General features: G+C 67.7%; 47 protein-coding genes and 3 tRNA genes (2 of these 50 running past the window's edge). 24 read left to right on the top strand and 26 right to left on the bottom strand.

All coding sequences use genetic code 11. The annotated features are described in order from the left end of the window. From recA to ASE35_RS07205, 6 genes are all read left to right on the top strand, one after another. A protein-coding gene (recA, locus tag ASE35_RS07230; protein WP_056175687.1) for a recombinase RecA crosses the window boundary here: on the top strand, positions 1–400 show its 3' portion. It extends 638 nt beyond the left edge of the window; the window shows 400 of its 1,038 coding nt (coding positions 639–1,038); the start codon falls outside the window, past its left edge; its stop codon occupies positions 398–400. A gap of 54 nt (positions 401–454) precedes the next feature. Then, positions 455–1,012, top strand: coding sequence for a recombination regulator RecX (gene recX / locus ASE35_RS07225; protein WP_057163333.1), 558 nt, complete (start codon positions 455–457; stop codon positions 1,010–1,012). Between the two features lie 166 nt (positions 1,013–1,178). Beyond that, entirely contained in the window at positions 1,179–3,812 is a 2,634-nt protein-coding gene (alaS, locus tag ASE35_RS07220) for an alanine--tRNA ligase (protein ID WP_057163332.1), read from the top strand. A 156-nt stretch (positions 3,813–3,968) separates the two neighbouring features. Further along, entirely contained in the window at positions 3,969–4,172 is a 204-nt protein-coding gene (gene csrA, locus ASE35_RS07215; protein WP_055899964.1) for a carbon storage regulator CsrA, read from the top strand. Positions 4,173–4,241: 69 nt separating this feature from the next. Further along, a tRNA-Ser gene (locus tag ASE35_RS07210) sits at positions 4,242–4,334 on the top strand. Between the two features lie 142 nt (positions 4,335–4,476). Further along, positions 4,477–4,553 (top strand) — tRNA-Arg (locus tag ASE35_RS07205). Between the two features lie 986 nt (positions 4,554–5,539). Here ASE35_RS07205 and ASE35_RS07200 read toward each other — a convergent pair. The 10 genes from ASE35_RS07200 to ASE35_RS07155 form a co-directional block, all read right to left on the bottom strand. After that, the gene (locus ASE35_RS07200; RefSeq protein ID WP_057159563.1) at positions 5,540–6,259 is read right to left on the bottom strand and encodes a response regulator; all 720 of its coding nucleotides are present in this window, start codon (positions 6,257–6,259) and stop codon (positions 5,540–5,542) included. Continuing rightward, positions 6,256–8,907 carry a sensor histidine kinase KdpD gene (locus ASE35_RS07195; RefSeq protein WP_057163331.1) on the bottom strand — a complete coding sequence of 884 codons (2,652 nt, stop codon included), beginning with the start codon at positions 8,905–8,907 and terminating at the stop codon, positions 6,256–6,258. The genes ASE35_RS07200 and ASE35_RS07195 overlap by 4 nt, the downstream gene beginning before the upstream one ends. 137 nt (positions 8,908–9,044) lie before the next feature. Continuing rightward, positions 9,045–9,650: a potassium-transporting ATPase subunit KdpC gene (kdpC, locus tag ASE35_RS07190; protein WP_057163330.1), complete on the bottom strand. Its 606-nt coding sequence runs from the start codon at positions 9,648–9,650 to the stop codon at positions 9,045–9,047. A gap of 29 nt (positions 9,651–9,679) precedes the next feature. Further along, the gene (gene kdpB / locus ASE35_RS07185; protein ID WP_235570018.1) at positions 9,680–11,701 is read right to left on the bottom strand and encodes a potassium-transporting ATPase subunit KdpB; all 2,022 of its coding nucleotides are present in this window, start codon (positions 11,699–11,701) and stop codon (positions 9,680–9,682) included. A gap of 28 nt (positions 11,702–11,729) precedes the next feature. Continuing rightward, positions 11,730–13,559, bottom strand: coding sequence for a potassium-transporting ATPase subunit KdpA (kdpA, locus tag ASE35_RS07180; RefSeq protein ID WP_057163328.1), 1,830 nt, complete (start codon positions 13,557–13,559; stop codon positions 11,730–11,732). Positions 13,560–13,697: 138 nt separating this feature from the next. Further along, positions 13,698–13,790, bottom strand: a complete 93-nt coding sequence (locus tag ASE35_RS07175; RefSeq protein ID WP_056175663.1) for a potassium-transporting ATPase subunit F — start codon at positions 13,788–13,790, stop codon at positions 13,698–13,700. Between the two features lie 12 nt (positions 13,791–13,802). Further along, positions 13,803–14,528, bottom strand: coding sequence for a TorF family putative porin (locus tag ASE35_RS07170; RefSeq protein WP_235570008.1), 726 nt, complete (start codon positions 14,526–14,528; stop codon positions 13,803–13,805). 144 nt (positions 14,529–14,672) lie between these two features. Further along, positions 14,673–15,530, bottom strand: a complete 858-nt coding sequence (locus ASE35_RS07165) for an alpha/beta hydrolase (RefSeq protein WP_057163327.1) — start codon at positions 15,528–15,530, stop codon at positions 14,673–14,675. Continuing rightward, the gene (gene thiD, locus ASE35_RS07160; protein WP_057163326.1) at positions 15,527–16,327 is read right to left on the bottom strand and encodes a bifunctional hydroxymethylpyrimidine kinase/phosphomethylpyrimidine kinase; all 801 of its coding nucleotides are present in this window, start codon (positions 16,325–16,327) and stop codon (positions 15,527–15,529) included. Before thiD ends, ASE35_RS07165 begins: the two co-directional genes overlap by 4 nt. 193 nt (positions 16,328–16,520) lie before the next feature. After that, a complete protein-coding gene (locus ASE35_RS07155; RefSeq protein ID WP_056175654.1) occupies positions 16,521–16,886 on the bottom strand; it encodes a helix-turn-helix transcriptional regulator in 366 nt (121 codons plus the stop codon). A 308-nt stretch (positions 16,887–17,194) separates the two neighbouring features. On the opposite strand from ASE35_RS07155, the gene ASE35_RS07150 reads away from it, so the two are divergent. Further along, the gene (locus ASE35_RS07150) at positions 17,195–18,238 is read left to right on the top strand and encodes a hypothetical protein (protein WP_056175650.1); all 1,044 of its coding nucleotides are present in this window, start codon (positions 17,195–17,197) and stop codon (positions 18,236–18,238) included. 73 nt (positions 18,239–18,311) lie between these two features. Here the strand turns inward: ASE35_RS07150 and ASE35_RS07145 are convergent, their stop codons facing one another. The 3 genes from ASE35_RS07145 to ASE35_RS07135 form a co-directional block, all read right to left on the bottom strand. Further along, a complete protein-coding gene (locus ASE35_RS07145) occupies positions 18,312–19,709 on the bottom strand; it encodes a PhoH family protein (RefSeq protein WP_056175645.1) in 1,398 nt (465 codons plus the stop codon). Positions 19,710–19,845: 136 nt separating this feature from the next. Further along, positions 19,846–20,328, bottom strand: coding sequence for a peroxiredoxin (locus ASE35_RS07140; RefSeq protein WP_057163325.1), 483 nt, complete (start codon positions 20,326–20,328; stop codon positions 19,846–19,848). Between the two features lie 16 nt (positions 20,329–20,344). Continuing rightward, the gene (locus ASE35_RS07135) at positions 20,345–20,983 is read right to left on the bottom strand and encodes a glycine cleavage system protein R (protein ID WP_157489304.1); all 639 of its coding nucleotides are present in this window, start codon (positions 20,981–20,983) and stop codon (positions 20,345–20,347) included. 107 nt (positions 20,984–21,090) lie between these two features. On the opposite strand from ASE35_RS07135, the gene dapA reads away from it, so the two are divergent. Beyond that, entirely contained in the window at positions 21,091–21,996 is a 906-nt protein-coding gene (dapA, locus tag ASE35_RS07130; protein WP_056175638.1) for a 4-hydroxy-tetrahydrodipicolinate synthase, read from the top strand. Positions 21,997–22,016: 20 nt separating this feature from the next. Further along, on the top strand, positions 22,017–22,535 hold the full coding sequence (locus ASE35_RS07125; RefSeq protein ID WP_056175634.1) for a hypothetical protein: 519 nt from the start codon (positions 22,017–22,019) through the stop codon (positions 22,533–22,535). A 317-nt stretch (positions 22,536–22,852) separates the two neighbouring features. Here the strand turns inward: ASE35_RS07125 and fdxA are convergent, their stop codons facing one another. Together fdxA and ASE35_RS07115 are read right to left on the bottom strand one after the other, a co-directional pair. Further along, positions 22,853–23,176 carry a ferredoxin FdxA gene (gene fdxA / locus ASE35_RS07120; RefSeq protein WP_056175631.1) on the bottom strand — a complete coding sequence of 108 codons (324 nt, stop codon included), beginning with the start codon at positions 23,174–23,176 and terminating at the stop codon, positions 22,853–22,855. A gap of 227 nt (positions 23,177–23,403) precedes the next feature. Beyond that, positions 23,404–23,479, bottom strand: a tRNA-Glu gene (locus tag ASE35_RS07115). Between the two features lie 155 nt (positions 23,480–23,634). On the opposite strand from ASE35_RS07115, the gene pcnB reads away from it, so the two are divergent. From pcnB to pgi, 6 genes are all read left to right on the top strand, one after another. Further along, complete coding sequence (pcnB, locus tag ASE35_RS07110; protein WP_056175628.1) at positions 23,635–25,020, top strand: polynucleotide adenylyltransferase PcnB; 1,386 nt, start codon at positions 23,635–23,637, stop codon at positions 25,018–25,020. Continuing rightward, positions 25,017–25,517: a 2-amino-4-hydroxy-6-hydroxymethyldihydropteridine diphosphokinase gene (folK, locus tag ASE35_RS07105; RefSeq protein WP_056175625.1), complete on the top strand. Its 501-nt coding sequence runs from the start codon at positions 25,017–25,019 to the stop codon at positions 25,515–25,517. Before pcnB ends, folK begins: the two co-directional genes overlap by 4 nt. Before the next feature lie 63 nt (positions 25,518–25,580). Beyond that, the gene (panB, locus tag ASE35_RS07100; RefSeq protein ID WP_057159555.1) at positions 25,581–26,414 is read left to right on the top strand and encodes a 3-methyl-2-oxobutanoate hydroxymethyltransferase; all 834 of its coding nucleotides are present in this window, start codon (positions 25,581–25,583) and stop codon (positions 26,412–26,414) included. Positions 26,415–26,530: 116 nt separating this feature from the next. Then, complete coding sequence (panC, locus tag ASE35_RS07095; RefSeq protein WP_057163324.1) at positions 26,531–27,379, top strand: pantoate--beta-alanine ligase; 849 nt, start codon at positions 26,531–26,533, stop codon at positions 27,377–27,379. Between the two features lie 109 nt (positions 27,380–27,488). After that, positions 27,489–27,869, top strand: a complete 381-nt coding sequence (panD, locus tag ASE35_RS07090; RefSeq protein ID WP_056175616.1) for an aspartate 1-decarboxylase — start codon at positions 27,489–27,491, stop codon at positions 27,867–27,869. Between the two features lie 8 nt (positions 27,870–27,877). Next, entirely contained in the window at positions 27,878–29,395 is a 1,518-nt protein-coding gene (gene pgi / locus ASE35_RS07085) for a glucose-6-phosphate isomerase (RefSeq protein ID WP_057163323.1), read from the top strand. Between the two features lie 131 nt (positions 29,396–29,526). Here pgi and queG read toward each other — a convergent pair whose 3' ends face one another. Next, the gene (queG, locus tag ASE35_RS07080; protein WP_057163450.1) at positions 29,527–30,561 is read right to left on the bottom strand and encodes a tRNA epoxyqueuosine(34) reductase QueG; all 1,035 of its coding nucleotides are present in this window, start codon (positions 30,559–30,561) and stop codon (positions 29,527–29,529) included. 82 nt (positions 30,562–30,643) lie between these two features. On the opposite strand from queG, the gene ASE35_RS07075 reads away from it, so the two are divergent. From ASE35_RS07075 to ASE35_RS07050, 6 genes are all read left to right on the top strand, one after another. Next, positions 30,644–32,143, top strand: coding sequence for a bifunctional ADP-dependent NAD(P)H-hydrate dehydratase/NAD(P)H-hydrate epimerase (locus tag ASE35_RS07075; RefSeq protein ID WP_057163322.1), 1,500 nt, complete (start codon positions 30,644–30,646; stop codon positions 32,141–32,143). A 41-nt stretch (positions 32,144–32,184) separates the two neighbouring features. Then, entirely contained in the window at positions 32,185–32,658 is a 474-nt protein-coding gene (gene tsaE / locus ASE35_RS07070) for a tRNA (adenosine(37)-N6)-threonylcarbamoyltransferase complex ATPase subunit type 1 TsaE (protein ID WP_057163449.1), read from the top strand. 129 nt (positions 32,659–32,787) lie between these two features. Continuing rightward, positions 32,788–34,332, top strand: a complete 1,545-nt coding sequence (locus ASE35_RS07065) for an N-acetylmuramoyl-L-alanine amidase (protein ID WP_082611148.1) — start codon at positions 32,788–32,790, stop codon at positions 34,330–34,332. A 176-nt stretch (positions 34,333–34,508) separates the two neighbouring features. Further along, complete coding sequence (mutL, locus tag ASE35_RS07060; protein WP_057159550.1) at positions 34,509–36,359, top strand: DNA mismatch repair endonuclease MutL; 1,851 nt, start codon at positions 34,509–34,511, stop codon at positions 36,357–36,359. A gap of 2 nt (positions 36,360–36,361) precedes the next feature. Further along, positions 36,362–37,381 carry a DUF1684 domain-containing protein gene (locus ASE35_RS07055; protein ID WP_082611147.1) on the top strand — a complete coding sequence of 340 codons (1,020 nt, stop codon included), beginning with the start codon at positions 36,362–36,364 and terminating at the stop codon, positions 37,379–37,381. A gap of 22 nt (positions 37,382–37,403) precedes the next feature. Beyond that, complete coding sequence (locus ASE35_RS07050; protein ID WP_057163320.1) at positions 37,404–38,450, top strand: TraB/GumN family protein; 1,047 nt, start codon at positions 37,404–37,406, stop codon at positions 38,448–38,450. Between the two features lie 135 nt (positions 38,451–38,585). On the opposite strand, the gene rnfB is transcribed toward ASE35_RS07050, so the two are convergent. The 6 genes from rnfB to ASE35_RS07020 all read right to left on the bottom strand — a co-directional run bounded on the left by rnfB (position 38,586) and on the right by ASE35_RS07020 (position 51,636). Beyond that, positions 38,586–38,999 carry an Rnf electron transport complex subunit RnfB gene (gene rnfB / locus ASE35_RS07045; protein ID WP_082576314.1) on the bottom strand — a complete coding sequence of 138 codons (414 nt, stop codon included), beginning with the start codon at positions 38,997–38,999 and terminating at the stop codon, positions 38,586–38,588. Positions 39,000–39,080: 81 nt separating this feature from the next. Continuing rightward, the gene (gene metG, locus ASE35_RS07040) at positions 39,081–41,159 is read right to left on the bottom strand and encodes a methionine--tRNA ligase (protein ID WP_057163319.1); all 2,079 of its coding nucleotides are present in this window, start codon (positions 41,157–41,159) and stop codon (positions 39,081–39,083) included. 249 nt (positions 41,160–41,408) lie between these two features. Beyond that, positions 41,409–41,843, bottom strand: a complete 435-nt coding sequence (locus ASE35_RS07035) for a DUF2147 domain-containing protein (RefSeq protein WP_056175596.1) — start codon at positions 41,841–41,843, stop codon at positions 41,409–41,411. Positions 41,844–42,007: 164 nt separating this feature from the next. After that, the gene (locus ASE35_RS07030) at positions 42,008–44,845 is read right to left on the bottom strand and encodes a TonB-dependent receptor (RefSeq protein ID WP_057159547.1); all 2,838 of its coding nucleotides are present in this window, start codon (positions 44,843–44,845) and stop codon (positions 42,008–42,010) included. A 535-nt stretch (positions 44,846–45,380) separates the two neighbouring features. Further along, a complete protein-coding gene (locus ASE35_RS07025; RefSeq protein ID WP_235568645.1) occupies positions 45,381–48,206 on the bottom strand; it encodes a TonB-dependent receptor in 2,826 nt (941 codons plus the stop codon). 595 nt (positions 48,207–48,801) lie between these two features. Continuing rightward, positions 48,802–51,636, bottom strand: a complete 2,835-nt coding sequence (locus tag ASE35_RS07020; RefSeq protein WP_057163318.1) for a TonB-dependent receptor — start codon at positions 51,634–51,636, stop codon at positions 48,802–48,804. A 504-nt stretch (positions 51,637–52,140) separates the two neighbouring features. On the opposite strand from ASE35_RS07020, the gene apbC reads away from it, so the two are divergent. The 3 genes from apbC to ASE35_RS07005 all read left to right on the top strand — a co-directional run bounded on the left by apbC (position 52,141) and on the right by ASE35_RS07005 (position 54,447). Further along, entirely contained in the window at positions 52,141–53,217 is a 1,077-nt protein-coding gene (gene apbC / locus ASE35_RS07015; RefSeq protein ID WP_082611146.1) for an iron-sulfur cluster carrier protein ApbC, read from the top strand. Between the two features lie 110 nt (positions 53,218–53,327). Next, a complete protein-coding gene (gene dcd, locus ASE35_RS07010) occupies positions 53,328–53,897 on the top strand; it encodes a dCTP deaminase (protein WP_055899878.1) in 570 nt (189 codons plus the stop codon). Positions 53,898–53,928: 31 nt separating this feature from the next. Next, positions 53,929–54,447, top strand: coding sequence for an RDD family protein (locus tag ASE35_RS07005; RefSeq protein WP_162259027.1), 519 nt, complete (start codon positions 53,929–53,931; stop codon positions 54,445–54,447). A 15-nt stretch (positions 54,448–54,462) separates the two neighbouring features. On the opposite strand, the gene ASE35_RS07000 is transcribed toward ASE35_RS07005, so the two are convergent. The 4 genes from ASE35_RS07000 to ASE35_RS06985 all read right to left on the bottom strand — a co-directional run. Continuing rightward, the gene (locus tag ASE35_RS07000) at positions 54,463–54,765 is read right to left on the bottom strand and encodes a hypothetical protein (protein ID WP_057163316.1); all 303 of its coding nucleotides are present in this window, start codon (positions 54,763–54,765) and stop codon (positions 54,463–54,465) included. Between the two features lie 245 nt (positions 54,766–55,010). Beyond that, positions 55,011–55,667, bottom strand: coding sequence for a pyroglutamyl-peptidase I (pcp, locus tag ASE35_RS06995; protein ID WP_057163315.1), 657 nt, complete (start codon positions 55,665–55,667; stop codon positions 55,011–55,013). Then, positions 55,664–56,617, bottom strand: coding sequence for a DUF979 domain-containing protein (locus tag ASE35_RS06990; RefSeq protein ID WP_057163314.1), 954 nt, complete (start codon positions 56,615–56,617; stop codon positions 55,664–55,666). Before ASE35_RS06990 ends, pcp begins: the two co-directional genes overlap by 4 nt. Next, positions 56,614–57,083, bottom strand: partial view of a DUF969 domain-containing protein gene (locus ASE35_RS06985; protein WP_057163313.1) — the 3' portion only. It continues 229 nt past the right edge of the window; only the last 470 of its 699 coding nucleotides appear in the window; its start codon lies beyond the right edge, outside the window; it ends in the stop codon at positions 56,614–56,616. Before ASE35_RS06985 ends, ASE35_RS06990 begins: the two co-directional genes overlap by 4 nt.

The following is a 57,083-nucleotide window of genomic DNA, read 5'->3' as shown; positions in this document are numbered from 1 at the left end:
CAACGCGCTCAAGTTCTACGCCTCGATCCGCCTGGACATCCGCCGCATCGGCGCGATCAAGAAGGGCGACGAGATCATCGGCAATCAGACCAAGATCAAGGTGGTCAAGAACAAGCTGGCGCCCCCGTTCAAGCAGGTCGTCACCGAAATCCTCTACGGCGAGGGCATCTCGCGCGAGGGCGAACTGATCGACATGGGCGTGGAAGCCAAGCTGGTCGAAAAGTCCGGTGCCTGGTACAGCTGCGGCGACGAGCGTATCGGTCAGGGCAAGGAAAACGCCCGCCAGTACCTCAAGGAGAATCCCGAGGTCGCCAACCGCCTCGAGGCCGCTCTGCGCGAGAAGTTCGTCCCGACCGACGTCAAGCGCGACGAAGTCGACGCCGAAGGCCAGGACGACTGAGGCAGCCGATGCCGGCGGCCGACGCCGGCACCCTTGGCTTGAGCCCGATCGGATATGCACGAAGACGAACCGCTGCACGACTCGGAGCCCAGTCCCGGCTCCACCGGTGACGACCGCCCCGAGGGCGGCCGCAGCGGACGTCGCCGCGGCGGTCGCGAGCAGAGCCCGACCCAACGCGCCCTGGGTCTGCTGACCCGGCGCGAGCACTCCAGGAAGGAGTTGCAACGCAAGCTCACCTCGCGCGGCATGGACGCCGGCGAGGTCGAGACCGCCATCGAGGCCTTGTCCGGCCTGGGTTGGCAGGACGACGCCCGCTTCGCCGAGAGTCTGGTGCGCAGCCGCGCCAGCAGCGGGTACGGCCCGATCCGAGTCCGCGCCGAGCTGGCCACCCACGGGCTGGACAGCGAGGCCATTGCCCGCGCGCTGGACAGCTACGAGGGCGATTGGCTGGAGAACGCCCGCGACCTGGTCAGACGCCGCTTCGGCGGGCCGTCCAGCGAGTCTCCCGGGGAGGATCTGGCCCTGCGCCGCAAGGCCGCCGACTTCCTGATACGCCGGGGGTTCGACGGCGAACGGGTGCGGAAAGCGACTCGTTTCGATCCCGACGACTGAACGTAGGCCGAAAACGCTTGCGGACTCCGCGCAACAGGGCCCGGAGCCTGTTAGGCTACGCGGCTTTCGGGTTTTGGGTTGCCTGTTCCAGTCGACGCCCCCATCGTGAGGGCAGAGGCCCTGGACCGCCAGTCCGGCCCGGTCCTATCGAGTTCGCGCGTCAGGCATGAAAACCACCAACGAAATCCGTAGCGATTTCCTCGAGTTCTTCCGTAGCAAGGGTCACACCATCGTTCCGTCTGCGCCCCTGGTGCCGGCCAACGACCCGACCCTGCTGTTCACCAACTCGGGCATGGTCCAGTTCAAGAACGTGTTTCTCGGCAGCGAGAAGCTCGGCTACGTACGTGCGGCCGACGTTCAGCGCTGCCTGCGCGCCGGCGGCAAGCACAACGACCTCGACCAGGTCGGCTACACCGCGCGCCACCACACCTTCTTCGAAATGCTGGGCAACTGGTCGTTCGGCGACTACTTCAAGGAAGACGCGATCGCCTGGGCCTGGGAGCTGCTGACCGGCGTGTGGGGCTTGTCGCCTGAGCGCCTGCTGGTCACGGTCTACCACACCGACGACGAAGCCTTCGATATCTGGAACAAGAAGATCGGCGTGCCGGCCGATCGCATCGTGCGCATCGGCGACAACAAGGGCGCGCCGTACGCGTCGGATAATTTCTGGCAGATGGCCGACACCGGCCCCTGCGGTCCCTGCACCGAGATCTTCTACGACCACGGCGAGCACATCGCCGGCGGCCCGCCGGGTTCGCCCGACGAGGACGGCGACCGCTACATCGAGATCTGGAACCTGGTGTTCATGCAGTTCGACCGCCAGCCCGACGGCAGCCTGATGCCGCTGCCGGCGCCCTGCGTCGACACCGGCATGGGCCTGGAGCGTCTGGCCGCGGTGCTGCAGCACGCCCACAGCAATTACGAAATCGACCTGTTCCGCCGCCTGATCCAGGCCGCCGCGGAATTCACCTCCACCGCCGACCTCGACAACAAGTCGCTGCGGGTGATCGCCGATCACATCCGCGCCTGTTCGTTCCTGATCGTCGACGGCGTGCTGCCCTCCAACGAAGGCCGCGGCTACGTCCTGCGCCGCATCATCCGTCGCGCCCTGCGCCACGGCTGGATGCTGGGCCAGAAGCAGCCGTTCTTCTACCGCATGGTCGCCGCCCTGGTCGAAGTCATGGGCGAGGCCTACCCGGAGCTGCCGGCCAAGCGCGAGCTGGTCGAGCGCGCCCTGCAGGCCGAGGAAGAGCGCTTCGCCGAGACCCTGGACTCGGGCATGCGCATCTTCGACGAGGTCGCCGCACGCTCCCAGGACGCGATCCCGGGCGCCGACGCGTTCCGCCTGTACGACACCTACGGCTTCCCGGTCGACCTGACCGCCGACATCGCGCGCGAGCGCGGCCTGTCGGTGGACATGGCCGGCTTCGACGCCGCCATGGAAGAACAGAAGCGCCGTGCGCGCGAGGCCGGCAAGTTCGGCAACGCCACCACCATGCCGGCCGAGCTGGCCGCGCAGCTGGCGCCGACCCAGTTCCTGGGCTACGAGCGCCTGACCGAAGGCGGCCTGGAAGTCGTGGCCCTGCTCAAGGACGGCCGCCCGGTCGACCTGATCGAGGCCGGCGACGAGGCCGTGGTCATCCTCGACCGCACCCCGTTCTATGCCGAAAGCGGCGGCCAGGTCGGCGACGCCGGCGAGCTGGACGAGGCCGGCACCCGTTTCCTGGTCCGCGACACGCAGAAGTTCGCCGGCCAGTTCCACGGCCACCTCGGCCGCATGAGCGCCGGCACCCTGCGCCGCGGCGACCGCGTGCTCGGTGCCGTCGACGCCCCGCGCCGCGCCGCCACCGTGCTCAACCATTCCGCCACCCACCTGCTGCACGCCGCGCTGCGCCAGGTGCTGGGCGACCACGTGGTGCAGAAGGGCTCGCTGGTCGCGCCCGACCGCCTGCGTTTCGACTTCGCCCACTTCCAGCCGCTCACCGACGCCGAACTGGCGCAGATCGAGCGCCGCGTCAATGCGGAAGTGCGCGGCAACCATGCCGCCGAAGTCCACCAGATGGGCATGCAGGAAGCCCTGGATTTCGGCGCCCTGGCGCTGTTCGGCGAGAAGTACGGAGACCGTGTGCGCGTGCTGCGCATGGGCGAGACCTCGACCGAGCTGTGCGGCGGCACCCACGTGTCGCGTACCGGCGACATCGGTCTGTTCAAGATCCTTGCCGAGGGCGGCGTGTCGGCCGGCGTGCGCCGGATCGAGGCGGTGACCGGGCAGGGCGCTCTGGACCACGTCACCGAGGAGGAGCAGCGCCTGGAAGAGGCCGCTCGCCTGCTCGGCGGCAACCCGTCGGACTTGTCCGACAAACTGCGGTCGCTGTTGGACCGGCAGAAGAAACTCGAACGCGAACTCGAAGCCATCAAGGCGAAGGCGGCCTCCGGGGCCACCTCCGACCTGGCCGCCTCGGCGGCCGACATCCAGGGGGTCAAGATCATCGCGACCCGCCTGGAGGGCTTCGACGCCAAGGCCCTGCGCGAGGCGGTCGACCGCCTCAAGCAGCAGCTGGGCGACGCGGTGATCCTGCTGGCGGGCGCCAGCGAGGGGAAGGCGGCTTTGGTCGCAGGAGTGAATGGAAGCGCGACCGGCAAGGTCAAGGCGGGGGAACTGCTCGCCCACGTTGCCGGTCAGATCAACGGCAAGGGCGGCGGCCGCGCCGACATGGCGCAGGGCGGCGGAGATGACGGTCCGGCCTTGTCTCAGGCCCTGGCTGGTGTCGCAGGCTGGGTCGAGAGTAGGTTAATCTGAACGGCGAACAGTGACTTCTATCGCTTGCGGCCGATTTTGGCCGCTGGCTAAGATGGTTCACGTTTGTGTACAAAACTGTAAGCGCTTTCCGTGATGCTGCTATGCGGAATGTCGCCAACGCCGGCAAACGAATTGCCGGCACGAGGAGGTTTTCCAATGCTGATCCTGACGCGTCGCGTCGGTGAGACCCTGATGATCGGCGACTCGGTGACCGTCACCGTGCTCGGCGTCAAGGGCAACCAGGTGCGTATCGGTATTACCGCACCGAAAGATGTCGCTGTGCATCGCGAAGAGATCTACCAGCGCATCCAGCGCGGCGAAGAACCGGCCGACGACTCCGGCAAAAACGCGGCAGGCTGATAAAAAAGTTTGCCGCGCGCGGGATGAGCCGTTATGCTTCCCGCCCGCAAACGCTGTACGTGTTTCCGCGGAGACTTGCCCGAGAGGCCGAAGGGGCTCCCCTGCTAAGGGAGTATGGGGTCAAAAGCTCCATCGAGGGTTCGAATCCCTCAGTCTCCGCCAGTTGTCACGAAGGCCGCCTTGGGGCGGCTTTTGTCTGCGGAAGGTTTCGTTCGTAAGCGTTAAATGCGAACGAAATCGGACGTAGAAAAAGCATCGAAATGTTTGACGATTTAGAGCGGTTCCGTCATAATTCTTCGACTGCGCGCCCGTAGCTCAGCTGGATAGAGCACCAGGCTACGAACTTGGGGGTCGGGAGTTCGAATCTCTCCGGGCGCACCATATAAAAAGCAAAAGGCAGACAAGCGAACCTTGTCGGCCTTTTTGCTTTGCGCGCGTGCCGCGTTGGAAGGCATGCGTCCAAGCGAACAGCACCTCCCACGCCTCCCAGTCACCATGCAGCCTGGCTTCGCGCATGGACCTACCGCCCCTGTGGGAGCGGCGTAAGCCGCGATCGCGACCTTCCAGTTGCCGCGCAGATCGCGGCTTGCGCCGCTCCCACATAAAGCGACACGCACGAATTCGCGGTACCGTCCCGCGCCGTATCGCCCCGCGGATCGCCGCTTCNCCGCCAGCTTCTGATCCATGGGCACGCCGCTTTGCCGCGCAGATCGCGGCTTGCGCCGCTCCCACATAAAGCGACACGCACGAATTCGCGGTACCGTCCCGCGCCGTATCGCCCCGCGGATCGCCGCTTCGCGCATGGACCTAGCGTCCCCTGTGGGAGCGGCGTAAGCCACGATCGCGACCCTCCGGTCGCCGCGCAGATCGCGGCTTGCGCCGCTCCCACATAAAGCGACACGCACGAATTCGCGGTACCGTCCCGCGCCGTATCGCCCCGCGGATCGCCGCTTCGCGCATGGACCTNTTGCCGCGCAGATCGCGGCTTGCGCCGCTCCCACATAAAGCGACACGCACGAATTCGCGGTACCGTCCCGCGCCGTATCGCCCCGCGGATCGCCGCTTCGCGCATGGACCTGGCGTCCCCTGTGGGAGCGGCGTAAGCCGCGATCGCGACCTTCCGGTTGCCGCGCAGATCGCGGCTTGCGCCGCTCCCGCATAAAGCGGCACGCACGAATTCGCGGCATCGTCCCGCGCCGTATCGCCCGCGGATCGCTGCTTCGCGCATGGACCTACCGCCCCCTGTGGGAGCGGCGTAAGCCGCGATCGCGACCTTCCGGTTGCCGTGCAGATCGCGGCTTGCGCCGCTCCCAAATAAAGCGACCCGCACGAATTCGCGGCATCGTCCCGCGCCGTATAGCCCCTCGCTAGCGCCGCTCGATAAACCGCAAACCCACGCCCGGCTCGGTAACGATGTAGCGCGGCGCCGCCGCGTCGTCGCCCAGCTTGTGGCGCAGTTTGCCGACCAGAATGCGCAGGTAGTGGGTGTCGTGCTGATGGGTAGGCCCCCACAGCTCGCGCAGCAGCTGCGGCTGGGTGACCACGCGGCCGGCGTGCTGAACCAGCAGGGCGAGCAAGGCGTACTCCTTGCGCGCCAGGGCGACGCTCTCGCCGTCCAGGCGGACCTCGCGCCGCGCCAGATCGACGCGCAGGCGGCCGTCGTCGAACACCGGCAGCGCTTCGCCCTGGGTCGCGTGCGAGCGCAGCAGGGCGCGCACGCGCGCCATCAGTTCCTGTACGCCGAAGGGCTTGGTCACGTAGTCGTTGGCGCCGGCATCGAGCGCGGCGACCTTCTCGGCTTCGCCGGCGCGCACGGTGAGCAGGATCACCGGCACCGAGGACCACTGGCGCAGCTCGCGCAACACCTCATGGCCGTCGCGATCGGGCAGGCCCAGGTCGAGGATCACCAGATCGGCGCCATGCGTGGCCAGCGCCTCCAGGCCGCCGGCGCCGGTGTCGGCGGTTTCCACCGCGTAACCCTGCGCGCGCAGGCTGATGTCGAGGAACTTGCGGATCTGCGGCTCGTCGTCGACCACCAGCACGCGTGCGGTCTGGGTGGCGGCACTGGCGGCGGAATCCTCGGTCATGCGGTGGCGGGCGCGGCGGGTTCGATAGGGGGCAGGGTAATGCGGATCGTGGTGCCGCGGCCATCCGCACCGGGCAGGGCTTCGACGCTGCCGCCGTGGGCGCCGATCATGCCCTGGCAGATCGCCAGGCCCAGGCCGGTGCCCTGGCGGCCGCGATCGCCGCGCTCGACGCTATAGAACATGTCGAAGATGCGCTTGCGCTCGTCCTCGGGAATGCCGGGGCCGCGGTCGCGCACGTCGATGCGCAGTTGCTCGTCGACACGGCGCGCCTCGACCGTGACCGCCTCGCCCGGCGGGGAGAATTTGGCCGCGTTCTCCAGCACGTTGAACAAGGCCTGCTCGACCAGGGCCGGGTGCACCCAGATCGGTCCCAGCCCGGGTTCCAGGCGCAGTTCGAAGCGCGCGTTCGGCTCGTAGCGCTGCAAACGCGTGACCGCCGAGCCGATCAGCTCGTCGACGCCGATCCAATCGCGATTGAGGGTGAGCCCGCCGTGGCCGAGCCGGGTCATGTCCAGCAGGTTCTGGATGTAGCGGTCCAGGCGCTCGCCTTCGATGCGCACCGTCTCCAGCAGGCTGTGGCGGTCCTCGCGGCTCATCGCCTCGGCGTAGTTGTCCAGGCTGCTGGCCGCGCCGATGATCGCCGCCAGCGGCGAGCGCAGGTCGTGCGACACCGACGACAGCAGCGCCGAGCGCAGGCGCTCGGTTTCGCCGCTGACGCGCGCGTTCTCCAGGTCGGCGACCAGGCGCGTGCGCACCGCCGCCTGGGCGATGTCCTCGGCCATGGCCTCGGCCAGGCGCTGTTGCTCCGGCCCAAGCCGGCCCATGCCTTGCGCAAAGCGCAGGCCGATCACGCCGCCGTCGCCGCCGCTGGCCAGCGGCAGGAACCACCAGTCCGAGCCGGCCAGGGTGTCGGTGTAGCGCCCGGCCGGCTGGCGGTGGCGCAGGCTCCAGTCGGCGGCCGCGCGGTCCTTGTCGCTCAGCTCGGGCAGGTCGGCGCCCTGCGCGCTCGCATCGCCGACGCGCACGATCGCGTCCGCGCCCAGCGAGCGCCGCAGCGCATCGCGGCCGGCCTGGGTCACCTGGCCCAGATCGGCGGCTGCGGCGAGCTGGCGGCCCAGGGTCTGCAGCGCGATCGCGTGCGCGTTGGCCGCGCGCAGCGCCAGCACCTGGGTGCGCAGTTTCGAGGCCAGGCGCCCGGCGACCAGGGCCGCGACCAGGAACAGCACCACCGTGGTCACGCCCTGGCTGGCGCCGATCAGCAGGGTGTAGCGCGGATCGATGAAGAAGAAGTTGTAGGCGAAGAAGCACAGCACCGCCGCGATCACCGCCGCGGTCATGCGCGTGCGCGCGGCCACCACCACCACCGCGACGATGAAGATCAGCGACAGATCGTCCAGGCCGATCCAGCGTTCGGCGATCCACGCCAGCGCGGTGGCCATGGCGGCCGCGATCACCGCCAGGCCGGCGTCGGAGCGGGTCAGCAGGCCGCGCAGCGGGCGCAGCGCGCGGCGCGCCTTGGCGCGCGCTTCCGGCGTGCTGACGATGGTCAGCTCGTAGTGGGCGCCGCGCTGGATCAGCTGCTGGGTGAGGGTGCGATTGAACATGCGCGCGAACGGGCGTTCGCGCGTGCGCCCGAGCACGATCGCGCTGACGCCGGCGCGCGCGGCGTGGTCGAGCAGGGCGTCGACGATGCTGGGGCCGTGCAGCACCACCGCATCGCCGCCGAGGCGGCGCGCGAGGGCGAAGGCGCGGTCGAGTTCGAGCTGCTGGGCGTCCTGCGGCGCGGCGCCGGTCTGCACCGTCACCACCGTCCAGGGGGCGTCGCGGCGTTCGGCCAGGCGGCGCGCGATCCGCACCAGGTATTCGGATTGGCCGCGGCCGTCGATCGCGACCAGCACGCCGCGCCGCAGCGGCACGCCGGGCAGACCGCGCGCGGTCTGGGCTTCGCGCAGGTCGCTGTCGACGCGATCGGCGGCGGTCTGCATCGCCAGTTCGCGCAAGGCGGTGAGGTTGCTGGGCGAGAAGAAGGCCTGCAGCGCATGCGCGGCCTGCTCGGGCACGTAGACCTTGCCCTGCTGCAGGCGCTCGATCAGTTCGCGCGGCGGCAGATCGACCAGGACGATGTCGCGCAGGCGGTCGAACAGCGCATCGGGCACGGTCTCGGCCACGCGCACGCCGGTGATGCGGTGGACGACATCGTTGAGGCTTTCCAGGTGTTGGATGTTGACGGTGCTGTAGACGTCGATGCCGGCGTCCAGCAGTTCCACCACGTCCTGCCAGCGTCGTTCGTGGCGACTGCCGGGCGCATTGCGGTGCGCGAGCTCATCGACCAGGGCCAGTTTGGGCCGGCGTGCGAGCAGGGCATCGAGGTCCATTTCCTCGATCGTGCGGCCTTGGTAGTCGATGCGCTTGCGCGGCAGCAGCTCCAGGCCCTCGACCAGGGCGCCGGTCTCGGCGCGGCCGTGGGTCTCGACGATGCCGACCACGACTTCGCTGCCGCGGCGCTGCAACTCGCGCGCGCGGCTGAGCATGGCGTAGGTCTTGCCCACGCCGGGCGCGGCGCCGAGGAAGACGGTCAGGCGGCCGGCGCCCTGGCGTTGGAGTTCGCCGATCAGGGCGTCGGCCTGGGCGCTGCGGGCATCGGTCATGGGCGGCATTGTGCGCTCCGAATTATCGGCGGCGTAGTGAAGACGTGGGCGGCGCCTCGTCGGTGCTTGCGACGCGGGGGCGCCTTGCGTCGCGTTGCGCCCTCGCCGCCGCGAAGGGCGCAACGCGGGCGCCGGGGCTAGCGCCGCGCGTCCAGCGCCAGATTGAGTTCCAGCACGTTGACGCGCGGTTCGCCCAGCACGCCGAACTGGCGCGGCTGCGTGTGCGCGACCACCAGCGCATCGACCTCGGCGGCCGACAGGCCGCGCGCCTTGGCGACGCGCGCGACCTGCACCTGCGCCGCGCGCGGCGACAAATGCGGGTCCAGGCCGCCGCCGGACTGGGTAGTCAGTTCGGCCGGCACATCGGACAACGCGATGCCGTCGCGTTCGGCGACCGCCAGCGCGGTCTCGGCCATGCGCTTGCGCAGGTCCGGATTGGTGCGCGCCAGGTTGCTGCCGGCGGCGGCCATCGGGTCGTAGTTGGCGGCCGAAGGACGCGGCTGGAAGTAGCGCGCGTCGTCGAACGGCTGCGCCACCAGGATCGAGCCGCGCGCCTGGCCGTCCAGCATCGCCAGGCTGCCGGTGGCCTGCCAGGGAAAGGCCAGTCGGCCCAAGGCGGCGCCGACCAGGGAGTACAGCAGGCCGAAGCCGAGCAGGGCGACCAAGCCGAACAGCAGCGGCGCGCGCGCGCCGATGCGATCGTCGATCGCGACGGCCTGAGGGTTGTGGGTAGCGGTGTTCATCGGAATTCCTAGGGGGGAGGGCGCCGGCGTCAGGAGAGCGCGGCCAAGGCCATGTCGATCAGCTTGATGCCCACGAACGGCAGCAGCACGCCGCCGACGCCGTAGATCAGCATGTTCCGGCGCAGCAGCACGACCGCGCTGGCGGGCTTGAAGCGCACGCCGGCCAGGGCCAGCGGAATCAGCGCCGGGATGATGATCGCGTTGAAGATCAGCGCGGCCAGCACGGCGTTGCTCGGGCTCGACAGCCGCATCACGTTCAAGGCCGCCATCTGCGGGATCGCCGCGGCGAACAGCGCCGGCAGGATCGCGAAGTACTTGGAGACGTCGTTGGCGAGCGAGAACGTGGTCAGCGCGCCGCGCGTGATCAGCTGTTGCTTGCCGACCTCGACCACCGCCAGCAGCTTGGCCGGGTCCGAGTCCAGATCGACCATGTTGCCGGCCTCCTTGGCGGCCTGGGTGCCCGAGTTCATGGCCAGGCCGACGTCGGCCTGGGCCAGGGCGGGGGCGTCGTTGGTGCCGTCGCCGACCATCGCGACCAGACGGCCGCCGGCCTGCTCGGCGCGGATGCGCGCGAGCTTGTCCTCCGGCCGCGCCTCGGCGATGTAGTCGTCGACACCGGCCTCGGCGGCGATCGCGGCGGCGGTCAGCGGGTTGTCGCCGGTGATCATCACCGTGCGCACGCCCATCGCGCGCAGCCGGGCGAAGCGTTCCTTGACGCCGTGCTTGACCACGTCGGACAGTTCGACCACGCCCAGGACGTGGCGGCCTTCGGACACCACCAGCGGGGTGGCGCCGCCGCGCGCGACCTGTTCGATGCGCGCGGCGAGTTCGGGCACGACCTGACCGCCCAGCGAGCGCACGTACTGGCCGATCGCATCGCCGGCGCCCTTGCGGATCGCGCGGCCGTCTTCCAGATCGACGCCGGACATGCGCGTCTGCGCGGTGAATTGCAGGTAGTGCGCGCGCTCGGGCTCGGCCACCGCGCTGTGCTGCTCGCGCGCCAGGCGCACGATCGACTTGCCTTCCGGGGTCGGGTCGGCCAGCGACGACAGCAGGGCGGCATCGCGCAGTTGGCTGCGGTCGACGCCGGCCAGCGGATGGAAGGCGGTGGCCTGACGGTCGCCGTGGGTGATGGTGCCGGTCTTGTCCAGCAGCAGCACGTCGACGTCGCCGGCCACTTCCACCGCCTTGCCGGATTTCGCCAGCACGTTGGCCGACAGCGCGCGGTTCATGCCGGCGATGCCGATCGCGGGCAGCAGGCCGCCGATGGTGGTCGGGATCAGGCACACCAGCAGCGCGATCAGCAGCAGCGGATCGAGCTTGGCGCCGACGAAGCCGGCCAGCAGCGGCAGGGTCGCGACCACGATCAGGAAGGTCAGCGTCATCGCCGCCAACAGCATGGTCAGGGCGATCTCGTTCGGGGTCTTCTGGCGGTTGGCGCCTTCGACCAGCGCGATCATGCGATCGAGGAAGCTGCCGCCCGGCTCGGCGCTGACCCGCACGACGATCTGGTCCGACAGCACCTTGGTGCCGCCGATCACGCCGGAGCGGTCGGTGCCGGCCTCGCGCAGCACCGGCGCGGATTCGCCGGTGACCGCCGACTCGTTGATGGTGGCCACGCCTTCGACGATCTCGCCGTCGGCCGGGATCAACTCGCTCTCCGACACGATCACCCGATCGCCGGGCTTGAGCTGGGTCGCCGCCACGCGCGTCTCGGCGCCGTTGTCGTCGAGACGGCGCGCGACCAGGTCGCGGCGCGCGGCGCGCAAGGATGCGGCCTGGCCGCGACCGCGCGCTTCGGCCACGGCCTCGGCGAAGTTCGCGAACAGCACGGTCACGAACAGGACCAGCGTGACCGCGATACCGAAGCCGAGGTGGCCCGGGGTGGTGAAAGTGATCAGCGCCGACAGGATCGTGCCCAGCAGCACGATCGCCATCACCGGGCTGCGCAGGGCCTGGCGCGGCGACAGTTTGCGGAAGGATTCGAGCAGGGCGATGCGCAAGGCCGCGCCGTCCAGCCCGGCCGCGGCGTGGCGGCGTTGGGTACCCAAATGTGTTTGTTCGCTCACGGTCATTACCTCAGAGAGCCGGCGACGGCGAGTTGGCGGTCGACGCGGCGGCCAGCGACAGGTGATCGGCCACCGGGCCCAGCACCAGCGCAGGCATGAATTGCAGGACGGTCAGGATCGCGATCACCGCGATCAGGGTCAGGGCGAAGGTCGGCGTTTCGACGTGCAGGGTGCCGCTGCCTTCCGGGGCGACGCGTTTGCGCGCGAGCAGGCCGGCCACGGCCAGGGGCACGATCAGGGCCGGATAGCGGCCCAGCGCCAGCACCGCCGAACAGCTCAGGTTCCACCAGTAGGTCGCGTCGCCCAGGCCTTCGAAACCCGAACCGTTGTTGGCGAAGGCCGAGGTGTACTCGTAGAACACCTGGCTGATGCCGTGGAACCCCGGATTGGAGTTGCCGGTGATCGAGGGCAGCGCCAGCGTCAGCGCGGTGAAGCCCAGCACCACCAGCGGCTGCAACAGGATCAGCAGCGCCAGCAGGCGCACCTCGGGCGCTTCGATCTTGCGTCCGAACAGCTCGGGCGTACGCCCGGTCATCAGCCCGGCCAGGAACACCGCCAGCAGCAGATAGACCAGGAACTGCTGCAGGCCGCAGCCGATGCCGCCCCAGATGGCGTTCACCAGCATGTTGACCAGGGCCACGCCGCCGGTCAGCGGCGCCAGCGAATCGTGCATGGCGTTGACCGAGCCGTTGCTGGTCTGGGTGGTGACCGCCGTCCACAGCGCCGAGGTGGTGGCGCCGAAACGCACTTCCTTGCCTTCCATCAGCGCACTGTCGGTGCTGGTCGGCGAGTACGCCTCCGACCACACCGTGGCGCCGGTGGAGACGGCCGACATCAGCAGCATGCTGCCGAACACCATCGCGGTGAGCCGGCGGCGACCGGTGAAGGGACCGATCATGAAGGTCACCGAGATCGGGATCAGCACGATCGCGAGGATTTCGAGCAGGTTGGAGAACGGCGTCGGATTCTCCAGCGGCACCGCGCTGTTGGGGCCGTACCAGCCGCCGCCGTTGGTGCCCAGTTGCTTGGCCGCGACCATGGGCGCGACCGGGCCCAGCGGGATCTTCTGCTCCTTCATCTCCACCGAGGCGTCGATCGGCCGCACGCTGGGGCCGGCGCTCAGCGTCGAGGGCACGCCCTGCGCGGTCAGCATCAGCGCCCACAGCAGGCACAGCGGCAGCATGAAGCGCAGGGTGGCGCGGGTCACGTCGGCCCAGTAGTTGCCCAGGTCGCGGGCCTCGCCTTCCGCGGGCGCAGCGGCCTTGACCGGCTGACGCGCGCCGTACACCGGCCCCGAGGTCGGTTCGCGCGGCGTGGCGCTCGCGTCGGCGTTTTCGCAGGCATCCTGGCGCGCCTCCATCGCCTGACGGCCGCCAAACAAGCCGCGCAAGGTCGCTACCACCATCGCCAGGCCCATCATCGGCGTCACCACCTGCAGGCCGACGATGCCGACCATCTGCGAGAGGTAGCTCAGCTGCGCCTGGCCGGAGTAGTGCTGCTGATTGGTGTTGGTCAGGAACGACACCATCGTGTGCAGCGCGGTGTCCCAACGCAGGTTCGGGATATCGTCGGGATTCAACGGCAACCAGGCCTGGGTCATGAACTGCAGCCACACCAACACGGCCAAGACCAGATTGCTCAGCGCGAAGGCCTTGGCGTAACCGCGCCAGCTCATGCCGCGCGTCGGGTCGGTGCCGAGCGCGCGATAGATCGTGCGTTCGAACGGTCCGAACACACGGTCCAGCTTGGAGGGCGCGCCGCGCATCACGCGAGCGAGGTACAGGCCCAAGGGCCAGCCCAGGGCGATCGCGAGCGCGAATACAAGAAGAATGTCGATCATCGTCGTCAACCAGACAGAAAGTGATCCGCGACGAACCCTCCAGGGCTGCCGCGGATGGCGCGCGGGCCTGGCATCGCCGGGCCCGCGTCATCGATGTCGCCGCGTCGCCATCCAGGCGCCGCGTGCCGTCCAGCGCGCTTAGAAGTCTTCCGGGCGCAGGACGACGTAGAGCAGGTAGGCGCCGGCGACGAGCGCCGATACCGCGCAAACCAGAGCGAGCCAGGCAGGCATGAGGTGACTCCCTTAGAAGGATGCTTGCAGCGCCGCTTCGATGCGGTCGCCTGCGTAGTCGTCGCCGAAGATCTTCTTGGCGCCGGAATCGGTGGCGTGCGCGGTCAGGCGCAGCTCCAGCGGGGCCTTGATCGCCCACACCGCGCTCAGCTGGCCGTGCGCATAGCTCTCGTTGTAGACGTCGTCGAGGTAGTAGTAGCCGGCGGCGGCTTCGAGGCGGAACTTGTCGTTGATCGGGAACTTGGCGCCGAGTTGGGTGTAGACGCCGCTGTCGCGGCTGCCCAGCGCTTCGTTCGAATAGCCCAGCGACAGCCAGTAGTTGTCGGCGTAGGTCAAAGTACCGTTGAGCTCGGTCCAGTTGAGGTCGACCGTGGTCGAGGGGTAGCGGTAGTGCAGGACGTTGACGTCCAGCGCCCAGTCCTCGGAAAGCTTGCCGGCCCAACCGAGGGTGAAGTCCAACTCGCTGCTGGCGTGGGTGCTAGGCGCGAACTCGACGTTCGATCCCCACACCGACCCGTAGAAGCCGGAGTCGCCGGCGAACTTGAAACCGGCCTGCGCGGCCGGGTCGCCTTGGGTCTGGGTGGTACCGCGCCAGACGTAGTCGGTGGTCAGCGCGGCATTGCCTGTGAGCGTGCCGGCATCGGCGCGTGCGCCCAGGGCGAGCAGGCCGATGCCGCTGCAGACGGCGAAAATCAGGGGAGTGGACGCCTCGCGCAGGCGCAGCGGTTGCATCGACATTTCGGGTTCCGAGTTGCGAACGAAGCCGGATCGGCCACATCGCCATTCTCGAAACCCGAGCCGTAAAACCTCCATTCCGCCCGCGGCGGCGGGCGTAAATTCAGCGTAAAACCCGCCTGCGAACGCTTAGCGCAAGCGCGGCGTTCAGCGTGCGAGCAGCGCGGCGATCGCGCCGGGCTGCTTCATCCAGGCGAAATGGTCGGCGCGGGTACCCAGCATGCGGCCGTCCAGGGTCTCGACCCGCGCCTGCGTGCGCGGCAGCTTGGACAACAGGAAGCGCAGCGAGGATTCCGGTGCCAACCAGTCGCTGTCCAGCACCAGCGCGTGGGTGTCGACCTCGACTTGAGCCATCGCCGCCTCCAGGTCGATATCGACGCCGGCCGCGGCGTAGCGCCCGCTGAGCGCGCTGCGCGACCAGTCGCGGATCAGCCCGCGCGCCTCGTCGCCGCCGAAGCCGACCTTGCGGCCGGGCAGGGCGCCACGGCGGTCCGCCAGCCAGGACAGGAAGCGATAGGCGAACGGCAGCCACCAGCGCGAGCGCGGCGGAAACGCGCGCCAGTACGGCGCGCCGCTGGCGACCAGCCACAAGCGCGTGGGGCGCTCGGCCGCGGCGTCGCGCGCAAGCAGGCCCAGCCGGCAGCAGGCAAGCTGCCCGCCCAGGCTGTGGCCGCCGAGGATGCGCGGCAGGCCCGGCAGTTGCGTCGCCACCGCCGTTTCGCTGCGCGGCAGATCGTGCAACAGCAATTCGCGGTAGCCCCAGTCGTGGGCGCGATCGGCGCGCAAGCTGCTGCCGCCGTTGCCGCGCCATTCGTGCACGAACACGGCGATGCCGCGCTCGGCCAGAGCCTGCGCGTAGGGCAGGTAGTGCTTGGCGGCCACGCCCAGCGCGGGCAGCCACAACAGGCTCGCCTGCGGCGCGCGCGGCACGCGCGCGAGCACTTGCCAGCGATGGCCGTCGTCCGATTGCAGCGGCAATTCCAGGGCTTGGATCGGATCGCTCATGCGGCGGCGCCGTAGTGGTCCAGCACCACGATATCGCTGCGACCGGGGCGATAGCCGCCGCGCAACGCGGCGTGCACGTAGTCGGCGCCGGCGTCGCAGGCCGCGCGCAGGTCGCGGCCCAGGGCCAGCTGCGCCGCAACGGCTGAGGCCAGCGTGCAGCCGGTGCCGTGCGCTTGCAGGCGCAAGCGCGGGTGCGCGATCGCATGCAGGCCGTGTTCGTCGCCCAGGTAGTCGACCACGTCGCCGTCTCCGGCCAGATGGCCGCCCTTGAGCAGCACCGCGTTCGCGCCCAGCGCGCGCAGCGCGCCGATCGCGGCGCGCATCGCGGCTTGGTCGGCAATCGTCGTGCCCAGCAGCAGCTCGGCTTCGGGCAGGTTGGGGGTGATCACGGTCGCCAGCGGCAGCAGCCGGGTGCGCAGCGCGGCCAGGGCTTCGGGTTCGAGCAGGCGCGCGCCCGAGGTCGCGACCATGACCGGGTCCAGCACCACCCGCGGCGGCCGATAACGCTCCAGCGCCGCCGCCACGGTTTCGATGACCGCGGCATTGGCGAGCATGCCCAGCTTGACCGCGCGGATGTCGAAGTCTTCGAAGCAGGCGTCGATCTGGGCGCGCAGGAAGCCCAGGTCCGGGACATGCACCGCGCTTACCCCACGGGTGTGCTGGGCGGTCAGGGCGGCGATCGCGCTGAGCCCGTGCACCCGGTGGGCGGCGAAGGTCTTGAGGTCGGCCTGGATGCCGGCGCCGCCGCCGGAGTCGGACCCGGCGATGGTGAGGGCGGAAATCGGGGCAGGGGTCATCTAGGGCTGGCGCGGCGTGGGGTGGGGTCCGCAGACGATATCGCATCCCCCGGCCGCGCAGCCGTTACGGTCGTTCGCGCAAAACCGGGAATTGCGGACACCGCGGCCCCCTCGCGGGGACGGTCGATAATGCGCCGTTTTCGCGGCCTACATTTTCGGCGCGCTCGTGGTGGTTTATACCCAGATCGGGGGATTAATAATTTCGCGATACCAACGAAATCAATCCGACGATTTGCTTTCTAATCTGGAAAGGGATTTTCCTCAGGGCATCCAAGCACTCCGATTCAATATCGTCCTGGGCGTAATCGTCGGTGCGCATGGCCGGGGTCCAGGCGTCCTCGCCGGGTTTGACCGGGCCGCGTCCGGTGCCCAGCCATTCCAGACAAACCCCGGTGGCCAAGGCTATCGCGATCAAATGATGCATCGAGGGATGGCTGCCGTCCTTGCGCTCCCACTGCGCGACCGCGCTGCGTTGTACGCCGACCATGTTGGCTAGGGCGAGTTGGGAAATCCGGGACAAACTACGGGCGCGCCGTATGCGCTCCGGTAAAGCCGCCATGGGTGATCTCCCCTAAGACTGTCCGGGATCATGCCTCAGTATTTCGCTAACGCGATAGCGCTACGAGGCACGATTGGTGTGGATTGAGTAACGCGTCACACGCGGAACCGCGTATCGGCGGGATATGCCCTATTTCGTCACCTCCGCAGCTATTCACGTTAGTGAAATCAGACGTTGCAGCATTATCAGACGGCGGATAAGCATTATCGTCACCGATGCATGCGCCCGCATCCGGTGTTTCTGGTGATTATTTCCTGCTGGTCAAACGCAATCTGGCGCCCTCTCAAAATTACGGATACGGGGGTTATATGCGTAAGAAAGGCAAAATACTGATCGCCCTGCTGGCTGTGGTACTGCCGGCGGCGGCCGTGGGTGTCGGCCTGTTCGGCACCAACACGACCGGTTTGGCGCCGGAAGGGATGCGGGGAGAACTGGCACAGGACATCGTGGCGCGATGGTCGCCTTATGTGGAACGCAATTACGGGGCGATGGGGGCCGGCTGGAGCGAGCGGATGGAGGGCACCCTGCAAACGGCGGACCTCGGCAACCTCGAACTGGCCGCCAGCGCGGGCAGCTTCGAGCAGATGAACGCCGCTTTGCTGGGCGGCGCGGGCGCCAGCGCCGCCGTGGCCGCGCAAGGCCAGCCCAACCTGCAACCCACCGCGCTGGGCTCGAGCGGCAGCGATCTGGTCTTCACGCCGCTGAGTCCCTGCCGGATTGTCGACACCCGCGTGGTCGGCGGCCCGATCCTGGCCGACGGCGAACGCAGCTTCAAGGGCTACACCGCGAGCGACTTCACCAGTCAGGGCGGCGCGCCGTCGAACTGCGGCATCCCGACCAATGCGGCCTCGCTGCAGGTCAAGATCACGTCGGTGTATCCGGGCGGCAACGGCTACTTCACCGCGTATCCGTTCAACGAAGCCAAGCCGCTGGCGTCGTCGCTGAACTACACCAACGGCTTCATCATGTCGAACGAGTCGTCGATCACCTTGTGCCGACCGGCTTGCACCAGCCAGTTCAACGTCTACAGCTACGCGCAGTCGGAGCTGGTGATCGACGTGACCGGCTACTTCATGGAACCGGAAGCCACCGCGCTGGACTGCACCGTGGCGCAAGCCAGCGGCTCGCTGGCGCTGTTGAGCGGCCTGCAGACCAAGACCATCGCGTGCCCGGCCGGCTATACGGTCACCGGCGGCGGTTGCGGCGGCGTGCTCGGCATCGCGATCAGCAACTCCGAACCCAACGTGGTCGGAGGCCAGCCGGTGGGCTGGAAGTGCGATCTGGTCGGTTCGCTGTTGAGCGTGCTCGGCTACCAGATCAACGCGACTTGTTGTCGCGTGCCCGGACGCTGACGGTACCGGCGAACGCAAGGGTACGAGTATCGGGAAGCCGGCCGCGAGGCCGGCTTCCCTTTTTGCGCATGGCTTACAGCACTTCCGAGGCGTAGTCCGCCAGGCGCGAACGCTCGCCGCGGCGCAGGGTCACGTGCGCGCTGTGCGCCCAGCCCTTGAAGCGGTCGACCGCATAGGTCAGGCCGGAGGTGGTCTCGGTGAGGTAGGGCGTGTCGATCTGTTCGACATTGCCCAGGCAGACGATCTTGGTGCCGGGGCCGGCACGCGTGATCAGGGTCTTCATCTGCTTCGGCGTGAGGTTCTGGGCCTCGTCCAGGATCAACCAGCGGCTGAGGAAGGTGCGCCCGCGCATGAAGTTCATCGAGCGGATCTTGATGCGCGAGGCGAGCAGATCGTTGGTGGCCGCGCGGCCCCAGGCGCCGCCTTCCTGGTTGTGGGTCAGCACTTCCAGGTTGTCGGTCAGCGCGCCCATCCACGGCGTCATCTTTTCCTCTTCGGTGCCGGGCAGGAAGCCGATGTCCTCGCCGACGCTGACCGTGGCGCGGGTCATGATGATCTCGCGATAGCGCTGCTGGTCCATGGTCTGGGCCAGGCCCGCGGCCAAGGCCAGCAGGGTCTTGCCGGTGCCGGCGGTGCCCAGCAGGGTGACGAAGTCGATCTCCGGATCCATCAGCGCGTTGAGCGCGAAGTTCTGCTCGCGGTTGCGCGCGATGATGCCCCACACCGCATGCTGGTTGTGGCGGTAGTCGTCGACGATCTGCAGGGTCACGCGGTCGTCGCCGACCTTGCTGACCTTGAGCTCGGACTCCTCGTCGCCGGGCAGGAACAGGAACTGGTTCGGATACCAGTCGTCGTCCGGGGTGCGCGCGATTTCGTAATAGGTGCGGCCCTTCTCGGTCCAGGACTTGAGGTCCTTGCCGTGGCGCTGCCAGAAATCCTCCGGCAGCGCGGTGGCGCCGGTGTAGAGCAAGCTGAAATCGTCCAGCGCGCGGTCGTTCTCGTAGTCTTCCGACGCGATTCCGGCGATCGCCGCCTTGATCCGCAGGTTGATGTCCTTGGACACGAACACCACCGGTACGCCGGGCTCGCTCTCCTTGAGGGCGAGGATGGCGCCCAGGATGTGGTTGTCCGGGATGACCGCGCCGAAGCGCTTGCCGCTGTCGAAGGAGTCGGTCTGGAAGCGCAGCTTGCCGATGCTCTCCTGTCCGCGCAGCTGCAGGCCCTGCGGGCGCTTGAGGGTGATGCCGACGGCGATCTTGTCGGTACCCTCGACTTCGATCAGCTCGTTGAGGAAGCGGCTGACCTGACGCGCGTTGCGACTGGCTTCGGAGGTGCCTTTCTTGCCGTTGTCGAGCTCTTCGATGACCTGCATCGGCAGGTACACGTCGTGCTCCTGGAACTTGAACAGCGCGGTCGGGTCGTGCATCAGCACGTTGGTGTCGAGGACGTAGATGCGCTTGCTTCGGGTCATTCCGATGCCTCATGGCAGGTGGGTACGGCGCGGTGCGGATACGACGGGTGGAACGCGATGGCGCTGCCGTGCGCGCACGGCAGCGCCGCCGTGGCCCGCGGGGCGGGACGGCGGATAGCGGAGAACAAGGGGGCGGTCACTGGGTCTGCGCAGCCTTTAGTGCGTCCAGGACGGCCTGGGCATGGCCGGAGACTTTCACCGGGCGCCATGACTGGGCGATGACGCCCTTGGGGTCGATCAGGAAGGTGCTGCGCTCGATGCCGATGTACTTGCGGCCGTACAGGCTTTTCTCCTTGATCACGCCGAAGGCCTGGCACAGGGCCTCGTCCTTGTCGCTGATCAGATCGAACTTGAAGCCCTGCTTGGCGCAGAAGTTCTGGTGCGACTTGAGCGAGTCGCGCGACACGCCCAGCACCGTCGCGCCCAGCTTCTTGAACTTGGGCAGCAGGGCGTTGAAGTCCAGGCCTTCGGTGGTGCAGCCCGGCGTGCTGTCCTTGGGATAGAAGTACAGCACCAGCCAGCGGCCGGCGTAGTCCTTCAGTTGCGCGGTCTCGCCGCTGGACAGCACCAGGGGCAGGGAGGAAACGGTCTTGTCGAGGCGGTCGCCGGTGTCGAGCATGCGTGCTGTCAGATCCTCAGAACTTCATCGGGTCCATGATGGCATCGAGATTCAAGTGATCGCAGAACTCCAGGAAATCGTCGCGCAGGGCGGCGATGTGCATGCTGGAGGGCACGCCGATGGTCACCTGGGCCGAGAACATGTCGGCGCCGGTCTGCATGGCGCGGTAGCGCGAGCAGTGCAGGCTCTCGATGGTGATGCCCTGGCGATCGAAGAAGTCGGCGAGCTGGAACAGGATCCCCGGCTTGTCGGCGGCCACCACTTCGACGATGTAGGGCAACAGATTGGATTGCACCTGCTTGGGCCCGGTCCGGTACCAGACCAGCTTCAGGCCTTCCTCGCGCTCCAGGCGCGTGAGCATGGCTTCGAGCTTGGCGACCGCGTCCCAGGAGCCGACCGCGAGCGCGGTGACGGAGACGTCCCGACCCACGGTGGACAGGCGCGCGTCCACCAGGTTGCAGCCGGAATCGGCGATCCGGCGCGTCACCGACAACAGCGGCGACTCCGGATGCGTCGTATAGGCGTTGATCAGGAGGTGATTTTCGTTCGGCGACGGCCGGGCAGCGGAATCGGTCAAGGCGGCGCCTGCAAGGGGAGCGAGTGGCTCGGATACTGAACGGCGGCCCGCGCACGGGCTGCGGCCTGAAGCCAGCATACTTGCCCGCGCTTTCGGCCCGCAAGTAACATCGCAAGGCAGTAACATCGGCACTTGGCGGCATTCCGTGCCGCCGCTCACACAGCGCTCCGCGCGAAGGCCCTCACTTGCGACTCTCCGGCAGCATCACCGCGCTGGCCACGCCGTTCGACGCGGCCGGCGAACTCGACCTCGATGCCTGGCGCGCCTTGCTGGCGGCGCAGCTCGACGGCGGTACCCAGGCCGTCGTGGTCGCCGGCTCCACCGGCGAGGCCGCGGCCCTGCACGATCCCGAGTACGACACCCTGCTGCGCACCGCGGTGGAGCAGATCGCCGGGCGCGTCCCGGTGTTGGCCGGCACCGGCCTGTCCAACACCGCCAAAACCATCGAACTGACCCGCCGCGTGGCCGCGCTGGGCGCCGACGCCGCCCTGGTGGTGACGCCGCCCTACGTGCGCCCGACTCAGGCCGGCCTGGTCGCGCATTACCGCGCGATCGCCGACGACGGCGCCCTGCCGTTGGTGCTGTATAACGTGCCCGGCCGCACCGGCTGCGATCTGCTGCCGGAAACGGTGGCCCAGCTCGCCGGGCATCCGCGTATCGTCGGCATCAAGGAAGCGCGCAGCGAGCCCGAGCGCATGACCGCGCTGCTGGCCTTGCAGGACGCCGGCTTCGCCGTGCTCAGCGGCGACGACCCGACCGCCTGCCGGGCCATGCTGGCCGGCGCCGACGGCATCGTCTCGGTCGCGTCCAACCTGGTGCCGGCCTCGTTCCGCCGCCTGGCCGATCTGGCCCGCGCCGGCCGCCGCGACGAGGCCCTGGCCTGGGACGCGCGCCTGGCGCCGCTCTACGACTTCCTCGGCGTCGAATCCAATCCGATCCCGGTCAAGGCCGTGCTCGCCCGCCAGGGCGTCGGCCACGGCCTGCGCCTGCCGCTGACGGCCTTGTCGGCCGCCCACCAAGACGCCGCCGCCAGCGCCCATGCGCTGGTACGCGAACTAGAACACGACTGCCGCGCTACGCTCGCAGCCTGAACCCCGCAGGAGATTTGCCCATGCGTTCCAATGTTTCCCTGTCCCGCGTCGCAGTCGGCGCACTGCTGATCGGCCTGGTCGCCACCGCCGGTTGCAGCTGGTTCCGCAAGGGCAGCAACCCGCTGTACGCCGAGAACGCCGAGCAGCGTCCGCTGGAAGTGCCGCCGGACCTCGACCGTCCGCGCACCGACGGCGCCATGGCGATCCCGAACGGTTCGGTGTCCGCCTCCGAGCGCGCGCCCACCACGGTCGCCAGCGCCGCCTCGCCGATCGGTTTCACCACCGCCGGCAGCCGCGACGAGGCTTACGCCAAGGTCGGCGAGGCATTGGCCAAGGTCGAAGGTCTGACCGTCGCCAGCCGCGCCCAGTTGCTGGGCGCCTATGACGTCAACTACGAAGGCGCCAACTTCCTGGTCCGCGTGAGCGCGGTCGAGGCCGGCGCTTACGTGTCCGCGGTCGATCCGCGCGGCCTGCCGGCCACCGGCCAGCCGCCGATCAAGCTGATCGCGGCGCTGAAGGAAGCGCTGGGCAGCAAGTGATCGCGGCCTAAGCGGCACGACCAGAACGGGCGCCGAGAGGCGCCCGTTTTTGTTTGGATGGGGTGGGGAGACTCGGGCTTGTTGGCTATGGAGGTAGCCGGACGCCGCGATTCGTGGGCGTGTTCTTGCCGGTTGCGCGTGCGCGCTAGACAAAGCAGGGGCGGCGGACTTGCGTCGCTGGAATGGACGCGTGCCTATGTCGCTGCATGGCGCTTAAGTCACTGGATACCCGCCTTCGCGGGTATGACGAATCGGGAGTACGTCGCGGTTTAAGCTCTGCCCGAATCTCGAATCCCGAATCCCGAATCCCGAATCCCTCAGCGCTCCAGCAGGCCGAGCTTGTCGGTCTTGCCTTCCCAATCCTTGGCGTCGGCCAGCGCGTCCTTGCGGGTGGTGATCACCGGCCAGGCCTTGGCGAGTTCGGCGTTGAGCGCCACGAACGCTTCCTGCCCGGCCGGCACGTCGTCTTCCGGATAGATCGCGTTGATCGGGCATTCCGGCTCGCACAGGGTGCAGTCGATGCACTCGTCCGGATCGATCACCAGGAAGTTCGGGCCTTCGTGGAAACAGTCGACCGGGCACACCTCGACGCAGTCGGTGTACTTGCACTTGATGCAGTTCTCGGTGACGACGAAGGGCATGGAACGGTCTTCCGTGGGTGAGCGGTCGCGACTAGTTTAGCGACAGGCGGGGGCGCAAACCTAGCCGATCGCGCCGCCTGGCGGGTTGTTGCGAGCGACTCTCATCGAGGCGCGCTGGCAGACCGCTCGGGCAAAGAAAAAGCCCGCGCATCGCTGCGCGGGCTCGGTCTGTAGGAACGTTCTCACCGGCGACGGTGGAAGGCCGCTAGCGGCTCGCATTCCGAATTTGGCGCTCCCTACGAGATTCGAACTCGTGTTTTAGCCTTGAGAGGGCCACGTCCTAGGCCTCTAGACGAAGGGAGCAGGTTAAACCCGCATCCGACTCTCAATCGTATGCGGCCTGCTAGTATAGGGGGCTGAATAGCGCTCGGCAACCGGTCTCGACCGGTGGCCGTTCACCTTCCCACAGCGATCCACTGCCCCGCAGCAGCGATCCCAAACGCGGCGACGACCGCTCGATGCAGCCCGAAAATCCTACCGGTCACGACTACGTCCATCCCATGTTGCGGGTGATCCCGCGCGAGCAGCACAACGTCTCGCGCAAGGAAATCAGCCCGAACGCGCTGCGCGTGCTGTACCGACTGCGCGATGCCGGCTTCGGCGGCTACCTGGTGGGCGGCGCGGTGCGCGACATCCTGGTCGGCGGCCACCCCAAAGACTTCGACGTCGCCACCGACGCCACGCCGGAGCAGGTCAAGGGCCTGTTCCGCAACTGCCGCCTGATCGGCCGCCGCTTTCGCCTGGCGCACGTGGTCTACGGCCGCGAGATCATCGAGGTCGCGACCTTCCGCGCCAACAGCGACGACGGCAGCGGCGACCGCGAAACCGACAACGGCGGCCGCCTGGTCCGCGACAACGTCTACGGCAGCATCGAGGACGACGCGGTGCGCCGCGACTTCACCGCCAACGCGCTGTATTACGCGGTCGAGGATTTCTCGGTGCGCGACTACACCGGCGGTTTCGAGGACGTCCAGAACCGCCTGATGCGGCTGATCGGCGATCCGGAAACGCGCTATCGCGAGGACCCGGTGCGCATGCTGCGCGCGGTGCGCCTGGCGGCCAAGCTCGGCTTCGAGATCGAGGCCGCGACCGCCGCGCCGATTCCGGCCCTGGCCTCCCTGCTCAGCGACGCCGCGCCGGCGCGCTTGTTCGAGGAATGCCTGAAGCTGTTCCTGTCCGGCCACGCGGTGCAGAGCTTCCTCGGCCTGGAGCGTTACGGTCTGCTGCCGGCGCTGCTGCCGGAGACCGCGGCCGCGCTCAAATCCAATCGCAGCGGCGCGCTCCGCCGCATGCTGCTGGAAGGCCTGCAGGGCACCGATACCCGCGTCGCCAACGACGAACCGGTGTCGCCGGCGTTCCTGTTCGCGATGCTGCTGTGGCCGGCCTATTGCCGCGCGCTGATGGCGCTGCAGGCGCAGGGCATGCATGCGGTCGAGGCCCAGCGCCGCGCCGCCGACCGGGTCACCGTGCATCAGCTGGAGATGATCGCGCTGCCGCGCAGGTTCTCGCTGCCGATGCAGGAGATCTGGCTGCTGCAGACGCGCTTCTCGCAGCGCCAGCGCAAGCGCGTGTTCCGTTTGCTGTCGCATCCGCGTTTCCGCGCCGCCTACGACTTCCTCAACCTGCGCCTGGCCGCCTCCAACGAGCACGCGGCCGATGTCGCGTTCTGGAGCGAAGCCCAGGGCAAGCCCGGCGACGAATTGGCCGCGCAGTTGGACGCGCAGCCGGCGTCCGACGCCGAGGCCGGCAGCGCGCCGCGCAAGCGTCGCCGCCGTCGCCGCAACGGCGGCGGAGCCGAGGCCGGCGCCGCCGCTATCGATACGAACCACCACGACGGCGAATGAGCGTGGCCGAGGTCGCGTTCGTCGGCCTGGGCAGCAACCTGGGCGACAGCGCCGCGATCCTGCGCGGCGCCTTCGAAGCCCTGGCCGCGCTGCCGGGCACGCGCCTGCTGCGCGCGTCGTCGCTGTATCGCACCCCGGCCTGGGGCGTGACCGCGCAACCGGACTTCGTCAACGCCGCGGCCATGCTGGAAACCACGCTGGCGCCGCAGGCGCTGTTGCGCGCGATGCTGGCGATCGAGCGCGAGGCCGGTCGCGATCGCCGCGAGGACGGCAGCGACCGCTGGGGCCCGCGCACGCTGGACCTGGATCTGCTGTTGTACGGCCAGCACTGCCTCGACGACCCCGGCCTGCGTCTGCCGCATCCGCACCTGCACCAGCGCGCGTTCGCGCTGCTGCCGCTGCTGGAAATCGCGCCCGATGCGCAGATTCCGGGAATAGGGCCGGCGCGCGACGCCTTGGCCCAGCTCGAGATCGGCGACATACAAACCCTGGCTTAGGCGGTAAGTTATAGGGCTACCCCCGCGAGCGTCCGGCGATCGGCCGGGCGAGACCCAGACCTCATGTACACCTCGGCCCCCACCGACACCCCGCGCAAGACCGCCTGGACCGTGCCCATGCTCGCCGACGCCAAGCGCGACGGCCGGCCGCTGGTCATGCTGACCTGCTACGACGCCGGCTTCGCGCGCACCATGGACGCGGTCGGGATCGATCTGGTGTTGATCGGCGATTCGCTGGGCATGGTGGTGCAGGGGCACAACAGCACTTTGCCGGTGCGCGTGGACGACATCGCCTACCACACCGCCTGCGTCGCGCGCGGCCTGTCCAAGGCGCTGCTGATCGCCGACCTGCCGTTCCAGTCCGACGCCACCCCCGAGCGCGCGCTCGAGGCCTCGACCGCCTTGCTGCAGGCGGGCGCGGCGATGGTCAAGCTGGAAGGCGCGGGCCACAAGCTGGACGTGATCCGCTTCCTGGTCGAGCGCGAGATCCCGGTATGCGCGCACCTGGGCCTGACCCCGCAATCGGTGCTGCGCCTGGGCGGCTACAAGGTCCAGGGCCGCGACGAGGCCGCCGCCGCGCGCCTGCGCGAGGACGCGCGCGCGGTCCAGGACGCCGGCGCCTCGCTGCTGGTGCTGGAGTGCGTGCCCAACCCGGTCGCCGCCGCCATCACCGCCGACCTCGCCATTCCGACCATCGGCATCGGCGCGGGCGTGCAATGCGACGGTCAGGTGCTGGTGCTGCACGATCTGCTGGGCGTGAACTCCGGCCATCGCCGGCCGAAGTTCGTCAAGGATTTCCTGGCCGAGGGCGGTTCGATCGAGGGCGCGTTTCGCGCCTACGCCGATGCCGTGCGCGAACGCCGCTTCCCCGACGAGGCGCATTCCTACGCCGGTTGAACCCAGCGTTGCAGCGCAGACGTTGTGATCGGCGGCGTTAGCGCGTGTAATTCGCAGCCTGTGGCGTCGGCGCCGTCGGCGCCGCACGTTTCCCTCGACACTCCACCGAGCAAGGCATGCTGACCGTCGACGATCTGGCCATACTGCGTTCCACCATCGACGCCTGGCGTCGCGACGGTTTGCGCGTCGCGTTCGTGCCGACCATGGGCAATCTGCACGCCGGCCACCATTCGCTGGTCGAACTGGCGCGCGCGCGCGCCGACCGGGTCGTGGTCAGCGTGTTCGTGAACCCGACCCAGTTCGGGCCGAACGAGGACTTCGGGCGCTACCCGCGCACGCCGGAGGCCGACGCCGCCGGCTTGTCGGCCGCGGGCGCCGACCTGATGTGGCTGCCCACGGTCGAGACCATGTACCCCTACGGTCCGCAGGCCACGGTCGAGGTGCGCGTGCCGCACGTGACCGAGGGCCTGGAGGGCGCGCACCGTCCCGGCCATTTCGACGGCGTCGCCACCGTGGTCGCGCGTCTGTTCAACCAGGTCCGGCCGGACCTGGCGGTGTTCGGGCGCAAGGACTACCAGCAGCTGGCGGTGATCCGTTACCTGGTGCGCGACCTGGCTTTCCCGATCGAGATCGTCGCCGCCGACACCCTGCGCGAGGCCGACGGCCTGGCGATGAGTTCGCGCAACCAGTACCTGTCCGAGCAGGAGCGCCCGCGCGCGGCCGAGATCCACCGCTGCCTGCAGTGGATGCGCCAGGCCGTGCAGGCCGGCAGCACCCGCGAGGCGGTCGAGGCCGAAGCCAGCCAACGCCTGCAAACCGCCGGCTTCGTCGTCGACTATGCCGCGATCCGCCGGCCCGACCTTGGCCTGCCGGACACCGGTCCCGGCGACGCCGCGCGGGTCGCCCTGATCGCGGCCCGGTTGGGCAAGACCCGCCTGATCGACAACCTCGAATTCGCCGCCTGAACGCACATGCACCGTTCCAGGGGCGGGGTGGGGCGAGTATGTTGCACTGCGCCATGCGCTGCTAGACTTCGGTTTTTCGCGCCCGCGCGTCCGCGGACGGAGTGAGAACATGCAACTCAATCTGCTCAAGGCCAAGATCCACCGCGCCACCGTCACCCATGCCGAGCTCCACTACGAAGGGTCCTGCGCGATCGACGGCCGCCTGCTCGACATCTCCGGCATCCGCGAGTACGAACAGGTCCACATCTACAACGTCAACAACGGCCAGCGCTTCGTTACCTACGCGATCCGCGGCGAAGAGGGCAGCGGCGTGATCTCGGTCAACGGCGCGGCCGCGCACAAGGCCCAGCCGGGCGACCTGGTGATCATCTGCGCCTATGGCGTGTGCGACGAGGCCGAGGCGGCGAAGTTCAAGCCGACCCTGGTCTACGTGGACCGCCACAACCAGCTGACCCATACCAACACTTCGATGCCGGCCCAGGCGGCCTGAGAGAACGCATGAGCGACGCATCCCGACTGAGCCTACTGAGCGCCCAGGCGGGGCGCGTCGCAAACACCACGCTGCCGCAGCTGATCGCCGCCGACCCGGCACGCGCGCAGGATTTCGCGCTGCGGGTCGGCCCGATCTACGCCAGCTTCGCCCGCCAGCATTACGACCGCGAGGCCCTGGCCACGTTGTTCGACGCGGCCGAGCAGGCAGGTTTCGGCGCGCGCCTGCGCGCGCTGTTCGACGGCCAGACGGTCAACATCACCGAACGTCGCCCGGCCCTGCATACCGCGCTGCGCGGCGACTTCTCGCAAACCCAGGTCGCGCGCGATGCGCACGCCCAGGCGTTGCAGGCGCGGGGACGCATGCGCGCGATCGTCGACGCGTTGGCCGCCAGCGACGTCACCGACATCGTCAGCATCGGCATCGGCGGCTCCGACCTCGGTCCGCGCCTGGCCGCCGACGCCCTCAGCGGCGCCGCGCCCGGTCGTTTCCGCGTGCATTTCCTGTCCAACGTCGATGGCCATGCCGCCCAACGCACCCTGGCCGGGCTGGACCCGGCGCGCACCGCCGCGCTGCTGATCTCCAAGACCTTCGGCACCCAGGAAACCCTGCTCAACGGCGCGCTGGTGCGCGACTGGCTGGGGGCGTACGCGGGCGAGCGTCTGTACGCGATCAGCGCCAACGTCGAACGCCCGGCGGCCGCGTTCGGGATCCCGCCCGAGCGCATCCTGCCGATGTGGGACTGGGTCGGCGGGCGCTATTCGCTGTGGTCCGCGGTCGGTCTGCCGATCGCGTTGGCGATCGGCATGGACGCGTTCGAAGCCTTCCTCGACGGCGCCGCCGAGATGGACGCGCATGTGTTGGAGACGCCGGCGCCGCGCAATCTGGCCGCCTGGCATGCCCTGACCGCGATCTGGAACCGCAACGGCCTGGGCTACGCGACGCAGGCGGTGCTGGCCTACGACGACCGCCTCAAGCTGCTGTCGAACTATCTGCAGCAGTTGGTGATGGAGAGCCTGGGCAAGTCGACCCGCCTGGACGGCCGCGCCATCGTCGGCGACACCGTGCCGGTGTGGTGGGGCGGGGTGGGCACCGATACCCAGCACAGCTTCTTCCAGGCCCTGCACCAGGGCAGTTCGATCGTGCCCGGCGATTTCATCGGCGTGATCCGCGCCGACACGCCCTACGCCGAGAATCACCGCGCGCTGCACGCCAATCTGCTCGCCCAGACCGAGGCCTTCGCCAACGGCCAGGCCAACGAGGACCCGCATCGCGCCTACGCCGGCAGCCGGCCCAGCACCACAATCCTGCTGGACGCGCTGACCCCGCGCTCGCTGGGCGCACTGCTCGCGCTGTACGAGCACAGCGTCTATCTGCAGTCGGTGTTCTGGGACATCAACGCCTTCGACCAGTTCGGCGTCGAGCTGGGCAAGCAGGTCGCCAGCCGTTTGCTACCCGCGCTGGCCGGCGAGGCCGAAGCCGAGGATCCGGTGACGCGGGAGCTGATCGCGCAACTGCGCGGCTGATTCGACTTCGTCGGGTGCGGTGAGCCGTAGGCGCACCGCACCGTTTCGCGTTGCCGGCGGTTTCGATGCCTTGTGAGTGTCGCGGTCGCGGCTTACGCCGCTCCTACCCCAAGGCGACGCGTAAGGCGACCTCAGGCCGCGCCGTGGCGCGCCAGGGCCCACTCCACATGCTCTCGCACCACCGCGCTGTCGGCCTCGCGGCGCGAGTTCAATGCGGCGATCACCTCGGGCGTGCTCGGCGCATTGCCCAGCGCGACCGCGATATTGCGCAGCCAGCGTTCGTGGCCGCTGCGGCGGATCGCCGAGCCCTCGGTGCGCTGCAGGAACTCGGCTTCGCTCCAGGCGAACAGTTGCGCCAGGCTGGCGCGATCCAGGTCGTTGCGGGCGCGGAAGTCGGGCTCGTCAGTGCGCTTGGCGAACTTGTTCCAGGGACAGACCAGCTGACAGTCGTCGCAGCCGAAGATGCGGTTGCCGATCGCGGGGCGCAGCTCCTCCGGGATGGCGCCTTCGTGTTCGATGGTCAGGTAGGCGATGCAGCGGCGCGCATCCAGGCGATGCGGGGCGACGATGGCCTGGGTCGGACAGACCTCGATGCAGCGCACGCAGGTGCCGCAGTGCGCGCTGGCGGGCGCGTCGATCGGCAGCGGCAGATCGACGTAGATTTCGCCCAGGAAGAACCAGGAGCCGCCGTCCTTGTCGATCAGACAGGTGTGCTTGCCGATCCAGCCCAGGCCGGCGTTGCGCGCCAGGGCGCGCTCCAGCACCGGCGCCGAATCCACGAACACCCGGTGCCCGAACGGGCCCACCGTTTCGCCGATGCGGTCGGCCAGGCGCTGCAGGCGCTGGCGCATCAGCTTGTGGTAGTCGCGCCCCAGGGCATAGCGGGCGACGTAGGCGCGCTCGCGGTCGGCCAGGGTGGCCCAGGCGTCCTCGTCGTCGTTGCGGCCGTAGTCCAGCCCGACCGAGATCACCCGCAGAGTCCCCGGGATCAGCGCCTGCGGCCGCGAACGCAGCTCGCCGTGGCGCGCCATCCAGTCCATCGACCCGTACAGGCCCTGCGCCAGCCAGTCGCGCAGATAGTCCTCGTCGGGGCCCAGCTCGATGCCGGCAATGCCGCAACGCTGGAAACCCAGTTCGCGCGCCAATTCGCGGATGCGCAGGGTCAGCGCCGCGTAGTCGGGCGCGGCGGGCGTCGGGTCGGGGCTGGCGTGGTGCGGGCTCACGATGCGGCAAGTATAGAATCGTGCGATGCCTACGGCCGATTTCTCCTTCGATTCCGGGCTTTACGACACCGCCGCGTTGCGTGCCGTCGAGGCGCGCGCGAGCGCGCACCTGGGCGACGCCTACGAGCTGATGCGCCGTGCGGGCGCGGCGGGCTGGCGCGAACTGCTGCGGCGCTGGCCCGCGGCGCAGCGCATCGTGGTGGTGTGCGGGCCGGGCAACAACGGCGGCGACGGCTATGTGCTGGCGACGCACGCGCAGGCTAGCGGTCGCGAGGTGCGGGTATCGCACCTGGCCGCGCACGCGCCGCGCGGCGAGCTGGCCCGGCGCGCCGCGGACGCATACACGGAGGCGGGAGGCCGCAGCGAGGTCTATGCGAGCGGCGCGCTGGATGCGGATCTGATCGTCGATGCCCTGTTCGGCATCGGCTTGTCGCGCGCACCGGATGCGGAGGCGTCGGCGTTGATCGAGACCATCAACGCCCAATCCGCGCCCGTATTCGCGCTGGACGTGCCCAGCGGCGTCGACGCCGAGCGCGGCGTCGCCTATGCGCCCGCCGTGATCGCCGATGCCACGATCGAGTTCATCGCGCACAAGTTCGGTTTGAGTACCGGTTCGGCCTTGGACTGCGTCGGCTCGTTGGCGTGGTCCGATCTGCAGCTCTCCGTCGAAGCTTTCGATCGTGCGCCGGTCGCGCGTTCGATGCGCGCGGAGGATCTGCGGCGCTGGTTGTCGCCGCGCGAACGCGATAGCCACAAGGGACGCAACGGCCGGGTGCTGTGCGTGGGCGGCGACCACGGCAGCGGCGGCGCGATCGTGTTGTGCGCGCAAGCGGCCTTGCGCAGCGGCGCCGGCCTGGTCGAGATCGCCACGCGCGGCGAGCATGTACAAGCCGTTTTGGCGCGCATACCGGAAGCGATGCCGCGCGAGGTCCGCGATGCAGCGCAACTGCGTGATGCACTCGAACGCGCGAGCATGATCGCCTTGGGACCGGGCCTGGGGCAGGGCGCCTGGGCGCGCGATTTGCAGGCTTGCGTGCTTGAGAGCCAGCGCCCCTTGCTGCTGGATGCGGATGCCTTGAATCTGTTGGCGGAGCGGCCGCGCACCTTGCATGCGGATTGCGTGCTCACGCCCCATCCGGGCGAAGCGGCGCGTTTGCTCGGCATCGATACCGCGCAGGTGCAAGCCGATCGCTTGAGCGCCGCGCGCGCGTTGCGCGATCGCTACGCCTGCGCCATCGTGTTGAAAGGCGCGGGCACCATCGTGACCGCGCCGGATGCGGAACCTCGCGTGATCGCGGCGGGCAATCCTGGCATGTCCGTCGGCGGCATGGGCGACGTGCTCAGCGGTACCATCGCCGCGCTGCGCGCGCAGGGTTTGAACGCGTTCGACGCCGCCGTATGCGGCGCGCTGCTGCACTCAGCCGCAGCGGACGCCGCGGCGCGCGACGGAGGCGAGCGCGGTTTGCTGCCTACCGACTTGATGCCGTGGTTGCGGCGCTTGGCCAATCCGGAGAGTTCGCGTTGATCTCGTCTCACTCCAGCGCATCCGCGCACGAACCAGCAGCGATCGCATTGTCGTTGCGCGATGCCGACGCCACCGATGCCTTGGGTGCCGCACTAGCGCGTACGCGTCCGCAGCGCGCGGTGGTGCATCTCAGCGGCGATCTCGGCGCCGGCAAATCGACGCTCGCACGCGCCTTGCTGCGCGTACTGGGCGTGCAAGGCGCGATTCGCAGTCCCACCTACACCTTGGTCGAACGCTATCCGCTCGCCAGCGGCGGCGAAGCCTGGCATTTGGATCTGTATCGCATCGGCGATGTCGGCGAGCTCGAGTTTCTCGGCTTGGACGGCGACGAGGCCACGCTGTGGTTGATCGAATGGCCCGACCGCGGTCGCGGCGGGCTACCCCCGGCCGACCTGCGGGTTGAACTGGCGGTTGAGGGAGCGGGGCGCTCGGCCCGGCTGATCCCGGAGTCCGAGACCGGCAGGGGCTGGGTCCAGGCCCTGGCCGCCACCCGGGAGCTTGCGGCCGACTCCTGAACGTTTCCACAGGAAGTGGTGGCAGGTGCCGGATTCGTAAGGGAAAAGTGCTTGCATTTCCAAGGCGCTGGTGCTTGACTAGCACCCATGCGCGTAAAAGGGGCCACCGTTCAGAAATTCCTGCTCGGCATGGCGCTGCTCGCAGCGCTGGCCTGGAATCTTGCGCACGCCAGTGAAATCAAGGGCTTGGACGTCGGCAGCGGCGCCACCGGCACCCGCGCCGAGATCGCCCTGGACCGCGGCACCGAATTCAAGCTGATCTCGCTCAAGGGCCCCGACCGCCTCGCGGTCGACCTGCCGGCCTCGTCGCTGGCCAAGGGCCTGCGCCTGCCGACCGGCGCGGGCATCGTCAAATCCGTGCGCACCGGTCAGCCCGCTCCGGGCACCGTGCGCATCGTGTTCGATCTGGCCCAGCCGGTCGCCGCGCTCAAGCCGCGCATCGAGCCGGCCGCCAACGGCGCGCGCCTGGTGCTGGAGTGGCCGGGCGATGGCGTCGAGCCGCAGCCCGTCGCCGCGCCGCCGGCCGCTTCCGTCGTCGCCGCGCACACCACGCCCGTGCCGTCCGCGACCGTGCCGCAATCGGCGCCGTCGCCGGCCGCGACCGCGGTCGTGTCCGAGCATCGCGGCGTCGACCAGGCCGCCTCGTCCGCGGCCGCGACCACGCGCCTGATCTCCGAACTGGCCGCGCGCAACGCCTCCAGCGCGCCGGCCATCGCCGCCCCGGCGGCCGCCGCGCCGGTCGCGACCGTCGCACCGCCGCCGGTGCAGACCACCATCGCCACCGGCGTGCCCACCCGCATCGCCTCGGGCGTGCCCACGCCGATGCCGGGCGCCGCCGCGAGCGCGCCGCCGGCCGACGACCTGGCCACGCCCGGCGCGGTCAAGACCATGAAGGATGTGATGCGCGGCCGCGGCATGCGCCCGCTCATCATCGCCATCGACCCCGGCCATGGCGGCCAGGACCCCGGCGCGGTCGGCCAAGCCGGCAAGCGCGAGAAAGACGTGACCCTGGCGATCGCGCGCGAACTCGCGCGCCAGATCAACGCCACGCCCGGGCTCAAGGCCTACCTCACCCGCGACAGCGACGTGTTCATTCCGCTGCCGCGGCGCGCGCAGCTCGCGCGCCAGGCCAAGGCCGACATGTTCGTGTCGATCCACGCCGACGCCGCCGAGAACCGCGCCGCCAAGGGCTCCTCGGTCTACGTGCTGTCGCTGAAGGGCGCGTCCTCGCAGCGCGCGCGCTGGCTGGCGGACAAGGAAAACTCGGCCGACCTGGTCGGCGGCGTGCGCCTGCAGGAAGCCGACAACACCCTGACCTCGGTGTTGCTGGACCTCACCCAGAGCGGTCACATGAAGGCGTCCGAAGACGCGGCCGCGCATGTGCTCGACGGGCTCAAGCGCGTCGGCAACAACCACAAGCCGCATATCGAGCGCGCCAACTTCGCCGTGCTGCGGACCTCGGACATGCCGGCGATGCTGGTCGAGACCGCCTTCATCTCCAACCCGGACGAAGAGCGCCGCCTGACCGATCCCGCGCACCAGCGCGCGCTCGCGCGCGCCGTGCTCGATGGCGTCAACACCTACTTCACCCGTCAGCCGCCGCCGGGCACGCTCTACGCCGCGCGCGCCGACGCTCAGCCGGTGGCGATGGGCGGGGGCGGCGGCAGCCCCTGAGCCGCTTGGGCGGCGTGCGCGCCGCCTGATCCGATCCGACCCCTGCAAGGCCTGCGCGGTTGCGCGCCGGAACGGGCTTGCGTCGCGAAAGCGCTAAACGGATCGCGGAAGCCGGCGGTGAGCGGCTATCATCGAAGCCGTATTCTCACGGCGCCGCCGCGGCGCCCGGTCGCTCAGTGGCTATTCGTCAACTCCCCGATACCCTCATCAATCAGATCGCGGCCGGCGAGGTCGTGGAACGTCCGGCTTCGGTGGTCAAGGAGCTGGTCGAAAACGCGCTCGACGCCGGCGCGACCCGCATCGACATCGACCTGGAAGAGGGCGGTGTGCGCCTGATCCGGATCCGCGACGACGGCGCCGGCATCGCCGCCGAGGAACTGCCGCTGGCGATCTCGCGCCACGCCACCAGCAAGATCGCGTCCCTGGACGATCTGGAAGGCGTGGCCACGCTCGGTTTCCGCGGCGAGGCCTTACCCTCGATCGCCTCGGTCAGCCGGTTCGCGATGGTCTCGCGCCGGATCGAAGCCGAGCACGGCGCCACCCTCGAAGTCGACGGCGGCCGGGTCGGGCAGGTCACGCCCAAGCCGCATCCGCAGGGCACCACGGTCGAAGTGCGCGACCTGTTCTTCAACGTCCCGGCGCGGCGCAAATTCCTCAAGGCCGAGCGCACCGAGTTGGGCCACATAGAGGAATGGCTGCGTCAGCTCGCCCTGGCGCGACCGGACGTGGAACTGCGCGTGTCGCACAACGGCAAGCCCTCGCGGCGCTGGAAGGGCGAGGGCGATCTGCTTTCGGACGTGCGCATCAACGAAACCCTGGGCGAGGAATTCGCGCGCAACGCGCTGCGCGTCGACCACGCCGGCGCCGGCCTGCGCCTGCACGGCTGGATCGCCCAACCGGCCTACAACCGCGCCAGCGCCGACCAGCAGTACCTCTACGTCAACGGCCGCGCGGTGCGCGATCGCAGCGTCGCCCACGCGGTCAAGCAGGCCTATGCCGATGTGCTGTTCCACGGCCGCCAGCCGGCGTATGTGCTGTTCCTGGAGCTGGACCCGCGCCGGGTCGATGTCAACGTGCATCCGGCCAAGCACGAGGTGCGCTTCCGCGATTCGCGTCTGATCCACGATTTCGTTTACCGCACCCTGCACGACGCGTTGGCCGAGACCCGCGCCGGCATCGCCCCGCAGCCGGGCGCGCACGAGCCTTATGCGCAAGCGCCGGGCGCCGGCGCGCCGATGCAGAGCGCGCAACCCAGCTACAACTGGAGCGCGCCCACGCGCCCGCTCGGCTTCCAGGTCGAGGAAACCCGCAACGGCTACGCCGCGCTCTACGGCGCGCCGGGCGATGCGGCGGCGACGCAGGCCCATCCGACCTATCCATCGCCGCCGGCCTTCGATCCCGCCGCGCCGCGCCCGGCTCTGCCGCACAGCGACGACGCCAGCCTGCCGCCGCTGGGCTACGCCATCGCCCAGTTGCACGGCATCTACGTGCTGGCCGAGAGCGCCGAAGGCTTGATCGTGGTCGACATGCATGCCGCTCATGAGCGCATCGGCTACGAAAAACTCAAGCACGCCCACGACGGCGAAGGCCTGCGCACCCAGCCCTTGCTGGTGCCGGCCTCGCTGGCCGTGTCCGAGCGCGAGGCCGAAGTCGCCGAGCGCGAAACCGACACCCTGGCAGCGCTGGGCTTCGACGTGACCCGCAGCGGCCCGCAATCGCTGACCTTGCGCAGCGTGCCGGCCCTGCTGGCGCACGGCGACGTCGAAGCGCTGTTGCGCGACGTGCTGGCCGACCTGCGCGAGCACGGCGAATCGCGGCGCGTGGCCGCGGCGCGCGACGAATTGCTGGCGACCATGGCCTGCCATGGCGCGGTGCGCGCCAACCGGCGCCTGAGCCTGCCCGAAATGAACGCGCTGCTGCGTGAAATGGAAGCGACCGAGCGTTCCGGCCAATGCAATCACGGCCGGCCGACCTGGGCCCGTTTCAGCCTGTCCGAAATCGACCGCTGGTTCCTGCGAGGACGTTAAGAATGCGATTGCCGACTATGCCGCCACTGCGGCTGCTCCCGATGGTGCTGTCCCCGATCGTGTTCTGCCTTGTCCTGGCCGCGTGCGGCGGCGGCGAACGTTCCGAAAGCGACCTCGACGCGCCCGGCGCCGCCGCCACCGCGACCGGCGCCGCCGCCGAGCCGCAAGCGCCCTCCAAGCCCACTAGCGCCGCCTTCGTCGGCGAGCAACAGGTCTGGCGCGAAGAGCGCAAAACCAACCTGACCAAGCCCGACGGTTGGACCAGCCTGGTCGGCCTGCATTGGTTGGACCCGGGCCCGCATTACTTCGGCAGCGAGCCCGACAATGGCATCCGCCTGGCGATGGGCCCCGGCCACTTCGGCATGATCGATCTGAAGAAGGACGGCAGCGTGCGCTTCGTTCCCGAACGCGGCACCGCGTTCACCCTGGACGATCAGCCGCTCAAGGGCGCGACCGCCTTGCGCATCGACACCGACCCGGCCGGCCCCAGCAAGCTCGGCTTCGACGAAGGCAAGGGCATCCTGACCGTGATCAAGCGTGGCGATCGCTACGCCTTGCGCGTCAAACACGCCGATGCGCCCACGCGCAGCGGTTTCAAGGACATTCCGTACTGGCAGGCCGACGCCGGCTGGGTGGTGGACAGCAAGTTCGTCGCTCATCCGCCGGGCAAGACCATCGCGATCGCCAACATCGTCGGCACCACCGAGCAAGTGCCCAACCCGGGTTACGTCGAATTCGAGCGCGACGGCAAGAGCTACCGCATCGAAGCCCTGGACGAGGGCGGCGACGAGCTGTTCCTGGTGTTCGCCGACCGCACCAACGGCCACGGCAGCTACGGCGCCGGACGCTTCCTCGACGCGCCCAAGCCGGGCATCGGCGGCCGCGTGATGCTGGACTTCAACAAGAGCTACAACCCGCCGTGCGCGTTCACCGCGTTCGCGACCTGCCCGCTGCCGCCGCAGGAAAACCGTCTCGACCTGGCGATCACCGCCGGCGAGAAGGCCTATGCCGGCGCGCACTGACCGACTCCAAGGACGATAACCCATGCTCCGTAATCCGCACCTCAAGCGCCTGCTGCCCTGCGCCCTGATCCTCGCCGCGCTGAGTTCGGCGATCGCCTCCGCGCAAGACGCCGCGCCGGCAGCGACGGCCAAGGCGCCGGTCGCCGCCGTGCCGGCCAAGGCGCCGCCGGTGCCGCTGCTGTGGAAGGTGTCCGACGCCGACAACGCGGTCTACCTGCTGGGCTCGTTCCACCTGCTCAAGAGCGACGACTATCCGCTGTCGCCCGACGTCGATGCGGCGTTCGCGGCCGCCGACAAGGTGCTGTTCGAGATCCCGCCGGAGCAGATGACCGACCCGGGCGCGGCCGCCAAGTTCATGGTCGCCGCCGGCTATCCCGACGGCCGCACCCTGAGTCAGGTGCTGCCCGCCGACTTGCACGAGAAGCTGACCCGCTTGATGGGCAAGCAGGGCGTGCCGGTGGCGGCGCTCGACGGTTACGAACCCTGGTTCGTGAACCTGTCGCTGTTGCTGGGCGTATCGCAGGCCATGGGCTTCAGCCCCCAGCTCGGGCTGGATATGCACCTGATGAAGCAGGCGAGCACGGCCAAGAAGCCCACCGGCGGCCTGGAGTCGATGGAGGATCAATTGAAGGTGATGGACTCCTCGCCGATGCCCGAGCAGATCGAAGGCCTGCGCGATTTCCTCGATCGCCCCACCGAAATGCCGGGCATGCTCGCCGACATGCACGACGCCTGGCGCGCCGGCGACCTGGCCAAGCTCGACGAACTCACCCGCACCGAGATGAAGGAAAAGACGCCGCAGACCTATCGCGTCGTCAACATCGAGCGCAACGACGCCTGGGTGCCGCAGATCCAGAAGATGCTGGACGAGTCCAAGAAGGACGACGCGCTGGTGGTGGTGGGCGCACTGCATCTGCTGGGCGAGGACGGCGTGGTCGAGAAGCTGCGCGCCAAGGGCTACAAGATCGAACGCGTGTGCTCGGCTTGCGCGGCCGGCACCGCCGACCTGGCGCCGCCGTCGGCCACCGGCGCGGCAGCTCCGGTCAAGGAAGCGGCCGGTAAGCGCTGACGCCAAAGCGCATTCCTAGGGTGCGGTGAGCGCAAGCGAATCGCACCGCGCCGCGTCGGCGCAATATCGATGCGAAGGATGGTTCGCGGACGATGCGGTTCTTTGCGCTCACCCCATCCTGCGGCGGGCCCAACGCTAGGCCGCTGGCCGCGCCGGCTCCAACACGATGCAATCCACCGGGCAGGCCGGCACGCACAGTTCGCAGCCGGTGCACAGCGGCTCGATCACGGTGTGCATGTGCTTGGCCGCGCCTATGATGGCGTCGACCGGACAGGCCTGGATGCACTTGGTGCAGCCGATGCAGTCGGCTTCGACGATCACCGCCACCGGCGCCGGCTTGTGGGTGCCGCGCGCGCGGTCGTAGGGACGCGCGGGCACGCCCAGCAACCGCGCCAGCGCGCGCGCCCCGGCGTCGCCGCCGGGCGGGCAATGGTCGACGCCCGCCTCGCCGCGCGCCATCGCCTCGGCGTAAGGGCGGCAGCCCGCGTAGCCGCATTGGCCGCATTGGGTCTGCGGCAGTAGGCGGTCTAGGCGTTCGGTCAAATCCATGAGGCAGAAGTGAGCTGAGAGGAGTGAGGAGTGAGAGAGCGCTTTTACTCGTTCCTCACTGCTCTCCACTCTGTACTCGCTTCACCGCACCGGCATGCCCGGCTGCGCGCCGCCGTCGGCGTCGAGCAGGTGCAGGCCGCCGCCGTCGAAACCGGCCGACAGGATCATGCCCTCGCTGAGGCCGAAGCGCATCTTGCGCGGCGCCAGGTTGGCGATGAACACCACGCTGCGGCCGACCAGCTTTTCCGGCTCGGCGTAGGAGCCGCGGATGCCGGAGAAGATCTGGCGCGTGCCGAGTTCGCCGGCGTCCAGTTCGAAGCGCAGCAGCTTGTCGGAACCCTCGACGAACTCGCAGGCCAGCACCTTGCCCACGCGCAGGTCGAGTTTGGCGAAGTCGTCGATGCCGATGGTCGCCGCGGCGTTGGCCGGGGTCGCGGCGGGCGCGGCGGCAGGCGCGGCAGCGGCCGCTTTGACGGCGGGAGCCGCGACGGCTTCGGTCTCGGTGGGCTTCAGCGATTCCTTGGAGGCTTCGATCATGGTCTCGATATGCTTGGGGTCGATACGGGTGAACAAGGGCGCGTAGGCTTGGATACGATGCGTCAGCAGCGGTGCGTGCAGATCGCTCCACAGCGCGACCGGCGCGCCCAGGAAGGCTTCGGCCTGGGCCGCTACGCGCGGCAACACCGGCTTGAGCGCGGCGGCCAGTACGCGGAACAGGTTGAGGCCCTGCGTACACACGGCCTGCAGCTCGGCGTCGGCGCCTTCCTGCTTGGCCAGCACCCAGGGCTTGTGCTCGTCGATGTACTTGTTGGCTTCGTCGGCCAGCGCCATGGTCAGGCGCAGCGCGGTCGCGGCCTCGTTGCGCGCGTAGGCCTGTGCGATCGGCTGCAGTTGCTCGACGAAGCGCGCGTAGGTCGCGTGCTCGGGCAGGGTGTCGGCGAGTCGGCCGTCGAAGCGCTTCTCGATGAAACCGGCGCAACGGCTGGCGAGGTTTACGAACTTGCCGACCAGGTCCGAGTTCACGCGCGCGACGAAATCGGCCAGGTTGAGGTCGACGTCGTCGACGCCGCCGCCGGTCTTGGTCGCGAAGTAATAGCGCAGCGCTTCCGGGTCCAGGCCGACGTCCAGATAGGTGCGGGCCTGGATGAAGGTGCCGCGCGACTTCGACATCTTTTCGCCGTTGACCATCAGATAGCCGTTGACGTGCAGGCGGGTCGGCGCACGGAAACCCGCGCCCTGCAGCACCGCCGGCCAGAACAGGCCGTGGAAGGTCACGATGTCCTTGCCGATGAAATGGTGCAGCTCGGCTTGGCTGTCGCGGGTGAGGTAGGAGAAGAAGTCCAGACCCTCGCGCTCGCACAGGGCTTCGAAGCTGCTCAGGTAGCCGATCGGTGCGTCCAGCCACACGTACAGGTACTTGCCCGGATGGCCGGGGATCTCGAAGCCGAAGTAGGGCGCGTCGCGCGAGATGTCCCAGGCGCGCAGACCGCCGTCGGCGTCCAGCCATTCCAGCAGCTTGGCCTTGACGCCCGGGATCGCGACGTCGCCGCTGAGCCACTCGCGCAGGAAGGCCTCGAAGCCGCCGACCTCGAAGAAGAAATGCTCCGACTCGCGCAGCTCCGGCGTCGCGCCGCTGACCACCGAGCGCGGTTCCTTGAGCTCGGTCGGCGCGTAGGTCGCGCCGCAGTTCTCGCAGTTGTCGCCGTATTGGTCGGGCGTGCCGCAGTTCGGACAGATGCCCTTGACGTAGCGGTCGGGCAGGAACATGCCCTTGACCGGGTCGTACAGTTGCGCGACCGAGCGCCGCGAGATGTGGCCGTTGTTGTCGAGCTTGGCGTAGAAGGCTTCGGTCAGCGCGCGGTTGCGCGGCGAGTTGGTCGAATCGTAGTGGTCGAAGGCGACCCCGAAATCGGCGAAGTCGCGCTCGTGGCTGGCCTGGATGCCGGCGATGAAGGATTCCGGGGTGACCCCGGCCTTCTCGGCTGCGAGCATGATCGGCGTGCCGTGGGTATCGTCCGCGCACACGTACCAGGCCCGATGGCCCGACATGCGTTGCGCGCGGCACCAGATATCGGCCTGGGTGTAACCGACCAGGTGGCCTAGGTGCAGGTGCCCGTTGGCGTAGGGCAGGGCGCAGGTAACGACGAACTCGCGGGACATGGGCAGCGTTGCGGTGGGTGGTCGGGAATTATGGCACGCGACCGCCGCAGGGCCCGTGCGGCCCGCCTCCGCAGGCGTATCCCCCGTCTCCTTCTGTGGGCGCGGCGTCCCACGGGCATTCCCTTCGGTCATAAGCCGCGATGGACCTCGCTTCCCGGCGAGCAGGCCGATTCGCGGTCGAATCCCAGCCCCCAAACGAAACGACCCGGCCTAGGCCGGGTCGTCGATGCCGCAACGGCGGTGCAAGGCTTACTGGCGGACCCAGGTCTGGGTACGGCCCAGCAGCGAGAAGCCCATGAAGCCGCGTACATCCAGCTTCTTGCCGCCCTCCATCGGGGTGACCTTGACCGAATAGATCTTGCCGCTGGCCGGGTCGAGGATCTTGCCGTCTTCCCAAGTGTCGCCGTGCTTGCGCACGCTCCACAGGATGACCATGCCCTCGACCGGCTTGTTCTTGCGCTCGCCCGAGCACTTGTCGCAGACCGGATTCGGGCCGCGCTCGGACTGCAGCACCTTGGTGACGCGTCCGGCCAGGCTGCCGTCCTTCGCTTCGTAGATCTCGACTACGGACTTGGGCTTCTGGGTCTTGTCGTCGATCGTGACCCAGTGTCCGACCGGCGTGTTCTGCGCGAACGCCGCCATCGGCAGCGCCAGCAGTAGCAATGCAAGCAGTTTGGTACGCATGTTCCCCTCCCAGGGATAGGCATGGTTCTGGCCGCGCGACAGCCCCGCGGCTGACCTTCTTTATACCGCATCCGTCGGCGTATGGAAGCGGGGCCCCACGGCCGCGACCGGACAAAAAAGAAGCCCGGCTTGCGCCGGGCTTCTGGGGACTAAGCAGCAGTCGCTTACTTGAAGCTGTACTGGAACTCGAAGGCCACTTCGCGGCCGATCGGGCTGTACGCACGCCAGAAGTAGGGATAGCTGTTGAAGCCGTCGTCGCGCGGATGGGTCTTGTCGAAGACGTTGTTCACGTACAGGACCAGCTTGGCGTTCTCGGTGATGTTCTTACCCACGCTGGTGTTCCAGATGAAGTAAGGCGCGATACGGCCGGTTTCCTGCCAGTTCGGCAGGCTGCCGTAGCGCAGCATGAACACCGCGGCCTGCCAATCGTCGCGCTCCCAGGTCGCGGTCGCACGGATGCGGCTGCGGAAGTCGAAGTTGGTCAGGTCGTCGCGGTAATCCAGCACCGGGTCGCCCTTGAACTGAGCGGTCTTCTGCTCCAGCGTGTGCGAGTAGGCCAGCTGGAAGCGGTAGTCGCCCAGACGGTCGGTGTCGAAGCGGTAGTCCAGGGTGGCGTCGATGCCGGTCACGCTCTGAACCGCGCGATTGATCGGGCCACGGCGGATTTCCGTGATCTGGCCGTCGTTCGGGGTGCCCGGCGCGCTCAGACGCGACACGCGCGAGAGCATGTCGTTGCAGAACGCGGAACCCGGAGCGCCCAGGGTGAAGGGCGTGCGGTTACGGGTCAGGCCCGTGGTGCAGCCGGCTTCGCCGTCGAGGATGTAGGCCGAGGTGATGTCGGAAACGCCGTTTTCGATCTCGATGTTGTAGTAGTCGGCGGTGAACGACATGCCTTCCATGATGTCCCACACCATGCCGGCGGTCCAGGACTTGCCGGTTTCCTCTTCGAGGTCGCGGGTACCCTGACGGACGCCGAAGGCGGTGTAGTTGTAGGCCGCCGCGGTGCAGCCGCTGCTCGAGCTACCGCCGTCCTGCAAGCAGCGACGGGTATCGAAGATGGTGCTGAACGAACCGCTGCGCTCGGCGAACACGAAGTGCATGTCGGGGGCGCGGAAGCTGGTCGAGTACGAACCGCGGAACATCAGGTTGTCCAGCGGACGCCATTCGAGGCCGGCGTTCCAGGTCTTGGCATCGTCCACCGAGGTGACGTCGTCGTACTTGTCGAAGCGACCGGCGAAGCTGGCCTTCAACGAGTCGAGAATCGGCACCGAGAACTCGACGCCCAAAGCGTAGCGGCTACGCTCGCCACCGCCGCCGGTGCCGGTCAGGTTGTACGGACGATCGAGGCCGGTGTAGTCGGGCAGGATGCGCGGGTCCGCGGTCAGGTCGTATTCCTGCTGCGAGGCTTCCAACACCGCAGCGAAGCCCAGCGGGCCGGCCGGCAGGTTGAACAGGTCGCCGGACACCACGAAGTTGCCCTGGTTGACGTAGGACTCGGCGTCGGTGCGGACCGTAGTGCTCAGGGCCGCGAACTGTTCCGGCGTCAGCGCGCGGTAGTAGCGCGACTGATTGAGGTTGTAGATCGGGTAGGCCACGCCACCGACGACACGGGTGCCCAGTTGCGGGCCCAGGAACCAGTCGTTGACCAAGTTGGACTGCAGGCGCGGACGGTCGACCTTGATGTTGTACTCGGCGCGCGACAGGGTCAGATCCCAGTCCCACTTCTCGCCGAAGGTGCCGCGGAAGCCGAACGCGAAGTCGTAGGAGCGTTCGTCGTTCTTGGCCAGCAGCTTCTCGATGCCGCCCGCCTCCTGGGGAGTGAACACGCGCTGGGCATCGACGACATTGTTGAAGGTCTGATCGAACCACAGACCGCCAGTGGTGCGTCCCGCCCAGAACTGGGTGCCCGCACCGTACTTCGCCGTGGACTTCCACGCCTGCAGGCTGGCCCAGCCTTGGATGCCGTTGTCGAACTGATAGGTACCGTAAGCGTAGCCCGACAGATCGCTATTGCCATTGCTGATGGTCTGGTAGCCGACGTCCTTGAAGCTGCCGCAGGCCTGGCCGAGGTTGGTGATCACGCCGGCTGCGTTTGCCGAACGGAAGTTCCAACGCGCCCACTCGTCGCCGAGCTGTTCGCAGGCGCCGGCCGGCGGCGCGAAGTACGAGCCTGCGGTGGAGCCGGTGCGGCGACGCACGCGCATGGTGCCGGTCGGCTGGATGCCGACGAAGGCCGGCGGCAGCGGGTTGTCGAGCGCGGAATCCATGAAGTCGCGCTGATAGCCGTACAGCGGCTCGCTGTTGAAGTATTCGAGGGCGTAGGTGACGCTCCAGTTGTCGCCGGTCTTGCCGCCGATCCACTGGATGTCGCCGATATCGCGGCCGCCCTGGCTGGTGGTGCTGGCGCGGACCTTGAGCTGGTCGCCTTCGAAGTTGGTCTTGAGGATGACGTTGACCACGCCCGCGACCGCGTCCGAACCGTAGATCGCCGAAGCGCCGCCGGCCAGGATTTCGATACGGTCCACGGCGGCGGCCGGGATGTTGCCGAAGTTGGCGAAGTTGCTCTGGCCGTTGTAGGGCAGCGGATAGTCCGCGGCGCGACGACCGTTGATCAGCAGCAGGGTACGACCCGGGCCGAGACCGCGCAGGTTGATCACGCTGGCGTTCGGGGTGAAGCCGCCCTGGAAGACCTCGTTCTGAGTCGCGCCCGAGGCCTGGGTCAGGGTGTTGAGCGCGTCGTAAACGGTGTTGAAACCTTCGCGTTCGATCTGGGCCGAGGTGATCACCGTGACCGGCGACGGACCTTCGATCTCGGTGCGCTTGATGCGCGAGCCGGTGACCACGACGCCGTCGATGTCGGTCGCCTTGGTGTTCGAAGCAGGAGCCTGTTGCGTGTTGGTGTCCTGAGCGCTCGCCGTGCCGGCGACCGAAAGGACCAGAGCGCTGATGAGCGCCGCCGTCAGCCTGCTGCGCTGCAGGCCGGATGCGTTGCGAACTGCCATTGGTTGTCCCCCAAATGAACTAGATGTGTTTCTTGTGTGCCGACCTTGGCGTGTTGCTGTCCCCTTAAAGGCGAACTTAACATGGTGTTAACGCCTATGTCATCACAAGATCACACTTTTTAGGCAGTAATTTTGCTCCTTATAAGTTATTGTTTTTATTGAAAAAATGACTTAATTGCACCCAATAATTGCCATTTTATGCTCTTTGAAGTGTTCTGTTGCGTGCTCAAAGCGTACTGTCACTACGTAGTGAGATGTGGTGCATGGGTGCCTGCACGAATTCTTCTACTGATGCGAAATGGCGCGAATGTGTGAGATGGCGACTCGTCGCGGGCGATCGCCAAGCTAGCACTGGCCGGGGCAGGCTCTTCGCGCGTGCGAGAGCGGCCGCTCCACACCTCGTGTGGAGAGGTTTAGAGGGAGTTCGGTAACGGAGGGGGCGCGCCTGTGGAAGAGCGATCGCTCGGGCCAGGCCCCCCAAAAAAAAAGCCCGGCTTGCGCCGGGCTTTTTTGATACGGGAGCAGCAGTCGAAACTTACTGGAACTTATAGTCGAACTGGAGGAACACTTCGCGGCCGATAGGGCTATACGCACTCCAGAAGTATGGATAGCTGAAGTGCGAGTCGTCGCGCGGGTGCAGCTTGTCGAACACGTTGTTGACGAAGAACCCCAGCGTAGCCTTATTGGTGATCTTCTTGCTGACGTTGACGTTCCAGAGGAAGTAGGGCGCGATGCGACGGCCCGATTCCTCCCAGTCGGGCAAGGAGCCCCAACGGGTGCCATAGATATTCGCGCTCCAATCCTGCTTCGACCACGAGGTGGTGAAGTTGGCGCGGCTGCGGAAGTCGTGGTTCTTACGGTCGTCGCGATATTCCTCGACCGGGTCGGCGGCGAAGTCCTGACGCTTCTGGCTCAGCACGTGCGTCCAGCCCAGCTCGAAACGGAAGTCACCCAAACGATCGGTGTCGATGCGATAACGGACCCTGGCGTCGATGCCGTTGGTTTCGAGCAGCTGCAGATTACGCGGAGCGGTCGTCAGGGTGGCGATGTTGCCAAGGCCAGGGCCGACGATGGGAGCACCGCGTGTGATGCGTGAGAGCGCGTCGACGCAGATCGCGGACCCCGGGTTAACCGTTGCGCCGCTGCGATCCACGCCCAAGCGGCAGCTGGCTTCGTCGTTGAGCAGGCGTTCGACGTCGTCACCGATGATGTTCTCGAGTTCGACGCTGTAGTAGTCGGCGGAGACCGAAAGGTTGTCGATGATGTCCCACACCACGCCGGCGGTCCAGGACTTGCCGGTTTCCTCTTCCAATTCGAGATTGCCCGAGCGCACGCCCGCGGCAGAGTAGTTGTAGGTGGCGTTGTTGTTGCAATCCGCGACCTGAAAACCGTCACGACGGCACGCGAACTCATCGAAGTAGGTGGTGAAGAAGCCGCTGGTGCCCGCATACAGGTAATGCATGTCGGGAGCACGGAAGGTCGTGCCGTAAGAGCCGCGCAGCAACAGATTCGAGACCGGCCGGTACTCCAAACCCAGGTTGTAGGTGAATGCGCCACCAGTGTCCGTGCGATCGTCGTACTTATCGTAGCGACCGGCCAATTGCGCCTTCAGCGTATCGACGATCGGCACACTGAACTCGACGCCCGCCGCATAACGACTGCGCTTGCCACCGCCAATGGTGTCGGTGAGGTTGTAGATCGCCTCGTTCGGATCGGCACCCGGGAGGGTCCGCCGGTCGGGGTTAAGCGAGTATTCCTGGCGCGCCGCTTCCAGCACGGTCGCGAATCCCAGCGGGCCGGCCGGCAGCTCGAACAGATCGCCCGCGAACGTGAGGTTCACGGTATCGGCTTGCGACTTCGCCTTGGCCTTTGCGACGGTGCTCAGGCTAGCAAACTCTTCCGGCGTCAGCGGACGCAGGTAGCGCGCTTGGTTGAAGTTATAGATGGCGCGATTGCCGGGCGTGGTGCCGATGCGTGGCCCAAGGAACCAATCGTTGATCGCCTTGGCCTTCAAGCGTGGCTGGTCGGATTTGCTGGTGTATTCGGATCGGCTGTAGTAGACATCCCAATCGAACTTGTCGCCGAGAGCCGTGCCGGACAGGCCGATGTCGAAGTTGTAGCTGTTTTCCTTGAACTTGGTTTGCTGGACATCGCGGCCGCCGATTTCGCTCGGGGTGATGATGCGCTGCATGTCCAGGATGCTGGCGGCCGGCAGACCGTTGGCTACATTGAACACCGGATCGACGAAGAGCGGGCTCTGCCAGAACTGCGTCGACGACGCGGCTTTGGCCTCGCTGGACCAGGCGGTCAGGCTGCCGTACATCTGCATGCCGTTGGCGAAATCCCAGGTGCCGCGCACGTAGCCGGACAGGTCGCTGCGCGAATTTCGGATTTGCTGCGTCGCGGGGAAGGACCAGTAGCCACAGGAGTTGCCGACCACGACCGAGGGATTCAGCGCGGCGTTTACCGGATAACGCTCAAAATCCTTGAACTGGTCGCATACGGCCAGGCCACCGGGCAGGACGTACTGGCTGGTGCCGGAGATGACGCGGCTGCGGTTGCGGATGCGCAAACCGATGACGGGGGAGGGGTTGTCGGTCGAAGGATCGTCGCGATAGGAATCCATGAACTCACGTTGCGAAGCGAAGATCGGCTCGCGAGTGAGGTACTCGAATGCGTAGGTCAGGCTCCAGTTGTCGCCGACTCGGCCGCCGATCCATTGCACATCGCCGGTGTCGCCGCCACCGCGGGTTGTGGTGCCGACGCGCACCTGAACTTCATTGCCTTCGTAGTTGCTCTTCAGAATAACGTTGACGACGCCGGAGATCGCGTCCGAGCCATAGATCGCCGAGGCGCCGCTGGTCAGCACTTCGATGCGCTCGATGGCCGCGGCCGGGATCGCATTGAGGTTCACCACATTGCTCTGACTATTGTAGGGGCGCGGATAATCCGCCACGCGATGTCCATTGATCAGCGTGAGCACATGCTCCGGGCCGAGGCCGCGCAAGTTCAGCACGCTGGCGTTGGGCGTGAAGCCGCTCTGATTTAGTTCGTTCTGGACGCTGCCGGAAAACTGCGTAAGCGTATTAAGCGCTTCATAGACCGTGGTGAAGCCTTGGCGCTCGATGTCGGCGGCCGAAATCACGGTGACTGGTGCCGGGCCCTCGATCTCCGCTCGCTTGATGCGCGAACCGGTAACGACGACACCTTGCACGTCGGTCGCATCGGACTTCGAGGCGGGAGGCGGCGGAGTGCTGGTGTCCTGCGCGCCAGCGGTGCCGGCGGCCGAAAGGATCAAGGCGCTGATCAGCGCCGCCGTCAGCCTGCTGCGCTGCAGGCCGTATGCGTTACGAGTTGCCATTGGTTGTCCCCTAGAAATGTAGTCTTCGCATTGCGTTATGTACGCCGACCTTGGCGTGATGCCGTCCCCTTATGGCCGAACGTACACACGATTAACGACGCTGTCATCGTTGGTTAACGAACGAGCGATTCACCCTGCGATCGGCCGAAAAGTGCAGTCGAATTTGTGTGCCAGGTGGACACGCTCACTGGCGCAGGCAGCGGTGAGCGCGCTAGCGGCGCGAAGCATTTAAGGGCGCGAGAGAGTGCTACTTGACTGATTCGACGGTGAAATCAGGTTGCATGGCTTGCGCGTGTGGCATGGGATGCATGCGTCTGATATCGCGATATTGCGCATGCAGTGCGCCTAAGATGTGTTTAGTAGGCCGTATGTGGCACTCGAAGTGCCCGTCAATTCTGCTGGTCGATATGCAGTCGGAGCGGCATTGGCGATTTATGACACTTTAATTGTGTCTTTCTCGCTTCGTCTCGTGCTGCGCTTGCGTCGGCGACTTGCGCGAACAAATCCGAGTGATGCCGCACATGGCGCTCCTGATAGCGCGCAAAGAAAAAGGCCCGGCTTGCGCCGGGCCTTTCTTGTAGCGGAGTGCAGTGGATCAGAACTTGTACGACAGACGCAGGAAGAACGCGCGGCCGTACGGGTCGGCACCGATGAACGGGTTGAAGAACGGATAGCCCGTGTTGCTCGGATCCTTGCGGTGGGTGTTGTCGAGCACGTTGTTGACGACGAACGCGGCCTCCATGTTCTCGCCGAACTTCTTCTCGACCGAGAGGTTGTAGAGCATGTAGGGCTGCAGACGTGCGCCGTAGTAAACGCCGGTCACCGCATCCCGACCCGCTGCTTCGGCCTCGTTCGGCGCCGAGCCCAGACGCTGACCGAACACGGTCGTGGTCCAGTCGCCCTTCTCCCAGGTCACGCTGCCGCGAACGCGGCTGCGCTGGTTGTCGTTGTCCAGGCGGTCGCGGTAGTCGATCAGATCGTCTTCCTCGAACTGCTTGTACTTCTCACCCAGGCTCAGGCTGTAGGCCAGATTGAAATCGAAGTTGCCCCAGCGATCCGTATCGAAGCGGTAGCGCCAGGTCGCGTCGATGCCGGTGTTCTCGGAACGCGACGCATTGATGTAGCCGGCGCGGACATTGACGACGCGACCGTTCGGGTTGCCCGGGGCGACCTGGCGAGTCACGCGCGACAGGATGTCCTGACAGAACGCCGAGCCCTGGCCCTGCGGAATCGGCGAGCCGTCGGGCAGCGTGCCGATGCGGCAGTTGGCTTCGTTCTGCAGGATGTAGTCCAGGCTCAGACGCGTGGCCTGGTCGTCCAGCGTGATCTTGTAGTAGTCGACGGACATCGACATACCTTCGATCAGGTCGAGCACGAAGCCGGCGGTGAGCGACTTGCCCTTTTCTTCCTGCAGGTCGGGGTTGCCGACGGTCTGGTTCAGGGTCTGGTACTGGCTCGGGTGGTTGTTGGCACGGCATTCGGTGACGGTGTCGCCGCCGGCGCGGCAGCCGTAGTAGTCGACGATGCCGGCGAACGAAGCCACACCCTGCGCGAACACCAGCGGCATGTCCGGCGCGCGGAAGCTGGTGGAGTAGTTCGCACGCAGCAGCAGGCGCTCGATCGGACGGAACTCCAGACCCAGACCGTAGGTGAAGGCGCCGTCCACTTCGGTGATGTCGTCGTACTTATCGTAACGACCGGCCAGCTGTGCGCTCAGGGTGTCCAGCAGGGGCACGCGGAACTCGGCGCCGATCGCGTAACGATCGCGCTCGCCCTTGATGTTGCCCGAGCTGACCAGGTTATACGGCGTACTTGCATCCGGCGTGCGCGAGGGGTCGGTGCGCGGATCGCTCTTCAGGTCGATGGTCTGATGGCCGAACTCCATGGTGCCTGCGAAACCGATCGGGCCAGCCGGCAACTCGAACAGGTCGCCGCTGACGACGAAGTTCGCTTGCGCCGAGGACGTATAGCCCTTGTTGATGACGCGCGTGGACATGGCCCGGTACTGTTCCGGGGTCAGCGGCGTGTGCCAGCGATCCAGGTTCAGGGTGTGGTGCGCATAGCCGTAGTCGTCGATGGTCTGCGGACCGAGGAAGTAGTCGTGCACGCTCTGAGCGAGCAGGCGCGGCGAGTCGGACTTGTAGTCGTAGCGGCCGTACGAGGCGGACAGATCCCAATCGAAACGATCGCCGAAGTCGCCGCGCAGGCCGGTGGCGAAGTCGTAGCTCTTTTCCTTGTACTTGGTGACCACCGCGGTGTTGCCACCGACTTCCTTCGGCGTCAGCACGCGCTGCAGCTGGACGTAGGTGCCCAGGCCTTCGTCGAAGTAGAAGCTGGCGGGCAGGAACGGATCGCCGCCGGTGCCCCAGAACTCGGTGCCGCTGCTCGAGGTCGATTCGGAGTTGTTCAGCATCAGGCTGGCCCAGCCCTGGATGCCGTTGCTGAAGTCGTAGGTGCCGTAGGCGTAACCGGAGGTCGCTTCGCGCTTGTTCGAGATCGACTGCGATGCCACGGAATCGTAAGAACCGCAGATCTGGCCGCGGGTGGCGGACAGGTAGGGCGAGAAACCGAAGCGATCGCAGACTGCGTCGCCCGGATAGTACGCGGCGCGGTTGCGGTTGAGCAGGTCGATCGCGACCAGCGACAGGCTGGGGCCGACGCGGTTGCCGCGCGGACCGTCACGGAGGTCGTCCATGAAGTCGCGCTGCGCCGCGAAGATCGGCTCGTTGTAGTTGTACTGCAGGGCGTAGGTCAGGCTCCAGTTGTCGCCGACGCGGCCGCCCGAGTACTCCAGGTTGACGCTGTCGCCGCCGCCCGCGCCGGTCGTGCCGACCGTGCCGCGCAGCAGGTTGCCGTCGAAGTTGGTGCGGGTAACGATGTTGACCACGCCCGCGACCGCGTCCGAACCGTAAATGGCGGACGCGCCGCCCGCCAGCACTTCCACGCGCTCGATGATCGAGGACGGAATGGCGCCGACGTTCACGGAGGAGCGGTCGCTGTTGTAGGGCTGCGGGTAGTCGGCGATGCGACGGCCGTTGACCAGGACCAGGGTGTAGCCCGGGCCGAGGTTGCGCAGGTTGACCACCTGGGCGTTGGGCGTGAACCCGTTGACGGCCAGATCGCCGGTGAACGAGTTGGTGGTGTTCTGGGTCAGCGACGACAGCATGTCGGAGACCGTCTGGAAGCCTTGTTTGTCGATGTCGTCGCGGCTGATGACGGTGACCGGTGCCGGGCCTTCGATCTGGGCGCGCTTGATGCGTGAGCCGACCACGGTAACGCTGTCGATGTCGGTCGGCGTATCGCTAGCGGGCTGCGGTTGAGCAGGCGCGGCGTCCTGGGCGAACGCACCGCCGGCGGCGGGCGCGATCAAAGCCGCCAAAAGTGCAGCAGTCAGACGGCTGCGCGGCAGCCGCTTCTCGGTTACTTCCATGAGTTATCCCCTAACTTTTTGGATGGTGTGCCTATCCGTGGCAATTTCTATGTCGTCAATCCCCCGACGAACCGACCGTAACATGCCCTTAACGCGCTTTGCATGTGCTTATCGAGTGGACAGATTATGCAAAGTGCGCCGAACCGGTTCGGCGCAGGACAGGTAGGGGGGTGGGTGCTGGTCGACGTTGCGATCTCGAAATGGACCGTACTGATCGACTCGTAGAAAAGCGCCCTTTTGGGAGAACTAGGCGTCATTTATGTGCGGCACCCAGTGCCGATAAATGTCCCCGGCGATTCCTTGGCGACAATATCCGCGCTATCGGGGATTAAGTTCGATATACCAACGGGTAGAAACGCGTGTTATTCGATGATTATTTCGCCCGTATCACCGTTTAGCGCGTTTGCAAGCCGCGCTGCGCTGGGCCGCAGCGACGGCCGCGGTATCATGTGACTGCTGCGGCCCTGCGATGATCTCGGGCGCTGCGCAGCGACTCTTTATCAGGTGACCCGTTTGAGCGAATCATTGCAAAGCCAGATTTCGGCCCTTTTGCTGCCCGACACCCACTTCACCCTCGCCGAGGCCGGCGCCAAAGTGCGCGCGGTGGATGCCGACGGCCAGGTGGCGGTGGCGCTGACCTGCGGTTTCCCGGTGCGCGGCATCGAGGTGGCCCTGCGTGAGGCGATCTCGAGCCTGCTCGCGGGCGAGGGCAAGACCCTGGCCAGCCTGGAGCTCAACGCGCGCATCACCTCGCACGCCGTGCAGCCGAATCTGGCGCCGCTGGAAAACGTGCGCAATCTGATCGCGGTCGGGTCGGGCAAGGGCGGGGTGGGCAAGTCGACCACGGCGGTCAATCTGGCGCTCGCGCTGGCGGCCGACGGGGCGCGGGTGGGGGTGTTGGACGCCGACATCTACGGGCCCAGCGTGCCGACCATGTTGGGGTTGAGCGGCAAGCCGGACAGTCCGGACGGCAAGACCATCGAGCCCATGCACGCGCACGGGATCGCGGCGATGTCGATCGGGCTGCTGGTGGAGCAGGACACGCCGATGATCTGGCGCGGTCCGATGGCGACCTCGGCGCTGACCCAGTTGCTCAACGAGACGCGCTGGGGCGAGCTGGATTATCTGATCGTCGATCTGCCGCCGGGCACCGGCGATATCCAGCTGACCCTGGCCCAGAAGATTCCGGTGGCGGGCGCGGTGATCGTGACCACGCCGCAGGACGTGGCCACGCTGGACGCGCGCAAGGCCTTGAAGATGTTCGAAAAGGTGCATGTGCCGGTGCTGGGCCTGATCGAGAACATGGCCGTGCACGTGTGCTCGAACTGCGGGCATGCCGAGCACGTGTTCGGCGAGGGCGGCGGCGCGCGCATGGCGGCGCAGTACGGGGTGCCTTTGCTGGGCAGCCTGCCGCTGGAGATCGCGATCCGCGAGCAGGGCGACGCCGGTGTGCCGGTGGTGGCGGCCGCGCCGGACTCGGCGGCGGCCCGCGCCTACCGCGCGGCGGCGCGCAATCTGGCGGTGCGGCTGGCGCTGCGGCCGCGGGTGGCGCCCTCGATTTCGGCCTCGCTGCTGGGCTGAGCCGGGCCCGGACCCGGCCAGGCGGCCTCGGGCTGGGCGGCGCCCAGCCCGGCTCGCTTACAATCGGCGGTCACGGCGCTTTCGCCCCCAGTACGCCCCGAGACCCCCGCATGAGCATCAAGTCCGACCGTTGGATCCGTCGCATGTCCGAGCAGCACGGCATGATCGAGCCGTTCGAGCCCGGTCAGGTCAAGCACGCCGCCGACGGCCAGCGCATCGTCAGCTACGGCACCTCAAGCTACGGCTACGACGTGCGCTGCTCGCGCGAGTTCAAGGTGTTCACCAACATCAACTCGACCATCGTCGACCCCAAGCATTTCGACCCGGGCAGCTTTGTCGACATCGAGAACGACGTCTGCATCATCCCGCCGAATTCCTTCGCGCTGGCGCGCACGGTCGAGTACTTCCGCATTCCGCGCGACACCCTGGTGGTCTGCCTGGGCAAGAGCACCTACGCGCGCTGCGGCATCATCGTCAACGTGACCCCGCTGGAGCCGGAGTGGGAAGGCCACGTGACCCTGGAATTCAGCAACACCACGCCACTGCCCGCGCGCATCTACGCCAACGAAGGCGTGGCGCAGATGCTGTTCTTCCAGTCCGACGAAGTCTGCGAGACCTCGTACAAGGATCGCGGCGGCAAGTATCAGGGGCAGACCGGCGTGACGCTGCCGCGTACCTGAGCCGTATCGGCAACCACTGCAAGGACGAACCGTGGAAGAAGAGAACCCATACCGCAGCCCGCGGGCGCAACTGGTCGAGAGCACGCCTGTGGATGGCGAGCTTGCGAGTCGGTTCAGCCGTTTGGTGGCGATCGTGCTGGACACGATCATCGTGTTCGCGATCACCGGCCCGATGGCCTACTTCGGCGGCTATTTCGAGCAGGTACGCGCCAACAGCGCAGCCGGAAGGATGTTCATGCCGATCGGCACGCTGGCCTTGTGGACGGCGATCGGTTTCACGGCGTTCGCGCTGATTCAGGCCTACCCCTTGCATGCCTACAGTCAAACCTGGGGCAAGCGGATCTGCAAGATCAGGATCGTGGACATGGACGGCGCCAAGCCCAGCCTGGGCCGTCTGTTGTTGCGGCGCTACCTGCCGATCAATCTGGCCAGCGTCGTGCCGATACTCGGCAATGTGTTCGGCATCGTCGATGTGCTGATGATCTTCCGCCGCGACAAGCGCTGCTTGCACGACTTGATCGCCGGTACGCGGGTGATCAAGTCGAGTTAAGCCGCAGGACTGGGCTTACGGCTTCTGGTAGGTCACGAAAAAGCCCTGCAAATCGCCGTTCTCGATGTACGGCTCCACGCTGACCACGTTGTAGCCGCGCGTGGTGAACGACTGGTGGGCGCGGCTGAGGTTGTTGGCGGCGCCCTGGTTGCGAAAACCCCAACTGGCTTCGACCCACAAAGTGACCGCACGCAGGTTCTTGGCGACGGCTTCCTGCGCGACCTGGTCGGGGTTCTTGTCGAACAGGCCGGCTTGGGCGACGGGCGCGGCGAGCATGGCCAGGGTGCAGAGCAGGGCGGCGGACAGGCGACGGTGCATGGCGTTCTCCGGGGTGAGGCGTTGTGTCACGCGATGCGGCATCTTCGCTGGTGGTGGGCGAATGGGAGCCGAACGTCGTGATGCGGGCGAATTCGCCGCTGTCCTGATTCCCCCCTTTGAAAAAGGGGGGCTAGGGGGGATTTGCTTCTAGCTGCGGATCAAGAGCGAATCCCCCTCGGTCCCCCTTTTTCAAAGGGGGAGGAAAAGCGAAGGGCAAGACGGGAAGGGGGAGGCAAACAGACGCGTCAGTGCTCGGCGCCGGCGGCGATTCTGCTGTCCGCAACGGTCGTGAGCGCGGTGGCCAGCGCGATGCGCAGACCTTCGGAGACGAGCTCGATCGACAGGCTGGGCGCGCCCGGGTGCTGCGCGGCCTGGGCCGGCGAATACGGGATATGCACGAAGCCGCCGCGCACGCCGGGGCTGCGCCGTAGCGCGTGCATCAAGCCATAGAAGACGTGGTTGCAGACATAGGTGCCAGCGGTTTGCGAGATCTCGGCGGGGATGCCGGCGGCGCGCAGTGCGGCCAGCATGGCCTTGATCGGCAGGTCGCTGAAGTAGGCCGCTGGGCCCTCGGCCACCACGGGTTCGTCGATGGGGCACGCGCCGTCGTTGTCGGGGATGCGGGCGTCGTCGACGTTGATCGCGATCCGCTCCAACGACAGCTGGCTGCGGCCGCCGGCCTGGCCGACGCACAGCACCAGCGCAGGCCGGGTGTCGCGTATGGCCGCGCGCAGCTCGCGCAGCGAGGCGCCGAATACGCAGGGCAGGCAGCGCGTGACGATGCGGTGGCCGCGCACGGACTTGCCGGCCAGGCGCTGCACCGCGTCCCAACTGGGGTTGCTGCTTTCGCCGCCGAAGGGCGCGAAGCCGGTCAACAGCACAGTCGGTTTGCGCGCGCTCATCGGAACGCGATCCAGTACATCAGCAGCACGTTGCAGGCCAGCAGCACGGCGCCGGTGGGCCACTGCGCGCGGATCACGCCGTACGGGTCCTTGAGCTCCAGCAGTGCGGCCGGCACCAGGTTGTAGTTGGCCGCCATCGGCGTCATCAAGGTGCCGCAGTAGCCCGAGAGCATGCCGATCGCGGCCAGCGAGGCGGCTTCGGCGCCGTGCTGCTGCACCAGCAGCGGCAGGGCGATGCCGGCGGTCATCACCGGGAACGCGGCGAAGGCGTTGCCCATGATGATGGTGAACAAGGCCATGCCCAGCGCGTAGGCGACGACCACCACGAAGGGGTTGTCGACCGGAATCACCGAGCGCACCACCGCGGCGGTGGCCTGGCCGACGCCGCCGGCCTCGAACACGCTGCCCAGCGAGGCCAGCAGCAACGGCAACAGGGCGGCCCAGCCGATCGAATCGACCAGGCGCCGCGATTGCTCCACGCCGCTCCACGGCGTCTGCCGGGTCAGACGGCATGCGGCGGCCAGCGCGATTGTGCAAGCGATCGTTAGCGAGACCAGGGTGACGTTGGCGGTTTCCAGCAACGGCGTGCCGCCGAACTGGATGCGCTTGAGGCCGAGCGCGCCGATCAGGGTGACCGCCGGAATCAGCAGCGCGGGCCAGAACAATCGATTGCCCAGGCGTTGCGCTTCGCGGTGTTTCTCTTCGGTGCTGCTCTGCTGGTAGCCGCCCATGCGCACGCCGCCGAAGCCGGCCAGCACGGCCAGCACCACTACAAACGCGCCGACCAGTTTGGGCGGCAAGTGCTCGGCGGCGAACAGCAGGAACGCCAGCAGCCCCCAGAACAGGGCGGTGGTGTGGCGGCGCGGGTTGTCGCGGTCGCGCCAGCCGCGCCAGGCCAGGGCGGCGAAGTAGGCGCCGAGCAGCCAATACGCGTGGGTGAGGGTGATCATGCCGACGGCGCCTCGGGCTTGGCCGCGGACAGGCGTTTGGCCAGGCGGCGCTCGAAACGCAGGATGCGCACGGTGTGGATAGCGAATGCGCAGATCGCGGTGGGGATGCCCCAGAACGCGATCTGCAACGCGTCCAGTTGGATGCCGTGTTCGGCGTAGAAGCTCTGGATCAGCAGCACCGCGCCGAAGGCGATGAAGATGTCTTCGCCGAAGAACAGGCCGACGTTGTCGGTGCCGGCGGACATCGCGCGGATGCGCTGGCGTTCGTCTTCGGGCAGCTCGCCGTGGCGCACCTGGGCCGCGCCTTCGGCCATCGGCGCAAGCAGCGGGCGCACCGTCTGCGGGTGGCCACCCAGGCTGGTCAGGCCCATCGCCGAGAACAACTGGCGCATCAACAAATAGGCGATCAGCAAGCGGCCCATCGTCGCGCCGCGCAGTTTCGCGATCCAGGCTTGGGCGTGTTCCT

The organism is Lysobacter sp. Root916, assembly GCF_001429785.1.
Classification (GTDB): Bacteria; Pseudomonadota; Gammaproteobacteria; order Xanthomonadales; family Xanthomonadaceae; genus Lysobacter.
Note: the sequence above shows the minus strand (reverse complement) of the source record. Positions and strands in the feature narration are given on the sequence as shown.

Excerpts from the sequence above, each read along its gene's own strand:
- panB (WP_057159555.1), top strand. The coding sequence starts at position 25,581 with ATGTACACCTCGGCCCCCACCGACACCCCGCGCAAGACCGCCTGGACC.
- csrA (WP_055899964.1), top strand. The coding sequence starts at position 3,969 with ATGCTGATCCTGACGCGTCGCGTCGGTGAGACCCTGATGATCGGCGAC.
- kdpC (WP_057163330.1), bottom strand. The coding sequence starts at position 9,650 with ATGAACACCGCTACCCACAACCCTCAGGCCGTCGCGATCGACGATCGC.
- pcnB (WP_056175628.1), top strand. The coding sequence starts at position 23,635 with ATGCAGCCCGAAAATCCTACCGGTCACGACTACGTCCATCCCATGTTG.
- ASE35_RS07165 (WP_057163327.1), bottom strand. The coding sequence starts at position 15,530 with ATGAGCGATCCGATCCAAGCCCTGGAATTGCCGCTGCAATCGGACGAC.
- ASE35_RS07200 (WP_057159563.1), bottom strand. The coding sequence starts at position 6,259 with ATGACCGAGGATTCCGCCGCCAGTGCCGCCACCCAGACCGCACGCGTG.
- ASE35_RS07125 (WP_056175634.1), top strand. The coding sequence starts at position 22,017 with ATGCGTTCCAATGTTTCCCTGTCCCGCGTCGCAGTCGGCGCACTGCTG.
- fdxA (WP_056175631.1), bottom strand. The coding sequence starts at position 23,176 with ATGCCCTTCGTCGTCACCGAGAACTGCATCAAGTGCAAGTACACCGAC.
- ASE35_RS07150 (WP_056175650.1), top strand. The coding sequence starts at position 17,195 with ATGCGTAAGAAAGGCAAAATACTGATCGCCCTGCTGGCTGTGGTACTG.
- ASE35_RS06990 (WP_057163314.1), bottom strand. The coding sequence starts at position 56,617 with ATGATCACCCTCACCCACGCGTATTGGCTGCTCGGCGCCTACTTCGCC.
- panC (WP_057163324.1), top strand. The coding sequence starts at position 26,531 with ATGCTGACCGTCGACGATCTGGCCATACTGCGTTCCACCATCGACGCC.
- ASE35_RS07030 (WP_057159547.1), bottom strand. The coding sequence starts at position 44,845 with ATGGCAGTTCGCAACGCATCCGGCCTGCAGCGCAGCAGGCTGACGGCG.
- ASE35_RS07065 (WP_082611148.1), top strand. The coding sequence starts at position 32,788 with ATGGCGCTGCTCGCAGCGCTGGCCTGGAATCTTGCGCACGCCAGTGAA.
- ASE35_RS07025 (WP_235568645.1), bottom strand. The coding sequence starts at position 48,206 with ATGGCAACTCGTAACGCATACGGCCTGCAGCGCAGCAGGCTGACGGCG.
- ASE35_RS07000 (WP_057163316.1), bottom strand. The coding sequence starts at position 54,765 with ATGCACCGTCGCCTGTCCGCCGCCCTGCTCTGCACCCTGGCCATGCTC.
- ASE35_RS07020 (WP_057163318.1), bottom strand. The coding sequence starts at position 51,636 with ATGGAAGTAACCGAGAAGCGGCTGCCGCGCAGCCGTCTGACTGCTGCA.
- recX (WP_057163333.1), top strand. The coding sequence starts at position 455 with ATGCACGAAGACGAACCGCTGCACGACTCGGAGCCCAGTCCCGGCTCC.
- kdpA (WP_057163328.1), bottom strand. The coding sequence starts at position 13,559 with ATGATCGACATTCTTCTTGTATTCGCGCTCGCGATCGCCCTGGGCTGG.
- thiD (WP_057163326.1), bottom strand. The coding sequence starts at position 16,327 with ATGACCCCTGCCCCGATTTCCGCCCTCACCATCGCCGGGTCCGACTCC.
- ASE35_RS07050 (WP_057163320.1), top strand. The coding sequence starts at position 37,404 with ATGCTCCGTAATCCGCACCTCAAGCGCCTGCTGCCCTGCGCCCTGATC.
- panD (WP_056175616.1), top strand. The coding sequence starts at position 27,489 with ATGCAACTCAATCTGCTCAAGGCCAAGATCCACCGCGCCACCGTCACC.
- ASE35_RS07155 (WP_056175654.1), bottom strand. The coding sequence starts at position 16,886 with ATGGCGGCTTTACCGGAGCGCATACGGCGCGCCCGTAGTTTGTCCCGG.
- ASE35_RS07075 (WP_057163322.1), top strand. The coding sequence starts at position 30,644 with ATGCCTACGGCCGATTTCTCCTTCGATTCCGGGCTTTACGACACCGCC.
- ASE35_RS07175 (WP_056175663.1), bottom strand. The coding sequence starts at position 13,790 with ATGCCTGCCTGGCTCGCTCTGGTTTGCGCGGTATCGGCGCTCGTCGCC.
- ASE35_RS07195 (WP_057163331.1), bottom strand. The coding sequence starts at position 8,907 with ATGACCGATGCCCGCAGCGCCCAGGCCGACGCCCTGATCGGCGAACTC.
- pgi (WP_057163323.1), top strand. The coding sequence starts at position 27,878 with ATGAGCGACGCATCCCGACTGAGCCTACTGAGCGCCCAGGCGGGGCGC.
- pcp (WP_057163315.1), bottom strand. The coding sequence starts at position 55,667 with ATGAGCGCGCGCAAACCGACTGTGCTGTTGACCGGCTTCGCGCCCTTC.
- alaS (WP_057163332.1), top strand. The coding sequence starts at position 1,179 with ATGAAAACCACCAACGAAATCCGTAGCGATTTCCTCGAGTTCTTCCGT.
- ASE35_RS07140 (WP_057163325.1), bottom strand. The coding sequence starts at position 20,328 with ATGCTCGACACCGGCGACCGCCTCGACAAGACCGTTTCCTCCCTGCCC.
- metG (WP_057163319.1), bottom strand. The coding sequence starts at position 41,159 with ATGTCCCGCGAGTTCGTCGTTACCTGCGCCCTGCCCTACGCCAACGGG.
- dcd (WP_055899878.1), top strand. The coding sequence starts at position 53,328 with ATGAGCATCAAGTCCGACCGTTGGATCCGTCGCATGTCCGAGCAGCAC.
- ASE35_RS07055 (WP_082611147.1), top strand. The coding sequence starts at position 36,362 with ATGCGATTGCCGACTATGCCGCCACTGCGGCTGCTCCCGATGGTGCTG.
- rnfB (WP_082576314.1), bottom strand. The coding sequence starts at position 38,999 with ATGGATTTGACCGAACGCCTAGACCGCCTACTGCCGCAGACCCAATGC.
- folK (WP_056175625.1), top strand. The coding sequence starts at position 25,017 with ATGAGCGTGGCCGAGGTCGCGTTCGTCGGCCTGGGCAGCAACCTGGGC.
- ASE35_RS07145 (WP_056175645.1), bottom strand. The coding sequence starts at position 19,709 with ATGACCCGAAGCAAGCGCATCTACGTCCTCGACACCAACGTGCTGATG.
- ASE35_RS07170 (WP_235570008.1), bottom strand. The coding sequence starts at position 14,528 with ATGTCGATGCAACCGCTGCGCCTGCGCGAGGCGTCCACTCCCCTGATT.
- ASE35_RS07035 (WP_056175596.1), bottom strand. The coding sequence starts at position 41,843 with ATGCGTACCAAACTGCTTGCATTGCTACTGCTGGCGCTGCCGATGGCG.
- ASE35_RS07135 (WP_157489304.1), bottom strand. The coding sequence starts at position 20,983 with ATGCTGGCTTCAGGCCGCAGCCCGTGCGCGGGCCGCCGTTCAGTATCC.